General features: G+C 70.3%; 57 protein-coding genes, 3 pseudogenes and 1 riboswitch (2 of these 61 cut by a window edge). Of the genes and pseudogenes, 26 read left to right on the top strand and 34 right to left on the bottom strand.

What is annotated here, in order from left to right:
* The 4 genes from ACZ4SA_RS13445 to ACZ4SA_RS13430 form a co-directional block, all read left to right on the top strand.
* Positions 1–144, top strand: partial view of an aspartate aminotransferase family protein gene (locus ACZ4SA_RS13445; protein WP_468273369.1) — the 3' end only. It extends 1,236 nt beyond the left edge of the window; the window shows 144 of its 1,380 coding nt (coding positions 1,237–1,380); its start codon lies off the left edge, out of view; the stop codon is at positions 142–144.
* A 173-nt stretch (positions 145–317) separates the two neighbouring features.
* Positions 318–1,046 carry an ABC transporter ATP-binding protein gene (locus tag ACZ4SA_RS13440; protein ID WP_468273367.1) on the top strand — a complete coding sequence of 243 codons (729 nt, stop codon included), beginning with the start codon at positions 318–320 and terminating at the stop codon, positions 1,044–1,046.
* Positions 1,028–2,137, top strand: a complete 1,110-nt coding sequence (locus ACZ4SA_RS13435) for a hypothetical protein (protein WP_468273366.1) — start codon at positions 1,028–1,030, stop codon at positions 2,135–2,137. Before ACZ4SA_RS13440 ends, ACZ4SA_RS13435 begins: the two co-directional genes overlap by 19 nt.
* A 446-nt stretch (positions 2,138–2,583) precedes the next feature.
* Positions 2,584–3,696, top strand: a complete 1,113-nt coding sequence (locus ACZ4SA_RS13430) for an LOG family protein (RefSeq protein ID WP_468273363.1) — start codon at positions 2,584–2,586, stop codon at positions 3,694–3,696.
* A gap of 25 nt (positions 3,697–3,721) precedes the next feature.
* Here ACZ4SA_RS13430 and ACZ4SA_RS13425 read toward each other — a convergent pair whose 3' ends face one another.
* From ACZ4SA_RS13425 to ACZ4SA_RS13405, 5 genes are all read right to left on the bottom strand, one after another.
* On the bottom strand, positions 3,722–4,750 hold the full coding sequence (locus tag ACZ4SA_RS13425) for an ABC transporter ATP-binding protein (protein ID WP_468273361.1): 1,029 nt from the start codon (positions 4,748–4,750) through the stop codon (positions 3,722–3,724).
* Positions 4,750–6,366, bottom strand: coding sequence for an ABC transporter permease (locus tag ACZ4SA_RS13420; protein ID WP_468273359.1), 1,617 nt, complete (start codon positions 6,364–6,366; stop codon positions 4,750–4,752). The genes ACZ4SA_RS13425 and ACZ4SA_RS13420 overlap by 1 nt, the downstream gene beginning before the upstream one ends.
* Before the next feature lie 38 nt (positions 6,367–6,404).
* A complete protein-coding gene (locus ACZ4SA_RS13415; protein WP_468273357.1) occupies positions 6,405–7,508 on the bottom strand; it encodes a thiamine ABC transporter substrate-binding protein in 1,104 nt (367 codons plus the stop codon).
* A riboswitch (TPP riboswitch) is annotated at positions 7,504–7,625 on the bottom strand. (Overlaps the previous gene by 5 nt.)
* Before the next feature lie 119 nt (positions 7,626–7,744).
* On the bottom strand, positions 7,745–8,851 hold the full coding sequence (rlmN, locus tag ACZ4SA_RS13410; RefSeq protein ID WP_468273354.1) for a dual-specificity RNA methyltransferase RlmN: 1,107 nt from the start codon (positions 8,849–8,851) through the stop codon (positions 7,745–7,747).
* Between the two features lie 172 nt (positions 8,852–9,023).
* Positions 9,024–9,845 carry a class I SAM-dependent methyltransferase gene (locus ACZ4SA_RS13405; RefSeq protein ID WP_468273351.1) on the bottom strand — a complete coding sequence of 274 codons (822 nt, stop codon included), beginning with the start codon at positions 9,843–9,845 and terminating at the stop codon, positions 9,024–9,026.
* Positions 9,846–9,901: 56 nt separating this feature from the next.
* Here ACZ4SA_RS13405 and ACZ4SA_RS13400 point away from each other — a divergent pair, with 56 nt between their 5' ends.
* The 20 genes and pseudogenes from ACZ4SA_RS13400 to ACZ4SA_RS13305 all read left to right on the top strand — a co-directional run.
* Positions 9,902–10,618, top strand: a complete 717-nt coding sequence (locus ACZ4SA_RS13400) for a GntR family transcriptional regulator (protein ID WP_468273349.1) — start codon at positions 9,902–9,904, stop codon at positions 10,616–10,618.
* A gap of 613 nt (positions 10,619–11,231) precedes the next feature.
* Positions 11,232–11,498, top strand: a complete 267-nt coding sequence (locus ACZ4SA_RS13395; RefSeq protein WP_468273346.1) for a DUF6284 family protein — start codon at positions 11,232–11,234, stop codon at positions 11,496–11,498.
* Positions 11,495–11,779, top strand: coding sequence for a hypothetical protein (locus ACZ4SA_RS13390; RefSeq protein ID WP_468273344.1), 285 nt, complete (start codon positions 11,495–11,497; stop codon positions 11,777–11,779). The genes ACZ4SA_RS13395 and ACZ4SA_RS13390 overlap by 4 nt, the downstream gene beginning before the upstream one ends.
* Positions 11,776–12,648, top strand: a complete 873-nt coding sequence (locus ACZ4SA_RS13385; protein ID WP_468273342.1) for a DUF2637 domain-containing protein — start codon at positions 11,776–11,778, stop codon at positions 12,646–12,648. The genes ACZ4SA_RS13390 and ACZ4SA_RS13385 overlap by 4 nt, the downstream gene beginning before the upstream one ends.
* Positions 12,645–13,388, top strand: coding sequence for a DNA cytosine methyltransferase (locus ACZ4SA_RS13380; RefSeq protein ID WP_468273340.1), 744 nt, complete (start codon positions 12,645–12,647; stop codon positions 13,386–13,388). The genes ACZ4SA_RS13385 and ACZ4SA_RS13380 overlap by 4 nt, the downstream gene beginning before the upstream one ends.
* Positions 13,388–13,774 carry an RRQRL motif-containing zinc-binding protein gene (locus tag ACZ4SA_RS13375; RefSeq protein ID WP_468273337.1) on the top strand — a complete coding sequence of 129 codons (387 nt, stop codon included), beginning with the start codon at positions 13,388–13,390 and terminating at the stop codon, positions 13,772–13,774. The genes ACZ4SA_RS13380 and ACZ4SA_RS13375 overlap by 1 nt, the downstream gene beginning before the upstream one ends.
* Positions 13,758–14,144, top strand: a complete 387-nt coding sequence (locus ACZ4SA_RS13370) for a DUF6251 family protein (RefSeq protein WP_468273335.1) — start codon at positions 13,758–13,760, stop codon at positions 14,142–14,144. The genes ACZ4SA_RS13375 and ACZ4SA_RS13370 overlap by 17 nt, the downstream gene beginning before the upstream one ends.
* A 77-nt stretch (positions 14,145–14,221) precedes the next feature.
* Positions 14,222–14,404, top strand: a complete 183-nt coding sequence (locus ACZ4SA_RS13365; protein ID WP_468273332.1) for a hypothetical protein — start codon at positions 14,222–14,224, stop codon at positions 14,402–14,404.
* Between the two features lies 1 nt (position 14,405).
* A complete protein-coding gene (locus ACZ4SA_RS13360; RefSeq protein WP_468273330.1) occupies positions 14,406–14,597 on the top strand; it encodes a DUF6257 family protein in 192 nt (63 codons plus the stop codon).
* 87 nt (positions 14,598–14,684) lie between these two features.
* Complete coding sequence (locus tag ACZ4SA_RS13355; protein ID WP_468273328.1) at positions 14,685–16,763, top strand: cell division protein FtsK; 2,079 nt, start codon at positions 14,685–14,687, stop codon at positions 16,761–16,763.
* Positions 16,764–16,913: 150 nt separating this feature from the next.
* Complete coding sequence (locus ACZ4SA_RS13350; protein ID WP_468273326.1) at positions 16,914–17,162, top strand: hypothetical protein; 249 nt, start codon at positions 16,914–16,916, stop codon at positions 17,160–17,162.
* A gap of 20 nt (positions 17,163–17,182) precedes the next feature.
* The gene (locus tag ACZ4SA_RS13345) at positions 17,183–17,371 is read left to right on the top strand and encodes a hypothetical protein (protein WP_468273323.1); all 189 of its coding nucleotides are present in this window, start codon (positions 17,183–17,185) and stop codon (positions 17,369–17,371) included.
* A gap of 203 nt (positions 17,372–17,574) precedes the next feature.
* Positions 17,575–18,414, top strand: a complete 840-nt coding sequence (locus ACZ4SA_RS13340; RefSeq protein ID WP_468273321.1) for a bifunctional DNA primase/polymerase — start codon at positions 17,575–17,577, stop codon at positions 18,412–18,414.
* Between the two features lie 3 nt (positions 18,415–18,417).
* Positions 18,418–19,893, top strand: coding sequence for an ATP-binding protein (locus ACZ4SA_RS13335; RefSeq protein ID WP_468273318.1), 1,476 nt, complete (start codon positions 18,418–18,420; stop codon positions 19,891–19,893).
* A 427-nt stretch (positions 19,894–20,320) separates the two neighbouring features.
* Positions 20,321–20,560 (top strand): helix-turn-helix domain-containing protein, encoded by a 240-nt coding sequence (locus ACZ4SA_RS13330; protein WP_468273316.1) that lies wholly within the window; start codon positions 20,321–20,323, stop codon positions 20,558–20,560.
* A gap of 83 nt (positions 20,561–20,643) precedes the next feature.
* A complete protein-coding gene (locus tag ACZ4SA_RS13325) occupies positions 20,644–21,885 on the top strand; it encodes a tyrosine-type recombinase/integrase (protein WP_468273313.1) in 1,242 nt (413 codons plus the stop codon).
* A 77-nt stretch (positions 21,886–21,962) separates the two neighbouring features.
* Positions 21,963–22,649, top strand: coding sequence for a DUF4145 domain-containing protein (locus tag ACZ4SA_RS13320; protein ID WP_468273311.1), 687 nt, complete (start codon positions 21,963–21,965; stop codon positions 22,647–22,649).
* A 317-nt stretch (positions 22,650–22,966) separates the two neighbouring features.
* Positions 22,967–23,776 carry an alpha/beta fold hydrolase gene (locus ACZ4SA_RS13315; protein WP_468273309.1) on the top strand — a complete coding sequence of 270 codons (810 nt, stop codon included), beginning with the start codon at positions 22,967–22,969 and terminating at the stop codon, positions 23,774–23,776.
* Complete coding sequence (locus ACZ4SA_RS13310; protein ID WP_468273307.1) at positions 23,776–25,047, top strand: PP2C family protein-serine/threonine phosphatase; 1,272 nt, start codon at positions 23,776–23,778, stop codon at positions 25,045–25,047. Before ACZ4SA_RS13315 ends, ACZ4SA_RS13310 begins: the two co-directional genes overlap by 1 nt.
* Positions 25,044–25,190: pseudogene (locus ACZ4SA_RS13305) on the top strand (STAS domain-containing protein); the annotation flags it as partial. The gene ACZ4SA_RS13310 and the pseudogene ACZ4SA_RS13305, both read left to right, overlap by 4 nt.
* A 428-nt stretch (positions 25,191–25,618) precedes the next feature.
* Here ACZ4SA_RS13305 and ACZ4SA_RS13300 read toward each other — a convergent pair.
* The 6 genes from ACZ4SA_RS13300 to rpsB all read right to left on the bottom strand — a co-directional run bounded on the left by ACZ4SA_RS13300 (position 25,619) and on the right by rpsB (position 30,692).
* Positions 25,619–25,918: a hypothetical protein gene (locus ACZ4SA_RS13300; RefSeq protein ID WP_468273498.1), complete on the bottom strand. Its 300-nt coding sequence runs from the start codon at positions 25,916–25,918 to the stop codon at positions 25,619–25,621.
* A 157-nt stretch (positions 25,919–26,075) separates the two neighbouring features.
* Complete coding sequence (locus ACZ4SA_RS13295) at positions 26,076–27,227, bottom strand: phosphatidate cytidylyltransferase (RefSeq protein WP_468273305.1); 1,152 nt, start codon at positions 27,225–27,227, stop codon at positions 26,076–26,078.
* Positions 27,227–27,784, bottom strand: coding sequence for a ribosome recycling factor (frr, locus tag ACZ4SA_RS13290; protein WP_005311329.1), 558 nt, complete (start codon positions 27,782–27,784; stop codon positions 27,227–27,229). Before frr ends, ACZ4SA_RS13295 begins: the two co-directional genes overlap by 1 nt.
* 129 nt (positions 27,785–27,913) lie before the next feature.
* Positions 27,914–28,678: a UMP kinase gene (gene pyrH / locus ACZ4SA_RS13285; protein ID WP_468273303.1), complete on the bottom strand. Its 765-nt coding sequence runs from the start codon at positions 28,676–28,678 to the stop codon at positions 27,914–27,916.
* A gap of 158 nt (positions 28,679–28,836) precedes the next feature.
* Positions 28,837–29,673 carry a translation elongation factor Ts gene (gene tsf, locus ACZ4SA_RS13280; protein ID WP_468273301.1) on the bottom strand — a complete coding sequence of 279 codons (837 nt, stop codon included), beginning with the start codon at positions 29,671–29,673 and terminating at the stop codon, positions 28,837–28,839.
* 104 nt (positions 29,674–29,777) lie between these two features.
* Complete coding sequence (gene rpsB / locus ACZ4SA_RS13275) at positions 29,778–30,692, bottom strand: 30S ribosomal protein S2 (protein ID WP_468273299.1); 915 nt, start codon at positions 30,690–30,692, stop codon at positions 29,778–29,780.
* 218 nt (positions 30,693–30,910) lie between these two features.
* Here rpsB and ACZ4SA_RS13270 point away from each other — a divergent pair.
* Positions 30,911–31,783, top strand: a pseudogene (locus ACZ4SA_RS13270) (murein hydrolase activator EnvC family protein); the annotation flags it as partial.
* A gap of 220 nt (positions 31,784–32,003) precedes the next feature.
* Here the strand turns inward: ACZ4SA_RS13270 and ACZ4SA_RS13265 are convergent.
* From ACZ4SA_RS13265 to proS, 18 genes and pseudogenes are all read right to left on the bottom strand, one after another.
* A complete protein-coding gene (locus ACZ4SA_RS13265) occupies positions 32,004–32,561 on the bottom strand; it encodes a TetR/AcrR family transcriptional regulator (RefSeq protein WP_468273494.1) in 558 nt (185 codons plus the stop codon).
* Positions 32,562–32,623: 62 nt separating this feature from the next.
* Positions 32,624–33,460: an RNA polymerase sigma factor WhiG gene (gene whiG / locus ACZ4SA_RS13260; protein WP_468273296.1), complete on the bottom strand. Its 837-nt coding sequence runs from the start codon at positions 33,458–33,460 to the stop codon at positions 32,624–32,626.
* Between the two features lie 243 nt (positions 33,461–33,703).
* Positions 33,704–34,894, bottom strand: a complete 1,191-nt coding sequence (gene dprA / locus ACZ4SA_RS13255) for a DNA-processing protein DprA (RefSeq protein ID WP_468273295.1) — start codon at positions 34,892–34,894, stop codon at positions 33,704–33,706.
* Complete coding sequence (locus tag ACZ4SA_RS13250; protein WP_468273293.1) at positions 34,891–36,507, bottom strand: YifB family Mg chelatase-like AAA ATPase; 1,617 nt, start codon at positions 36,505–36,507, stop codon at positions 34,891–34,893. The genes dprA and ACZ4SA_RS13250 overlap by 4 nt, the downstream gene beginning before the upstream one ends.
* A complete protein-coding gene (locus ACZ4SA_RS13245; RefSeq protein ID WP_468273290.1) occupies positions 36,507–36,869 on the bottom strand; it encodes a YraN family protein in 363 nt (120 codons plus the stop codon). The genes ACZ4SA_RS13250 and ACZ4SA_RS13245 overlap by 1 nt, the downstream gene beginning before the upstream one ends.
* A 172-nt stretch (positions 36,870–37,041) precedes the next feature.
* Positions 37,042–37,350, bottom strand: a complete 309-nt coding sequence (locus ACZ4SA_RS13240; RefSeq protein ID WP_005311352.1) for a DUF2469 domain-containing protein — start codon at positions 37,348–37,350, stop codon at positions 37,042–37,044.
* Positions 37,351–37,406: 56 nt separating this feature from the next.
* Positions 37,407–37,916, bottom strand: a complete 510-nt coding sequence (locus ACZ4SA_RS13235) for an NUDIX hydrolase (protein WP_468273288.1) — start codon at positions 37,914–37,916, stop codon at positions 37,407–37,409.
* Complete coding sequence (lepB, locus tag ACZ4SA_RS13230; protein ID WP_468273285.1) at positions 37,906–38,646, bottom strand: signal peptidase I; 741 nt, start codon at positions 38,644–38,646, stop codon at positions 37,906–37,908. Before lepB (ACZ4SA_RS13230) ends, ACZ4SA_RS13235 begins: the two co-directional genes overlap by 11 nt.
* A gap of 72 nt (positions 38,647–38,718) precedes the next feature.
* Positions 38,719–39,633 carry a signal peptidase I gene (lepB, locus tag ACZ4SA_RS13225; protein ID WP_468273283.1) on the bottom strand — a complete coding sequence of 305 codons (915 nt, stop codon included), beginning with the start codon at positions 39,631–39,633 and terminating at the stop codon, positions 38,719–38,721.
* Positions 39,530–40,601 (bottom strand): annotated as a pseudogene (gene lepB, locus ACZ4SA_RS13220) (signal peptidase I); the annotation flags it as partial. The pseudogene lepB (ACZ4SA_RS13220) and the gene lepB (ACZ4SA_RS13225), both read right to left, overlap by 104 nt.
* Positions 40,594–41,388 (bottom strand): signal peptidase I, encoded by a 795-nt coding sequence (gene lepB / locus ACZ4SA_RS13215; protein WP_468273280.1) that lies wholly within the window; start codon positions 41,386–41,388, stop codon positions 40,594–40,596. The gene lepB (ACZ4SA_RS13215) and the pseudogene lepB (ACZ4SA_RS13220), both read right to left, overlap by 8 nt.
* Positions 41,389–41,459: 71 nt before the next feature.
* Complete coding sequence (rplS, locus tag ACZ4SA_RS13210; RefSeq protein ID WP_100109387.1) at positions 41,460–41,810, bottom strand: 50S ribosomal protein L19; 351 nt, start codon at positions 41,808–41,810, stop codon at positions 41,460–41,462.
* Between the two features lie 126 nt (positions 41,811–41,936).
* On the bottom strand, positions 41,937–42,758 hold the full coding sequence (gene trmD / locus ACZ4SA_RS13205; RefSeq protein WP_468273278.1) for a tRNA (guanosine(37)-N1)-methyltransferase TrmD: 822 nt from the start codon (positions 42,756–42,758) through the stop codon (positions 41,937–41,939).
* Positions 42,758–43,303 carry a ribosome maturation factor RimM gene (gene rimM / locus ACZ4SA_RS13200; protein ID WP_468273276.1) on the bottom strand — a complete coding sequence of 182 codons (546 nt, stop codon included), beginning with the start codon at positions 43,301–43,303 and terminating at the stop codon, positions 42,758–42,760. The genes trmD and rimM overlap by 1 nt, the downstream gene beginning before the upstream one ends.
* Before the next feature lie 78 nt (positions 43,304–43,381).
* Positions 43,382–43,621, bottom strand: a complete 240-nt coding sequence (locus ACZ4SA_RS13195) for an RNA-binding protein (protein ID WP_003980229.1) — start codon at positions 43,619–43,621, stop codon at positions 43,382–43,384.
* 2 nt (positions 43,622–43,623) lie between these two features.
* Positions 43,624–44,064, bottom strand: coding sequence for a 30S ribosomal protein S16 (gene rpsP, locus ACZ4SA_RS13190; protein WP_468273274.1), 441 nt, complete (start codon positions 44,062–44,064; stop codon positions 43,624–43,626).
* 334 nt (positions 44,065–44,398) lie between these two features.
* Positions 44,399–44,992: a hypothetical protein gene (locus ACZ4SA_RS13185; RefSeq protein ID WP_468273273.1), complete on the bottom strand. Its 594-nt coding sequence runs from the start codon at positions 44,990–44,992 to the stop codon at positions 44,399–44,401.
* Positions 44,993–45,173: 181 nt separating this feature from the next.
* Positions 45,174–46,586, bottom strand: coding sequence for a proline--tRNA ligase (proS, locus tag ACZ4SA_RS13180; protein WP_468273271.1), 1,413 nt, complete (start codon positions 46,584–46,586; stop codon positions 45,174–45,176).
* Between the two features lie 210 nt (positions 46,587–46,796).
* On the opposite strand from proS, the gene ACZ4SA_RS13175 reads away from it, so the two are divergent.
* Positions 46,797–47,600 carry a class I SAM-dependent methyltransferase gene (locus tag ACZ4SA_RS13175; protein ID WP_468273268.1) on the top strand — a complete coding sequence of 268 codons (804 nt, stop codon included), beginning with the start codon at positions 46,797–46,799 and terminating at the stop codon, positions 47,598–47,600.
* A gap of 32 nt (positions 47,601–47,632) precedes the next feature.
* On the opposite strand, the gene ffh is transcribed toward ACZ4SA_RS13175, so the two are convergent.
* The 5 genes from ffh to nsdA all read right to left on the bottom strand — a co-directional run.
* A complete protein-coding gene (gene ffh, locus ACZ4SA_RS13170) occupies positions 47,633–49,183 on the bottom strand; it encodes a signal recognition particle protein (RefSeq protein WP_468273266.1) in 1,551 nt (516 codons plus the stop codon).
* Positions 49,184–49,408: 225 nt separating this feature from the next.
* Positions 49,409–51,865, bottom strand: coding sequence for a [protein-PII] uridylyltransferase (locus ACZ4SA_RS13165; protein WP_468273263.1), 2,457 nt, complete (start codon positions 51,863–51,865; stop codon positions 49,409–49,411).
* 26 nt (positions 51,866–51,891) lie between these two features.
* Entirely contained in the window at positions 51,892–52,230 is a 339-nt protein-coding gene (locus tag ACZ4SA_RS13160) for a P-II family nitrogen regulator (RefSeq protein WP_468273260.1), read from the bottom strand.
* Positions 52,227–53,582, bottom strand: coding sequence for an ammonium transporter (locus tag ACZ4SA_RS13155; protein ID WP_468273258.1), 1,356 nt, complete (start codon positions 53,580–53,582; stop codon positions 52,227–52,229). Before ACZ4SA_RS13155 ends, ACZ4SA_RS13160 begins: the two co-directional genes overlap by 4 nt.
* Positions 53,583–53,926: 344 nt before the next feature.
* Positions 53,927–55,328: the 3' portion of a transcriptional repressor NsdA gene (gene nsdA / locus ACZ4SA_RS13150; RefSeq protein ID WP_468273256.1), read on the bottom strand. 71 nt of this gene lie beyond the right edge of the window; 1,402 of the gene's 1,473 nt are visible here — the last part of the coding sequence; its start codon lies off the right edge, out of view; the stop codon is at positions 53,927–53,929.

Below are 55,328 nucleotides of genomic sequence, written 5' to 3'. Positions count from 1 at the left end.
GACAACGGCCTGTACTGCCGGGCCGACGACCGCGGCGACCCGGTCGTCCAGCTGGCGCCCCCGCTGATCGCCGACCAGTCGACCTTCGACGAGATAGAGCAGATCCTGCGTACGGTGCTGACGGAGGCCTGGACGAAGCTGTAGTCCACCCGGCATGCGGCCCGGGTACCTCCATCCGAGTGAGATGGACGGTGCCCGGGCCGCGTGCTTCCCGGTACCCCGGCAGTGACTCCTTAGCGTGCCCAGTGACCGATCGGCCCTGTCTTCGTTCCCCCGTACGGGGGGCCGGAAATCTGATCAGAACCGAGGTGTACGTCATGGTGGCCCCGCCCGACAACGATGTGATCTGGGCTCGCTCCCTGCACCACGCCCACCGCGGCTCCCCGGCCCTCGTGGGCGTGTCGCTGGGCGTACGGGACGGCGAGATCCTCGCCGTACTCGGTGCACGTGGCAGCGGCAAGACCACGCTGCTGCACTGCCTGTCCGGCCGGCTCGTCGCCCAGCAGGGCGAGGTGTGGTTCAACAGCTCCCCCGTGCACACCATGTCTCCCGCGCTGCGGGAGCGGCTGCGGCGCGACAGGTTCGGCTGGATCGGCCCCGAGCCGATGCTGGTGCCGGAACTGAAGGCATGGGAGAACGCGGCGCTGCCGCTGCTGCTCAGTGGCCGCTCACGGCGGGCGGCGAAGACCACGGCGATCGAGTGGATGGAACGCCTCGACATCGGCGCCTGCGCGAACAAGCGGCCGTACGCACTGGTCCGCGCCGAGCAGCAGCGTGTCGCCGTCGCCCGGTCGCTGGTCAGCACGCCGTCCGTGCTCTTCGCCGACGAGCCGACGGCCTCGCTGCACAGCACGGACCGGGCCCACGTGCTGCGCACGGTGACTGCCGCCGTCCGGTCGCACCGCATCACCATGGTGCTCGCCACGCACGACATGGACGTCGCGGCGCTCGCGGACCGCACGATCACGGTCGCCGACGGGCGGCGCGTGGGCTCCCCGGTGATCGCCGGAACGGAAGGCCGAGCCGCGTGCTCGCTCTCCGTCTAGCCCGTGGCGCGCACCCGCTGGTACTGCTGCGCCGGCTGATGGTGGTGGCGGCAGCAGCGGGTGTCGGTTTCCTACTGCTGTGCACGCTGACATACGCGATGTCACACCCCGACGACCCGGCGTCCGTCGAGCGCCTGCTGTGGTGCGCGGTCCCGCTCGCCGCGACGGTGTACCTCGCGGTCGCAGTGGCCCGTACGGACCCAGGCACCCGGCCGCGGCCCGGCCTCGACTCGGTCGGGCTCGGCCCCGTCCGCCTGGCGGCCCTCGCCGCGGCGTCCACCGCGCTCTCCTGCACGCTCGGCAGCATGCTCGCGCTGCTGGTCTTCCTCCATCTCCGGGGCGATCTGTCGGGGCTGCCGTTCGACGGAGCCGCGGCCGGACTCCTCGACGCGGGGCAGCCACTGCCGCCGGCCGGCGCGCTCACCCTGCTGGCCCTGGTCCCGCTCGCGGCCACCACGTCGGCCGCGCTGGTGCTGCGGCCCCGGCCCGCGCGGCCCGACGCCGAGGAACTGCCCGCCACCCCCGCCGGGTTCCCGTGGGGCGTCGCGCTCATCGCCGTCGGCCTGGCCGCCGAGACGTACGCGAGCGGCGCGCCCGACGCCGGTCACCCCGCCGGTGTGCTGGTGGGCTGGATCCTCACAGCGGTGGGCCTCTGGCTCGTCGGTCCCGCCGTCACCCACCTGAGCGGCCGCCTGCTCCAGTCCGCCCGCCCCGGTGCGACCCGTCTGCTGGCCGGCCGCATCCTCATGGAGGAGTCACGGCGCATCGGCCGCCCGCTGGGCGTGGTCTGCGCCGTGGCCTCCGGCGCGATTGCCGCCACGGCGGCGTACGGCTCCGCCCCCCGGCCATGGGGTCCGATGACGGCGCTGGGCGCGACGCTGATCGTCGCCTGCACGACGGCGACGCTCGCGACGGCGGCGCTGGAGGTGAAGCAGGCCCGCGCGGAAGCGACAACGGCCCTCCTGGAACTGGGCGCTCCCGCGACAGCCCTCCGCAACGCGGCAGCCCTGCGCGCGGCGGTCCTCGTCATGGCGTTCGCCCCCCTCACCCTGGCCGTGGGCGCCCTGGCAGCGACGCCTCTCGCCCGCTGAGGGGGGGCGCTGCGCGCCCTTTCGGCCCCGGCCTCCGGCCCCTGCGCGCGACCGGGCACGAGATGTCGGCGTGAGGCGGGCCAGGCGGACCGCGCCCCGCCCCCTGGGAGAAGGCGCTTTCGCACGCTCGCGCGCTGCGGCGTGCGGCGGCTCGGCACCGGCCTCCGGTGCCATCCAGCGGCGCGGCCGCGTCCGGGGGCGAAGCCCCCGCCGGGAAACACGGTCCAGGGCGCAGCCCCCGTTCCGGAAACGGTCGGGGAGGGGGACGACGCCGGCACGGCACGCCGAACCGGCGACCGTCTCCCCGACCACGACGCGCAGACCGGGCCCACGACGCAGGCCGTACCACGGCCGGGCCCGGCGGCAAAGCCCCACAAGGCGGCGCCGCCCCGGGTTCGGGAAGGGGCGGGTGCGGGGGCGGCCCCGCCCCCGCCTATCGTGGGCGCATGACGGCCACCCCGCACGACCGCGAGATCGAATCCATCGCAGAGTTCGACCACGTCGTCGCCCGTGGCTCACTCGCCGGATATCGCGTCCAGTGCGTCGACCTCACGCTCCGCACCGCCGCGTTGCTGCGTGTCGACACCGCCGCCGCCGTGTTCCTCGGGTGCCCGATGGAGCCCGACGCCACCGCCAAGGTCCGGGCCGACGGAGCGCTCGTCTTCCCGCCCGTGCCCGACCTGCCTTTCGCCCCGTACCGAGGACAGCTCTACTCCCCCGAGGAACTCTTCGCAGGTCTCGCCGAGGTCGGCTACGAGTCGACCCCCGACGCCCTCGCGTACGAGTGGTTCCAGCGCACGAAGGCCGATGGCGACATCTATGCCTCGATGCTGCGCGCCGTCCACGACGACTCGATCTCCGACGCGCTCGACGAACTCCTGGTCGGCGCACAGGTCGCGGGCGTCATGGGCGGCCATGCGATGGGCCGCGGCACCGATGCGTACGCCGGTGCGGCGCGGCTCGGCAGGGAGCTGTCGCGTGCCGGGTTCACCGTCGCGACCGGCGGTGGTCCGGGCGCCATGGAGGCCGCCAACCTCGGGGCGTACGCTGCGCCGCACCCCGACGAGATGCTGGACGACGCGCTTCTGCTGCTCGCCAAGGCGCCGTCGTTCCTGCCGTCGGTCTCCGACTGGGCGCAGGCCGCGTTCGACGTCCGCCACCGCTGGCCGCGGGGCGGGGACTCGGTCGGCATCCCGACCTGGTTCTACGGCCACGAGCCGCCGAACGCCTTCGCGTGCCACATCGCCAAGTACTTCGCCAACGCCACCCGCGAGGACGGCCTGTTGGCCCGGTCCAATGCCGGTGTGATCTTTTTGCCCGGCGCGGCCGGCACGCTCCAGGAGATCTTCGACAACGCGACCCCGAACTACTACGAGTCCCGCGGCGAGCCGACCCCCATGGTGCTCGTGAACCGGTCCCACTGGACCGAGCACCTGCCCGCCTGGCCGCTGCTCCGCTCGCTGGCGCGGGGGCGGTCGATGGAGAGCCGTATCGCGCTCGTCGACTCCGTCGACGAGGCTCCGGACGCCCTGCGCCGACTGCTCGCGCGCACGCCCTGAGCCGGGCCCCGCGAGCCACTCGCCGTCAAGGAGCGTCCAGGACCACGACCTCGTCCGCGGCGAAGACCACACCCACCGCCGCGCCCTCCTCCGGCGCCTGGGCGACCGAGCACTCGGCTTCCAGCGAAGGGCCGTCCGCGGGCCGAAGCCGTACGGCGACATGGCTCCCCCGGAAGGTGCGGGACTCCACCGTGCACCGCAGCCCCTCTGACGGGTCGGTGAGCCGCACCCCGTCGGGCCGTACGAGCACGGTGCGCTCGCCCCGGGGAGAGCCGTCCGGTACGGGGACCTTGCCCCACACCGTGTCGGCGGCCGCGCCGCCGACCGTCGCAGGCACCACGTTGTCGAAGCCGAGGAAACGGGCGACGAACTCGGACGCGGGCCGCTGCCAGACCTCCAGCGGTGTGCCCGCCTGCGCGATCCGTCCGTCCCGCATCACGACGACGCGGTCGGCGAGCGCGAACGCCTCGCCCTGGTCGTGGGTGACGGCAAGCACCGTCGTGCCCAACCGGCCGAACAGGCCGCGCAGTTCGTCGACGAGCCGTTCGCGCAGCCCGCGGTCCAGCTGGCCGAGCGGCTCGTCGAGCATCAGCAGCCTCGGCTCCGGCGCCAGTGCCCTGGCGAGGGCGACGCGCTGCTGCTCACCGCCGGACAGCGCGGCCACGGATCGTTTCTGCGCCGCCGGGAGCCCCACGAGCCGGAGCAACTCGTCGACCCGGTCCGCCTGTTCGCTGCGCCCCGCGCCGTGCATCCGCAGCCCGAAGGCGACGTTGCCGCCGACGTCCCGCTGCGGGAAGAGCTGGTGGTCCTGGAACATCAGCCCCACGCCGCGCCGGTGCACCGGTATGCCCACCTGATCGGCGCCGTCGAGCAGCACCCGCCCCGCGTCGGCGTCCTGGAGGCCGGCGACCACACGCAGCAGCGTGGACTTGCCGCTGCCGCTCGGCCCGAGCAGGCACACGATGTCGTGCTCCGCCACTTGGAGGTCCACCGCGTCGAGCGCCGTCCGCGGCCCGAACCGTACGCTCACGCCCTCCAGTTCCAGCAGCGCCATCAGAACTCCTCGGACGTGGTGTCGGTACGGATGCGTTCGAGCAGGAGCAGTGCCGCCGCGCACACCACCATCAGGATCGTGCTCAGCGCCATCGCCTGCCCGTAGTTGAGCTCGCCGGGGCGGCCGAGCAGCCGTGCGACGGCGACCGGCAGGGTCGGGTTGTCGGGCCGGGCGATGAACACGGTCGCGCCGAACTCGCCCAGGGACACGGCGAACGCGAATCCCGCCGCCACCAGGACCGCCCTGCGCACGAGCGGCAGGTCGACCTCGCGCCACGCCCTCAGCGGTGACGCGCCCAGTACGGCGGCCGCCTCCCGGAGCCGTTCGTCCACGGCCCGCAGCACCGGCAGCATCGTCCGCACGACGAACGGCACACCGACCAGCGCCTGCGCGAGGGGCACCAGGATCCACGACGCCCGCAGGTCGAGCGGCGGCTCGTCGAGAGTGATCAGGAAGCCGAAGCCCACGGTCACGGCGGAGACGCCGAGCGGAAGCATCAGCAGGGCGTCGAAGCCGCGTACCAGCCTGCCCGCCTTGCGGGTGAGCGCTGCCGCGGCGAGGCCGCCGACGGCGACCGAGATCGCGCTGGCGGCCAGGGCGTACCGGAGGGAGTTCCACACGGCGTCGATGGGCGGCACGAGGAACGCGCCTCCGGCCGGGTCCACGGTGCCCAGTTCGCGGTAGTAGGCGAAGCCGTATCCGCCCGGAGTGTCGAAGGAGCGCTCGACGAGTACGGCGAGCGGAGTGAAGAGCAGTACGACGACGGTGGCCAGCACGGCACAGAGCAGCGCCCACTGCGCCGCTCCGCGCGGCGGGCGCGCGGTCCGGGCCGGGTCGACGAGCCGCAGCGAGCTCTCCCGGCGCCTGACGGTCCAGGCGTGCACGGCGAGGACCGCGCCGACAGCCGCGAGCTGCAGCAGGGTCAGTACGGCCGCGGTCGGCAGGTCCAGGAACTCGGCGGTCTGCCGGTAGATCTCCACCTCGAGGGTGGAGAACGTGGGGCCGCCGAGGATCTGCACGACACCGAAGGAGGTGAACGTGAAGAGGAAGACCATCAGGGCGGCGGCGGCCAGCGAGGGCGTCAGCGCCGGCAGGGTCACCCGCCGCCAGGCGGCGAGACGCCCCGCACCCAGCACCCGGGCCGCCTCCTCCTGGCGGGGGTCGAGCTGGGACCACAGGCCGCCGACGGTGCGTACGACGACGGCGTAGTTGAAGAAGACGTGTGCGAGCAGGATCGCCCACACGCTGGTGTCCAGCCGGACGCCCCACGTCTCGTCGAGGAGTCCGCCACGCCCCAGCAGCGCCAGGAACGCCGTGCCGACGACGACCGTCGGCAGCACGAACGGCACGGTGACCACCGCACGCAGCAGTCGTTTGCCGGGGAACTCGAGGCGGGCGAAGACATACGCACCGGGCAGCGCGATCAGCAGGGTCAGCGCGGTGGAGGCGAACGCCTGCCAGGTGGTGAACCACAGCACGTCCCGGATGTCCGGCCGCCCGAGCACCTCTGCGAAGCGGCCGAACTGCCACACCCCGTCGAGGTGGAGGCCACGACCGACGATCGCGGTGACGGGGTAGGCGAAGAAGACGGCGAAGAAGGCGACCGGCACGGCCATGAGGCCGAGCCGCGCCGCGTTCCCGCGCAGGGACTTCCTTACTTCAGGACGAGCGAGGACCACGACCGGACCCACTGCTCACGGTTCTTCGCGATGGTGTCCGCCGCGACCGTCTCGGGCTGCTCGACGACCGCTCCGTGCTTCGTGAACAGCTCCGGCAGCTTCGCGTCCTCGATCACCGGGTTGACGAACATGTTCAGCGGCATGTCCTCCTGGAACTGCTTGCTGATCAGGAAGTCCAGCAGCGCCTTTCCGCCCGCCTCGTTCTTCGCTCCCTTCAGCAGACCGGCGAACTCGATCTGGCGGAAGCAGGTTCCCGTCGCGACACCGGTGGGCGCCTCGGCCGGCTGCGGATCGGAGTAGAGCACCTCGACCGGCGGGCTGGAGGCGTACGAGACGACGAGCGGACGGTCGGCCTTGGCCTTCTTGCCGCCGGCGGAGCCGGAGAACTCCTCGTTGTACGCCTGCTCCCAGCCGTCGACGACCTTGACGCCGTTGTCCTTCAGCTTCTTCCAGTAGCCCTGCCAGCCGGACTCGCCGTACTCGCCGACGCTGCCGAGCAGGAAGCCGAGGCCCGGCGAGGAGGTGGCGGCGTTCTCCACGACCAGCATGTTCTTGTACTCGGGCTCGGCGAGGTCCGCGAAGGTCTTCGGCGGCGCGAGCTTCTTGTCGGCGAAGAACTTCTTGTCGTAGTTGACGCAGATGTCTCCGGAGTCGACGGGCGTGACGCGGTGCTTGCCCGCGTCGAGCTGCACCTCCTCGGCCACCCGGTCGAGGCCCTTGGCCTCGTAGGGCGTGAAGAGGTTGTTGTCGAGCGCACGGGAGAGAAGGGTGTTGTCGACACCGAAGAAGACGTCGCCCTGGGGGGAGCCCTGGGTGAGGATCTCCTTGTTGAGCGCGGCGCCCGCGTCGCCGCTCTTGAGCACCTTGACCGTGTAGCCGGTCTGCCGGGTGAACTCCTTCAGCACGGCGTCCGACGCGGCGAACGAGTCGTGGCTGACGAGGGTGATGGTCTTGGACGCGCCCGGGGAGTTGGACCCGGAGCCCTTGTCCTCGGACTTCTCGCCGCAGGCGGAGAGGACGGAGATGCCGACGGCACCCGCGAGTGCGGCGCCGGCGGCACGCCGAAGCTGGCTGTTCATGATGGTGCTGACTCCCTACGCCGGTATGACCCGGATCAGGTCCGAGGGTCTGCGGCCCGTTGCCGTGAAGGCCTCGCCGCACTCTCAGCGCTCTGGTGCGCTCCCCTGTCGGAATGTGTTGTTGTTCATCTGTGCGAATGCACAGGGCACAGTATCAGCCATGGCCGACGGGCTCAGAAGCCCATGGGCCCTGCCCAGCGGAGCCGCGTCGGACTTCCGAAGCCCATGGGCCCTGCTCAGCGCTCGGTCGCCGCCAGCTGCCCGCAGGCCCCGTCGATCTCCTGGCCACGGGTGTCCCGGACCGTGACCGGTACACCGTGGGCGGCGATCGCCTCGACGAACGCCTTTTCGTCCTCGGGGCGCGAGGCCGTCCACTTCGACCCCGGCGTCGGATTGAGCGGGATCAGGTTCACATGGACCCTCTTGCCCTTCAGCAGCCGGCCGAGCAGATCACCGCGCCACGCCTGGTCGTTGATGTCGCGGATCAGCGCGTACTCGATGGAGATACGACGGCCCGACTTCTCCGCGTACTCCCAGGCGGCGTCGAGGACCTCACGGACCTTCCAGCGCGTGTTGACGGGGACCAGGGTGTCGCGCAGCTCGTCGTCCGGGGCGTGCAGCGAAACGGCGAGGCGGCACTTGAAGCCCTCGTCGGCGAAGCGCAGCATCGCGGGCACGAGACCGACGGTCGAGACCGTGATGCCTCGCTGCGACAGACCGAGTCCGTCGGGCTCCGGGTCGGTGAGACGGCGGACGGCTCCGACGACCCGCTTGTAGTTGGCGAGCGGTTCGCCCATGCCCATGAAGACGATGTTGGACAGCCGCGCGGCTCCTCCGGGGACCTCGCCGTCGCGCAGCGCGCGCATGCCGTCGACGATCTGGTGCACGATCTCCGCGGTGGACAGGTTCCGGTCGAGGCCGGCCTGCCCGGTGGCGCAGAAGGGGCAGTTCATCCCGCAGCCGGCCTGCGAGGAGATGCACATGGTGACCCGGTCCGGATAGCGCATCAGCACGGACTCGACCAGCGTGCCGTCGTGCAGGCGCCACAGGGTCTTGCGGGTCGTGTCGGCGTCGCACGAGATGTGCCGCACGACGGACATCAGGTCGGGCAGCAGCTCCGCGGCGAGCTTCTCGCGCGCGGCCGTGGGGATGTCGGTCCACTGGGCCGGGTCGTGGGCGTACCGCGCGAAGTAGTGCTGGGACAGCTGCTTGGCGCGGAACGGCTTCTCGCCGATCGCGGCGACGGCGTCCTTGCGCTCGGCGGGCGTGAGGTCGGCGAGGTGCCGCGGGGGCTTCTTGGCTCCGCGGGGCGCGACGAAAGTGAGTTCTCCGGGCTTGGGCATGGTTTCTCCAGTGTCGCAGACAGGCCGAGGTGCGCCGGGCCGCCGCCCAGCTCAGCGACCGCCAGGGCCAGACCGTAGCGGTCGTTGTTGGTCGTCGTGGGTTGTCATCGGTGGCCCTCCGACGGCCCACAGACGGCCCGGCCTGCAAAGCTCCGTCCGCAGGTCAGGCCCGTCAGTCGTCGCTGCTGGCGGGGACCGTGCCGACGGCCAAGAGGTGCGAGCTGGCAGCAAGAAGCTCCGGGTACGGCTCTGCCATGCGGGCCGCTTCCATGGCTGAGGCAATCAGCTCATCCGTGGGGCCTTCGCCTGGCTGCTGTTCTGCCGCCTTCACGAGCGACCAGGCGGGGCCCTCGATACCGAACACCTGGACATCCCTCAACCCGGCGGCGACCAACTCCGTCACAAGCTCTTCAGCCCGGTGGAAGTACGAGAGGGTGAAGCCGCGCGCGCCGTCATAGATGGCCGTCTCAAGGATCTTGGAGACGGAGTCATGAATTCGCTCGGTGTGCAGGTGGGCGTACGTAACGTGCTCAAAGAGCGACGCATAGCGATTGATCGCGGCGGCGGCGACCACTCCGCCCGGTCTGGCCACACGGGAGGCTTCTGCCAACGCTTGATGCCGATCGGCGGGGTCTGGCAGGTGGTACAGCGGCCCGAGGAGCTGCACAACGTCAAAGCTGTCGTTCGGCTCCGGCAGGTCGCGCGCGTCCCCTACGACCGCTGGGCACACCGCCGACGCGGTTTCAACGTGCCGGGGCACCGGGTCCACCAGAGCAACTTCGTAGCCGTCCTTCACGAGCCACTCAGCATGAACCCCGGTCCCCCCGCCCACGTCGAGCACACGCGCTGGCGCGGGGGGCAGAAAGCGTCGGAGGAGTTCTTGGGTCCTGGCCAGTTCCATCCGACCGTCTGCCGAGCTGCGAAGGCGGCTGTCCTCGTTGACCGTCTCGCCATAGAACCGCATCACGGAGGGAGCCAATTCGAGATTCGACATGGTCGCAGTATCGTGTGTACCGGTGGACCAGTCCAGCGCAGGAAATAGGGGAAACCATGGCTGTTCTGAAGTATGAAGAGATCGCGGAGTTCCTGCGCGCACGCATTGCCGCTGGTGAGATCGCTCCTGGGGACACGATTCCCTCGGGTCGCGAGCTGGCCGAGCAGTGGGATGTATCACGAGCCACTGCCATCAAGGCCGTGGACGTGCTGCGCAACGATGGCGTGGTCGTGGCCAAGCAGGGAACCGGATTCGTCGTCACGGAGACGCCCGTGGCACGCCCCGCCGGCGCTCGCCGCGCGGGGTCAGCGCGCATCCTGGGCGGCATGCCGTTCCTGCGCGTCGGCGCGCCCGACTGGGCGGAACCCCCTGCCCGCGTCGCCGCTGCCCTTGGGCTCCCCCCCGGGACGAAGGCGCTTCGGCGCGTTCGCGTCCTACAACTCCCGGACGGAACGCCGAATAGCTGTGTTGAGGCGTGGTTCCCTCCGGAGATCGCAGAGGCATCACCGCGCCTTGCAGACACTTCACCAATCGCGGAAGGGACGACGCGCTACGTGCGGCGACAGACCGGACGGGGCCCGGCCGAAGGTGTGGACGTCACCACCGTGCGTCTCGCCACGGAGACGGAGGCGGACCGCTTGGGAGTGCCGCCGAACACGCCGGTAGCCGTGCTGCTGCACACGGCGTACGACGAGCAGGGACGGCCGTTGGTCTGCGAGGAGGGCGTCACGCCCTCTTCGTTCTTCGAGCAGGTGGATACCTACGCGATGTAGGCGAACAGCGAGCACCAAAGACGGCTGGACCGGTCCACCGGTTCAGCTTTTTTGTCGCTCCAAAACCAGCCCTCACCTGCAATTCCCTCCCTGGCGAGGTATCGATGGGCCGACCCACCGCTTGACTGGACCGGTCCACCGGTCCAGTCTCTTGGTGTGGCCATCGCCCGATCCGGAACTTTCGGAGGGGTCGATTCCGTCACGCCAAAACTCAACAGCGTGATCCACCGCAGTACGGCGGCCGTGACCTTCCGGCCAGGCGAGTGGAGACCAGTCGGCCGAGAACGGGCCCCCGTCACACCGGGGCCCAACACCCGAAGTGGGGACACGCCACCGACTCGAAAGAACCGCTACGGCACACCTTGAAGCTGCCCCCCTCAGACGTCCGGGACTTCGGATCTCCCCGGACCGAGCAGCGCCGAGCGAATCGGAGAACCGAAGCACCAGCGCTCACGGTGCCCGGCATTCACCGCCCGCCCTACCGGCGGGCTGCGGTGTCGGGTCGCCGTGGTCGCTCGTAGTCCACGAACGACCCCACACGGCGCGAGACCCCGGTGCTGACACACCGGGGCCTCATTTCGGGCCGTCTTACCTGCTAGGGAGAACACGACCCATGATGACCATCGCTGCACTTCAGGCCGTTGTTACGGCTGTCCCGTTCGACCGTGAGCCGTCGGCTGCGGAGCTGGACGCGATCGAGTTCGAGATCCCCGTCATCGTGGCGGAGGTCGAGCTGCTGGACGCGCAGATCACGATGCTGGACCGGCCGGTGAACGAGCTGGACATGCGGCGTGTGCGTCGGGCCCGGAACCGGGTGCTGGCCGCGCGGTGTGAGCTGACCAACCGTGCCGCCGTTGCGGCGCCGGGGGGTGCGGCATGAACGAGCGCATCGAACCCGCCGGCGCGGTCGCCGATCTGCTGGCCGCTGTCGTGGAGGCTCTCGACATGCCGCTGCCGTCGCTCGACGACGCCGACGAGCGCGCCTATCACCGGCTGCTCGAGCGCCGAATCTCCGCCGTGCGCATCGCGCTCGCGGTGAAGCTCCAGTACCTCGACGATGACGACGTCAGCGACACCACTGACGCCATCCGCCGACGGACCGCCGAGGAACCGATCACCTACACCCCGTTCGACTTCAAGAAGAACGGGGACGGGTCGTGAACCGCTTCGGCAAGACGCTGCTCGTGCTCGCCCTGGTCGCCGTCGTCGCCATGGCGTTCCGGGTGTCCTGGAACGCGCTGCGGGACGTCGCCACGGCGACCGGCGCGGACGCCACGGCCGCGACGCTGTACCCGTTCGTCGTCGACGGGCTCATGGCGCTCGCCCTGGTCGCCACGCTCGTACTGACCGGTGACGCGAAGCGGTTCGCGCTGCGGGTGCTCGCCGCCTACACCGTGGCCTCACTCGTCCTGAACTACGTGCACGGGCTGGTGCCCGAGTTGCACGGTCGATCGGTCGACTGGGGCCGACTGGCCAACTGGGATCCGGCGAACTGGGCGCTCGTGCTGCTCGCCACCTCACTGCCGGTCGGGTCGATCTACTTCGGCTCCGACCTGGTCGCCAAGGTCCTGCACCACCGACCCGACCCCACACCAACACCCACCGAAACGCTGGAAACCGATGCAAATCGGTCGACGGCTGACCTGGAAGAACACCCCGAACCGCTCGCCGTGCCGATCGAGCAGCCCGACGTTGCAGCGATCGAGCCGGTCACGGTCGCGGTCGAGGCCATCGAGCCGGACGCCGATGGGGTGCCGGTCGTTGCGGTGGCGGCCGAGTCGTCGCGTCCGCGTCGGGCGACCGGTCGACTCCCGCAGTCGGCCCGATCGCCTCGACCGGCCCGCACGGCCGAGGAGCTGCTGATCGAGGCCCGGGAAGCGACCGCCGGTTGGGCGGTCGCGGAGCTGACGGCCGAGGGCATCCGCAAGGCGGTGCGCACGTCCCCGGCGAAGGCCCGGGTCCTGCGCGAGACGCTCCGCGCCGAACGCGCTCCGGTCGCCCCTGAGCCGCTGCCGGTGGTGACGGTATGAGGCGCCGGCCGCGGGTGCTGGACCTGTTCTGCGGTGCGGGTGGTGCGGGGATGGGGTATTGGCGGGCGGGGTTCGAGGTCGTCGGGGTCGACATCGTGCCCCGGCCCTCGTACCCGTTCGCCTTCATCGAGGGTGACGCGCTCGATGCCATGCGGGAGATGTGCCAGGACTTCCACCTGGTGCATTCCTCCCCGCCGTGCCAGTCGCAGTGCACTCTGACCAAGGGCACCAACAAAGGCCGCCGGTACGTCGACCTGATTCCGCAGGTGCGCGAACTGGGCCAGTGGTTCGGCGTGCCGTGGGTCATCGAGAACGTCAACGGCGCCGGGATCCGCAAGGACCTCACCCTGTGCGGCGAGATGTTCGGGCTGGGTGTGATCCGGCACCGGCACTTCGAACTCGGCTGGCTCGACGAAGTCGTCCAGCCGCCGCACCGCCCGCACCGCGGCCCCGTTCGCGGCTGGCGGCACGGCGTGTGGCGGGACGGCCCGTACATCGCCGCCTACGGCAAAGGCGGCGGCAAGGGCAACGTCGCGGAGATGCAGCAGGCCATGGACATCACATGGACCGCCGACCATCACGAACTCACCGAAGCGATCCCGCCCGCCTACACCCGCCACATCGCCCAGCAGTACATCGGCGGCGACTGGGCCGCCGCCTACGAGCCCACCGTCACGGTGCGGCTGCGGCAACTCGCCCGCACGACACCGCACCCGGGCGAACTCGCGGCGGTGGCCTGATGACCGCCCGCCGCGACCTGTACGACCCCACCGGCGAACGCCACGGCATCCCCACCTACCCCTGGCGCTGCGCCCCCGACGGCTACGCCACCCGCCGCCAACTCCGCGAGCTCGGGCTTCGGCCCGGCGGCCAGGACGTCACCGCACAGTGCCTGCGCCCGCGCCACCGTCGCGGCCCGCTCACCGCCTACCTGTACCGCATCGACAAGGCCCTACCGGTCCGGCCGATGACCCCGGCCCGCCGGGCGGCACTGGCCACAGCCAACCGCGCCCGGCGCATGTGCCCCGAGTGCGGGCGCGATGCCGGATACGTCATCCCCGCCTCGCTCGGCACCTGCGTGCCCTGCGCCTACCCCGAAGGGGCAACCCATGGAGAACCTGCCTGAGCTGGCCCGTGTGGTGCAGCTCCCCGACGGCACCCACGTCTACATAGACCCCGCCAACCTCCCGGCCGTGCCGCCGTCCTGCGGCGGTCCGCAGGTCGTCCACCAGCACGTGCACCAAGCCCCGCAGGACCGCACGGTGCAGCGCATCGCGCTCGGGTCCGGTGTCGGCGCGGGAGCCGTGGCGGCCGGCGTCTACTTCGGCCCCCTCCTGGTCGGCGTGCTCACTGCCATGGCCGCGAACCTCGCGCTGCTGGCCGTGATCGCCGCCGTCTGCGCCTGGGGCGTCGTCACCGTCGTCAAGAGCGTCGGTGGCGCGGACGGCAAGGCCGCCGCGAAGAACATCGCCAAGTCCCGCCGCCGTCGCGGCTGACGGCTGCCCGATCCGCCCGACATAGCGCGGGCGGTGAGGGGAGCCGGACAGTCCGGCCCCGGACAGGAGTCCCCACCGTGAATCCGAAGCTGATCGCCGCCGAGCTGGCGGCCGCCGTGGACAAGGTCGTAGCCCATCTGAACGGCACCGGGCCCCGGCCGAGCGCCGACGACATCCGCGCCGCGCACCAGGCCCTCGACATGGCGCAGACCGTCGGCGTCACCGCCGCCGACGTGCGCCTGTGCCGGAAGGACATCTGACATGGCCGACCCGAAACTCACCGCCGGCGAGAAGGCCAAGCTCGTGTGGCTCACCGCCCGAATGGCCAAGCGCGGCATCGCGGATGACCGCGTGAGCGGTGGCCGTGTCCACCAGCGGGACCTGGAGCGCAAGTTCGAGCGCGTCCTGGAGCAGGCCCGCAAGCGCGAGGAGCGCGAGAACAAGGGCAAGTAGCTGTGCCCCGGGGCGGTCGACAGCCGCCAAGCATCCCGGCCGCCCCGGGCCCCTGACCACCTTTCGAGCAGCAGGAGAGAACCCAGCATGACCGACACATCTGGCGCCGCGCACCTGCGGCCCGTACCCGACATCGACCGCGACGACGAGACGCCGGCCGGACCGCTGCCGGTCGACAACCCGGACCTGCCGGACCCGAAGGTGAGTATCGAAAAGCGCAAGCCGGTGCTCGCCGGATGGCTCACCAACCGGCGCGACTTCCTGGCCACCGCCCGCCACACGGGCGCGAACCTCGGCTACGCCGCCCTGTTCCACGGCGTCCGCCTTCCCGTCTACGCGGGCCGCCTGGCCCTCATGTCGCCGCGCGGCGCCTGCTGGTTCATCGCCTCCACGAACCGATGGGTGTGGGACCGGGAAGCGGCCCCGCTGCGGGACCACGCGGTGCGGATGGAGGACGTCGAGGAGTACATGCGCCTGGCCCGGCTGCGGTCCAGCCGTATCCGCCTGCGTGGCATCGTGACCCTCGTGGCGGCCGTGTTCGGTGTCGGGTTCGCCCTGTACCTGTACGTCCTGGCCCCCGCGTTCCTGTACGCGTTCGCCGCCGGCGGGGTGCTGCTCCTCGGCATGGGCGGGCAGCAGCCCGACGCGCCCGTCGTCGGCCCCGCGGTGCTCAAGACAGAGGTGCAGAAGCTCACCGGCTCGATCGTGCTCCGCGGGCTGGACTCGATCGGCAACGCCAAGGTGACGGCCGCCATCAAGAAGGGCGGCGACATGAACGGGCTGCACTTCACGAGCGAGATCGTCCGCGACGGGCCCGGCTACCGGGCCGACCTCGATCTGCCCTACGGCGTGACGCCGGAGGACATCATGGAGGCCCGCAAGCCCCTTGCGTCCGGTCTGCGGCGCAAGGTCGGCTGCGTGTGGCCCTCCCCGGACCCAGAGCAGCACGAGGGCAGGCTCGTTCTGTGGGTGGGGGACAAGCCGATGAACGAGACCACGAAACCGGCGTGGCCGCTGCTGAAGTCCGGCACGGTGGACCTGTTCCGGCCGGTGGTGTTCGGCAACGACCAGCGCATGCGGGACGTGTCCGTGACGCTGATGTTCGCCGCGATCGTCGTCGGCTCCATCCCCAGAATGGGCAAGACGTTCCTCATGCGGCTGCTGCTGCTCATCGCCGCACTCGACCCGCGCTCGGAGGTGCACGCGTTCGACTTCAAGGGCACCGGCGACTTCGGCGCCCTCGAGCCGGTGTGCCACCGCTACCGGGCCGGTGAGGAAGACGACGACATCGCCTACGTCGTCGAAGCCCTGCGGGAGCTGAAGGAAGAGCTGCGGCGCCGGGCGAAGGTCATCAAGTCCCTGCCGCGCACCCGCTGCCCGGAATCCAAGGTCACCCCCGCACTGGCCGGTGACAAGAGCTTGGGTCTGCATCCGATCGTGGTCGGGTTCGACGAGTGCCAGGTGCCGTTCGAGCACGAGGAGCACGGCAAGGAGATCGAGGCGATCTGCACCGACCTGGTCAAGCGCGGCCCCGCGCTCGGCATCGTGACCATGTTCGGCACCCAGCGCCCCGACGCCAAGTCCCTCCCGACCGGCATCTCCGCGAACGCGGTCCTGCGGTTCTGCCTCAAGGTCATGGGACAGCCCGCCAACGACATGGTCCTGGGCACCTCGATGTACAAGTCCGGCTACCGGGCCACCATGTTCTCCCGGTCCGACCGGGGGATCTGCTGGATGGCCGGTGAGGGCGACGACCCGCGCATCGTCGCGAGCGCGTTCGTGGACGCGGTCGCTGCAGAGCGCATCGTCGCCCGCGCCCGTCAGGCCCGCGAGGAGTACGGCAATGTCACCGGCCACGCCATCGGCCAGGGCCCGGAGAAGACGAACGGCTCCGACATCCTCGCCGACGTCCTCGACGTGATCGCGGACGGGGAGAAGGCCGTGTGGTGCGAGCGCATCGCCGCCCGGCTCGCCTCCCACACCCCGGAGACATACGGCGGGTGGGAGGGCGAGAACGTGACCGCCGCGCTCAAGCCGTGGGGCATCAAGCCCGGCCAGGTGTGGGGCCAGACCGACGACGGTGAGGGCGCCAACCGGCGCGGCATCAAGCACGCCGACGTCGTCGCCGCCATCACTCGCCGTAACGCCGATCGGGCCGCCGCCTAGCCCGAGCAGCGCTGCTAGACCTAGCACCCGCGCCTGCTAGGTCTAGCACCCCCGCTAGCAACCCATAAGCCCTGTGATCAGGCAACTAGCGTCTAGCGGCCCACCTGCGAAAACCCCCGGAAACCGCCCCTGGAAGGGATGTGAGCCCCCGTGGCTCTCGCTAGCCTCGCCGTCCTGCTGATCCTCGCCGGTTACGCAGCGTTGTGCGCGATCAGCCCGTTCGCCCCCTGCCGCACCTGCGCCGGCACCGGCATCCGCACCATCCGCAAGACCGTCAAGCCCTGCCGCCGCTGCCGCGGCCAGCGCTACCGGCTGCGCATCGGCCGCCGCCTGCTCAACACCGGCCGCACCATCCAGCGCGCCGGCACCCGACCCCACCGACCCACCATCCGCCCCTGACCCGGAAGGGAGGCCACGGCATGGCCGTGACCGTCTCGCTCGTCCTGCTCTTCGGCCTGGTGCTCTTCTTCCTGCTCCGCTCCCACAGCCTCAGCGCCGGAGCCGCGTTCACCGCCGCCGGGTTCGGCTTCTTCCTCGCCTCCACCGGCGCCGCCGAACCCATCAACCAGCTCGCCAACGCCGTCATCAACGCCATCCCCGCCCTATAGGAGTCGCTCCCGCGCCTACAGCGTCGCCGCCGCACCTCCCCCGACCCGTGGGCCCCGGCGGCACAGCAACGAACCGCCCTCCTGACAAGCCGAGAGCGGCCCCCATCCGACCAAGAACCGGGGCCGCTCTCGTCTGCCAGCACCTCTACAGAACTGGAGACATCCAGCATGACCCACACCCTCCCCGTCCGGCGAGTTGCAGCATGAGCGAGCACCTGAATACCGCGCTCGGACTGGCCGCCTCCCGGATCCCGGTCCTTCCCCTGCGAGCGGGAAAGGTCCCGTTCGGCAACTGCCGCCGCTGCGCGGACAACGCCTGTGGCGGCCGGCCCAACATGAAGAGCGCCGGACCGTGCACCTGCCCCGGCCCCTGCCACGGCTGGGCCGCCGCAACCACCGACCCGGACGTCGTCACCTCCGGTGTCTGGCGGCGCGCGTGGATGCGTGCGAGCGCGGTCGCCTACCACCCCGGCGGGGCCGGACTCACCGTCGTGGACCTGGACAACACCGCCGCGATCACGTGGGCACGCGAGAACCTGCCGCCCACACAGACCGTGTCCACCACCCGGGGCGAGCACTGGCTCTACCTCGGTGCGATGCAGTCCGCCAACGCGGTCCGTCCCGGGGTCGACATCAAGTCCACCATGGCCTATGCACGGTGGCTCGGTTTCGGCACCGGCACCATGACGACCCTGCCCGACGCCGTCCGTGCCCTGGCCGTGAAGATTCCCTCCACGGTCCGGCCGGCACCGTCCGCCATCGGCTCGGCTGCGCCGGTCGGGGGTGGGGAGTGCCGTCACCGCACGCCCGTGTACCTGGAGCGTGGCATCTGCATGGCGGAGCAGCGCATCACCGAGGCCCGCACCGCGGTTCACGCCACCGTGTACCGCACGTTCCTCGCCGTGCTGTCCGTCCACGGCCGGTGCGGCTGCCTGACCGACACCCACGTCGCCCGACTGTTCACCGCCGCGCAGGCCAAGGGCGAAACCGCGCGGCACTGCACCGACGCGTGGACCAACGCCCGCACCGCCCTGGGGATGTGAGCCATGTCCGACGATGAAAAGACCCCGGCCCGCGAGATCATCACCGACTACGCGCAGCAGCATTTCCGGTACTTCCGCACCGCCGACGGCACCGTCTACGCGCAGAAGAACGGCCACCCCGTGGCCCGGCCGATCCGATCTCAGGGCACGACGGGCAGCCACCGGCAGGAACTCATGGTCGGCCTCTTCCGCGACGGGGTCGGCGTGTTCAACGGCACCGCGCTCAAGGAAGCGCTGGACCTCATCGAGGCACTGGCGTTGACCGAGGAGACCCAGCCGGTCCACATCCGTGTGGCTCCGGGGTTCGACGGGGCGACGTGGCTGGACCTGGGGCGCAGGGATGGTCAGTCCGTCCGCATCCACCCGACCGGGTGGGAGGTCGCTGTTCCGGACCCGCGTGAGGTGTGCTGGCGACGCACCCAGCTCACCGGGGAACTGCCCCTGCCGGTGAAGGACACCGACGGCAAGGGCATCGACCTCCTGCTGAGGCTGACCAACTTCGCCAACGCGGAGACCGAGTGCCTGGCCATCGCCTGGCTCATCGGCTGCCTCGGACCGTCCGCCCCCGTCCCCGCCCCGTTCCTCACCGGCCCCCAGGGCGCGGGCAAATCCACCGCCGGGCGAATGCTCGTGCGCATCATCGAGGGCATGAGCAGCGACCTGCGCCGCGCCCCGAAGGACGAGGAAAACCTGACCGCGGCCGTCGCCGCCGGGTGGGTCACGGCACTGGACAACCTCTCCCACATGACCCCGGACCTGTCCGACGCCATGTGCTGCATCGTCACCGGCGCCGAGAACGTCAAGCGCGCCCTGTTCACCGACGGGGACGTCTTCCGCGCCCGCTACCGGCGCCCGGTGCTGCTGACCGGCATCGACGTGGGCGTGATCCGGCCCGACCTCGCCGAACGCCTCCTTCCGCTGCGCCTGGAGCGCCCCCGCGTCCGGCGGACCGAGGCGGAACTGTGGGCGGAGTACGCGGAGGTGCTGCCCGTCATCCTCGGCTCGCTCCTGGACCTGACCGTGATAGTGCGGGCCGCCACGGCGGAGACGCCCACCGACCTGCGGATGGCCGACTTCGCCCACCTGTGCGCGCAACTCGACACGGCGACCGCCCTCGGGGCGCTCAACTCCTACCGGGCCAGCCTGGACGACCTGAACGACGACGTCATCGAGGGCGATCTCCTCGCGCAGACCGTCCTCAGGCATGCCGACACCATCGAGCCGGGCGCGGCTCAGCGGATGACTTCCACCGAGTGGCTGCACTGCCTCAGTCGCCTCTACAGCGGTGACGAGCTGCGCCTCCTGCCCAAAGGCTGGCCGACCACGGGCAAAGTCCTCTCCGACCGTCTCAAGCGCCTCCAGCCGACGCTTGCCGCACGCGGTGTTCTCATCGACTCCGGCCGCACGAGCGAGGGTCGCTATCTCGAAATGACTCGGCCGTCTGCCCCGCCCTCACACGAGGAGAAGCGGATGTTCTGACCCGCGATCCGAACGCTCGCCCGGACAGGCAAGAGGAGCACCACCGGCCAGGCGTGCTCCTCTTGCTGTTCGGCGGAACGCCGGCCGATGGTCGCGCCGCGAAGCGGCTCCGCATTCACTCCTTGAGCCGCGCACCACCACAACAGACACCCCCTCTTTTGTCCTAAGAGGGAAGACGCTGCGTCATCTGCGTCATGCAGGCCGAAAAGCAGCCCCTGACCTGCGACTACAACCATGACGCAGACGGCAGCGCCTGCGTCATCCTGCGTCATCTGCGTCACCCGATGACGCAGCCCATGACGCACCCCCTCTCCGCTGCGTCGCACAAACCCCCAGGTCAGAAGACCACATGACGCTGATGACGCAATGACGCAGAAATCCGCACTTACGACAGGCAGAGCCAGTCAGCCTCCCGAGGAGTCGCACCGTGGCCCCGAAACGCACTCCGGAGACCGACCCGCAGACCACCCTGCGCGCTGGCCTCCCAGACCGCTACCTCACCCCCGATGACGTCGCTGACCTATTCGGCGTGCCGCTCGAGACCGTCTACCAGTGGCGCAAGAAACGCACCGGCCCGCCCGGCTTCCGCGTGGGCAAGCACCTCCGCTACGACCCCGCCGCTGTCCGTGCCTGGACCACGGAACGCATGGCAGCAGACGCCGCCTGACAGCAAGCACACGAGACCACCGCACGAGTGGGCGGGCCACGATGTGGCCCGCCCACTCGTGCTTCGAGGAGGGCTACGAGCCAATGGCCGGCCACATTCAAGATCGCTGGTTCAAGACCGAGACCAACACCGCCGGCAAGCCGGTCCGCGTCAAGACCGACCGCCACGGCACGGGCATGCGCTACCGGGCCCGGTACATCGGCCCCGACGGCACCGAGAAGTCAAAGAGCTTCCCCGACCGTCAGAAGCGACTCGCTGAGCAGTGGCTCACCGATATCGCGTCGGACATGTCGCGCGGCCAGTACATCGACCCGCGCGCCGCCCGGATCACCTTCAAGGGCTACGCCGAGAAGTGGCTCAAGGCCCATAGCGCGGACGTGTCCAGCCAGATCGTCACCGAACAACGGTTGCGCCTACACGCGTTCCCGGTCGTCGGTACGCGACCGCTGGACTCATTCCGCCCCGAGCACATTCGCGATCTCGTGAGCGCGTTGGAGGCCAACCCGGCAGTCAGCGGCGCGTACGCCCGCAACATTTACGGTGACGTTCGAGCCGTGCTGAGCGCGGCCGTGGACGATGGCCTGTTGCCTCGCAACCCGTGCTCCGCCAAGTCCGTCCGTCCGCCGACGGCAGAGCGCCGGCGCGTTGTGCCGTGGCTGCCGACGCAAGTGCACGCCGTCCGCGCGGCACTCCCCGAGCGGTACCGGACCATGGTGGACACGGGCGCGGGGTGCGGACTCCGACAGGGCGAGATCGTGGGACTCGCTGAGGACGCGCTCGACTTCGAGAGCGGCATCCTGCACGTCGTCCGGCAGGTCAAGCTCATCCGGGGCAAGGCCGTGTTCGCCCCGCCGAAGTGCAACAAGGAACGGGACGTACCGTTGCCGTCGTCGGTGGCTGAGGCCCTGCGCGCCCACATCGACGAGTGCAAGCCTGTTGAGATCACGCTGCCGTGGAGGAAGCCGGACGGCCCGAAGGTGTCGGCCCGCCTACTCTTCACGAACACAGCGGGCGGGGTCGTGTGGCGCAGCAACTTCAACATCCAGGAGTGGAAGCCCGCACTGGCGGTCGCTGGCCTCATCCCGGACGCTGGCCCGGACGGCAAGTACGAGTCGGCGCGCGAACACGGCATGCACGCACTGAGGCACTTCTACGCGTCTGTTCTGCTGGACGCCGGCGAGAGCATCAAGGCAGTGAGCCAGTACCTGGGGCACACCGACCCGGCGCTGACGCTGCGGGTATACGCGCACCTCATGCCGTCGAGTCAGGAACGCACCCGCAAGGCAGTCGACTCTGTGCTGACCTCAACGCCGGAAAATCGGTGACCGTTTGGAGTATTGGTCCCTAACCTGCCTCCATGGGAGTAGTCAGAACATGCGGTTGGTGCAACGACCGATGCAACATGAAGAACGTGCACACTGCTGAGGTCGGCACCGCCGGACGCGGTGAGTTCAAGCGCGTCGACATGGTCTTCCGATGCGACGGCTGTGGTCATCTCAGCATCGCAACCGGCCGACAGGAACTCGTGCCATTCAGCTCCAGCGGCGGCACCCGCCTGGTAGTTGACGGCCCAAGCACGTGGTTCCCCCGCCAGGTCGGTAAGCGCGTGTATGAGGACGTCCCACCGACTATCGCCAGCATGGCCAATGAGGCGCACCAGTGCCTGTCCATCGAAGCCAACAGAGCAGCCGTGGCCTTGGCCCGAGCCGTCGTGGAAGCTACAGCCAAGGAACGCGGGATCACTACCGGCACCCTCGAAAAGAAGATCGACAAACTGTTCGAGGAACAACTCATCCGGGAGTACGTCAAGGACGCGGCCCATGAAGTCCGGTTCGGAGGCAACGAAGTCGCTCACGGCGATCTCGTTGCTGAGCCGATGGACAACGTCACCGCAGCCGAGATCCTTGGTCTGATGGACGAGATCCTTGACGAGGTATTCCAGTCCCCTGCGAGGGTAAGGCGTCGCAAAGCACAGCGACTTGAGCGCGAGCGACGGCTCAAAGAGGGTGGCCATGCCACCTCTGATGAGACGCCGCAAGAGCCGCCCGCTGGTGACGTCGTAAGCGTCTCCAAAGAACCCCCGTTCTGATCGCCACGGCCCACAGACGGCCCAACGACCCGGGATACCCCCTACCGCCGCCAAATACGCAGGTGGGAGGCCTCTTCTCGTCCGGTGCATGCCGGTTCTCCGGGCTTGGGCATGGTGCTACCAGTGTCGCAGACGGAATCCCGTGGCCTGCGGGCCTCGATTCCCGAAGTGGGCGTCAGTGGTCGATGGCCGTCATCGCTGGTCACGTCCACCCATCCCTGAGATCGGCCGTCCGCCTGCCCTGAGCCGGCAGCGCCGGACGCCACGTGCATTTTCTCGCCCTCTTGGCTTCCGGGCATCTCTGCGAGGATGTTCGTATGGACGTGCGAAGCAGGAACAAGGTGAGCCTGTCCGGCCGGGCCGGCGCTCCCGTGGTGATGCTGGCACATGGGTTCGGATGCGATCAGAACATGTGGCGTCTGGTGGCACCGACGCTGGAGCGGGACTTCGCCGTGGTGCTGTTCGACCACGTGGGCGCGGGCCGCTCGGATCTGTCGGCGTGGAGCGAGGAGCGGTACTCCAGCATGGACGGCTACGCGGAGGACGTGCTGGAGATCTGCCGCGAGCTGGATCTGGGGCCGGTGACCTTCGTGGGACACTCGGTGAGCGCGATGATGGGCGTGCTGGCCGCCGTCCGGCGGCCCGAGTACTTCGCCGGCCTGGTGCTTCTCGCACCCTCCCCCTGCTTCATCGACGACCCGGCCGCCGGCTACCGGGGCGGGTTCAGCACCGATGACATCGACGAGCTTCTGCAGTCGCTGGACGCGAACTATCTGGGCTGGTCGGGAGCGATGGCTCCGGTGATCATGGGCAATCCGGAGCGGCCGGAGCTGGGTGCGGAGCTGACCAACAGCTTCTGCGCCACCGATCCGGAGATCGCCCGGGTCTTCGCCCGCGTCACGTTCCTGTCCGACAACCGGAGCGACCTGGCCCAGGTGAAGGTGCCCACCTTGGTCGCCCAGTGTTCCGACGACGCCATCGCACCACCGGAGGTCGGCGACTTCGTCCACGCCCAGATCCGGGACAGCCGCCTGGTCACCCTGAACGCCACCGGGCACTGCCCCCAGCTCAGCGCCCCCGAGGAGACCGCCGAGGCGATCGCCGCGTTCGCCGGGGCGCTGCGGTGATGCGCCGGGCGACGGAGGACCAGACCGACGAGGACCCGGGCAGGGATCCCGGTCCAGAGCAGCGTTCCGACGACGAGCAGACGTTCTCCGCGCTGCTGGAGGACAGTGCCGAGGACCTTTACGAGAACGCCCCGTGCGGATACCTGTCCACGCTGCTGGACGGCCAGATCGTCAAGGTCAACACAACCCTGCTGAACTGGCTGGGCTACGAGCGCGGCGACCTGGTGGGCCACAAGCGGTTCTCCGACCTGCTCACAGTCGGCGGGCGTCTATATCACGAGACGCACTTCGCGCCGCTGCTGCGCATGCAGGGCGAGGCCAGCGGCATCGCCCTGGAGCTGAAGGCGGCCGACGGCGGCCGGCTGCCGGTCCTGGTGACCTCGACCGTCAAGACCGGCAGCGACGCCAGGCCGTTGCTGATCCGCACCACCGTCTTCGACGCCCGCGACCGCCGCGCCTACGAGCAGGAACTGCTGCGCGCCCGCCAGGAGTCCGAGCGCGAACGCGCACGCCTCCAGCAGCTGACCGCCACACTGCAGGCGACGCTGCTGCCGCCGACACTGACGAACGTGCCGGGCCTGGACGTGTCCGCGCACTACCACGTCGCCTCCGTCGACGAGGTCGGCGGCGACTTCTACGACCTGTTCCCCCTTGCCGGCGGCAGCTGGGGACTTTTCCTGGGCGACGTGTGCGGCAAGGGCGCAGAGGCGGCGGCCGTCACCTCACTGGCCCGATACACCCTGCGCGCCGCCGCGGTCTACGACCCCGACCCGGTCGCCGTGCTGAGCAACCTCAACACCGTCCTCAACCACGAGTACGACGGCACCGATCCACGGTTCTGCACCGTCATCTTCGGTCTGCTCACCCCGGACAGCGACGGCGGCTTCCGCATCACGCTGGCCAGCGGCGGACATCCCCCCGCGCTGGTGATGCGCACCGACGGCACCGCCGACTATCTGCCCACCCCCGGCGGACAGCTCATCGGCGTACTCCCCGACGTCCACATCGCCACCACCACTTTCCGCCTCGATCCCGGCGACACCCTTCTTCTCCACACCGACGGGCTCACCGAAGCCCACACCGCGATCCGCGGCGACCGCTACGGCGACGACGCCCTCCTCGACTTCGGCCGCGCCCTCGCCCCCACCACGGCCCTGCGCACCATCACAGCCATCCGCGATCTCCTCGACACCCTCGGCACCGGGGTGGACGACGACACCGCCCTCCTGGCCGTGAGCGTGCCCGGCCCCGACGGTGAAGAGCAACAGTGACCCGCACGAGCGTGACCACGCACAACACACCCGCCGGCCCGGTCGTCGAAGTGGCCGGCGAACTCGACCACCACAGCGCTCCCGAGATCCGCGGGCTCCTCCCCCACCTGGCCATCGCTGAAGGCCAGAAGTTCGTCGTCGACCTCGGCGGCCTCAGGTTCTGCGACTCCAGTGGCATCACCGTTCTGCTCGCCGCCCGGCAACCACGCCCTCGCCTCGCACGCCACCATCGCCCTGGCGGCCGTCCCCGAGTCCGTCAGCAGGGTTTTCCGCATCGTCGGCCTGGAGCAGGTCTTCCCCACCCACCCCACCGCCGAGGCAGGCGAAGCCGCCTGGGGCCTCCGACCGCTGATCCGCGGCACGCGGCAGCCGAAGCTGCCGCCTCCGACCTCCTCGGCCTCCTCCGCGCGTCGCCCCCGCGCGGGTCGTCTCCCACGTCTCCCCCACAGGGTGCTGCCCCGCGCCCTGCCCGAGAAGCACCTCGAGCCCGTCTTCGTCGTGACATCACACCGCCCAGACCGCACGTCGACGAACGCGTTGCTGCCTGGGGGCGGTGCTCGCGCCGGACTCGTCAGCGCGCTGGGTCCAAGCGCGAGAAGCGCTGGCGCCCGACCTGCCACCACCGTCCGGCCATGCCGGGCGTCAGCGCGCCGCGGGTCCATGTCCCGCGGACCGTGATCTCCTCGTCGCGGTGGTGCCCGCGCGTGGTGTACGCGACCTGCTCGCCGTCCAGGACGTACCGCGCGGTGTGCAGGCCGCGCAGACTGTTGTCCTTGCGCAGCCAACCCGCCACTGCTGCGACATCCGTGGACTGCGGTGCGGGCCGTACGAGCACGTCCAGAACCGTGCCGACCGCATAGGGACGGAACACCTGCGTATCCGCCGCGAAAATCCCGTTCAGCGGCGGTGCCCCGCGGCGTCGTCCTCGACCCGCCACAACCGTCCCCCCATCAGAGATACGCACCATCAGAGAAACGGAAGAGGGCTCGTTGCCCTGTGGACAACAAGCCCTCCTCAAGAAAAGCAGGTCAGCCGGGTCCTACAAAAACGACCAGCAGCAGCCACACCACCGGTGCCGTCGGCAGCAGCGAGTCCAAGCGGTCCATGATGCCGCCGTGGCCGGGGAGCAGCGTGCCCATGTCCTTGATGCCGAGGTCGCGCTTGATCATCGACTCGCCCAGGTCGCCGAGCGTGGCGCTGACGGCTACCGCGAGGCCGAGCAGCAGGCCCTGCCACCAGGTGCCGTCGTCGATCAGGAACTGCATGCACAGCGCGCCCGCCGCCATCGCGAACGACACGGCCCCGAGCAGGCCTTCGCGGGTCTTGCCGGGGCTGATGCGCGGCGCGAGCTTGTGCTTGCCGAAGCGCCAGCCCACCGCGTACGCCCCGGTGTCGCTGACAACGGTGAGCAGCAGGAAGGTGATCACCCGCTCGGGGCCGTCGTCGGCCGCCAGCATCAGTGCGACGAACGTCGCCAGGAAGGGAACGTAGAACGCGGCGAAGACGCCGGCCGTGACGTCCTTGAGATACCCCTCCGGCGGCTCGGTCATCCGCCAGACCAGGACCGCGAGCGCCGTGAGCGCCATCGCGACCCAGGCCCCCTCGGTCCCCCGGACGTAGCCGGCCACGACCATTGCCGCGCCACCCACGGCGAGCGGCACGATCGGGGCCTTGATCTGCTTGCGTTCCTCGAGCCGGGAGGTCAGCTCCCACAGACCGACGACGACGGCGACCGCGATCACACCGACGAAGACGGCCTTGACGAAGAAGAGAGAGGCGACGATCACCGCGCCGAGTCCGACACCGACCCCTATCGCCGCGCGCAGGTCCCGGCCGGCCCGCTTCTTCTGCGGATACTCCGGTCCCGGCTGCGGGGTGGGATCGCCCGACGGCGGCGGGGTGGGCATGGGCTCCTGCGGCATCTCGTCGCGGAACAGGGGGCCGCTCAGCCGAGCAGCCCCCCGGTCACGGTCCTCGTGGTCCTCGCCGCCGTCACGGCCCTCGGCGTCTCCACCTGCGGCGGGAAAGTCCGGAACGATGGGCATGGACTGCGCCTCTGATGTATACCGTGCGTCGTGCCCATCGTATGCGGGACCCGCCGAGAGGGGCCCCTGCTCGGGCGGTGGCCATGCTCCGGCGTATCCAGCGCCGTGCGAGGCCCCCCAGGAAGAGTCGTTCATCAGACCTCGAGCAGCTCGGCTTCCTTGTGCTTGAGCAGCTCGTCCACCTGCGCGACATACTTCGCGGTGGTGTCGTCGAGCTCCTTCTCCGCGCGGCGGCCCTCGTCCTCGCCGACCTCGCCGTCCTTGATCAGCTTGTCGATGGTCTCCTTGGCCTTGCGGCGTACGGAGCGGATCGAGATCTTGGCGTCCTCGGCCTTGGTCTTGGCGACCTTGATGTACTCCTTGCGGCGGTCCTGGGTGAGCTCGGGGAACACCACCCGGATGATGTTGCCGTCGTTGCTCGGGTTGACGCCGAGGTCGGAGTCGCGGATCGCCTGCTCGATGTTGCGCAGCGCGGTCTTGTCGAAGGGCGTCACCACGGCCATCCGCGGCTCGGGAACCGAGAACGAGGCCAGCTGGTTGATCGGGGTCAGTGCACCGTAGTAGTCCGCCACGATCTTGTTGAACATCGCCGGGTGCGCACGTCCCGTGCGGATCGCGGCGAAGTCATCCTTGGCGACCAGGACGGCCTTCTCCATCTTCTCCTCGGCCTCGAGGAGGGTCTCTTCGATCACCACTTGCTCCTGCGTGTCTTGAGGTAGGCCCGGCTCGTAACCACTGGGCCGGCGGAACCTGCGTCGCGTGTTGCCTGCACGGTGTCCGACCGGCAGGACTTTGTCCATCCCTCGAAGGGCGTCCCGGTTTCAGGCCCGAGTGCCCCGGTCGCTCACGAGCGTGCCGATCTTCTCACCCTTGACGGCCCGGGCGATATTGCCTTCGGTGAGGAGTTCGAAGACGAGGATCGGCAGGGCGTTGTCGCGGCAGAGCGTGATCGCGGTGGCGTCGGCAACCTTGAGATTGCGCGAGAGCACCTCGCCGTACTCCAGCGCGTCGAACTTCACCGCGTCCGGGTTGGCCTTGGGGTCGGAGTCGTACACCCCGTCGACGCCGTTCTTGCCCATGAGCAACGCCTCGGCGTCGATCTCGAGGGCCCGCTGGGCGGCAGTGGTGTCGGTGGAGAAGTACGGCATGCCCATGCCCGCGCCGAAGATGACGACGCGGCCCTTCTCCAGGTGGCGCACGGCGCGCAGCGGAATGTACGGCTCCGCGACCTGGCCCATGGTGATGGCCGTCTGGACACGCGAGTCGATGCCCTCCTTCTCCAGGAAGTCCTGGAGAGCGAGGCAGTTCATGACCGTACCGAGCATGCCCATGTAGTCGGAGCGGGCCCGGTCCATGCCACGCTGCTGGAGTTCGGCGCCGCGGAAGAAGTTACCGCCGCCGATGACAACCGCGATCTCTGCCCCGTCGCGTACGACCGCGGCGATCTCGCGGGCAATGGCGTGTACGACGTCGGGGTCGACGCCGAGGCCTCCGCCACCGGCGAACGCCTCACCGGACAGCTTCAGCATGAAGCGTCCGGCTTTCTTGCCGTGGTTGTCGTCGCCCTGTGCGGCGCCCTGATTCATGGGGTTCTCCTCGTGCACATACGAAGAAGGCCATTGCCAGTGGGTCCTTGCGGTTTCCCGTACGGCAATGGCCTCCTCGTCAGATCTGCGGTCGCCCGGCGCGAACGTGGACGACTGCTTCAGACCCTACCGGGGTCCGGTGTCCGCGTCGTACGGACTCAGATGCCGACCTTGATGCGCGCGAAGCGCTTCAGGGTGACGCCGGCCTCGTCCAGAATCTGCTGAACGGACTTCTTGTTGTCGAGCGCGTACGGCTGGCCGAGGAGGGTTGCCTCCTTGAAGAAGCCGTTGACGCGACCCTCGACGATCTTCGGGAGAGCGGCCTCGGGCTTGCCCTCGGCGCGCGTGGTCTCCTCGGCGACACGACGCTCGGCCTCGACGACCTCGGCCGGAACGTCCTCGCGGGAGAGGTACTTCGGCGCGAAGGCCGCGATGTGCTGCGCGACGCCCTTGGCGACCTCGGCGTTCTCCTTGTCGAGCTCGACGAGGACACCGATCTGCGGGGGCAGGTCGGGCATGGTGCGGTGCATGTACGCGGCGACGTAGCCACCGGTGAACTGCGCGAAGCGGTCCAGGACGATCTTCTCGCCGAGGTTGGCGTTGGCCTCGTCGACGTACGCCTGGACGGTCTTGCCGGCCTCGATCTCGGAGGCGAGCAGGGCCTCGATGTCGGCGGGGGACGTCTTGGCCACGTGCGTGGCCAGGGCGTTGGCAACGGCCTGGAACTTGTCACCCTTGGCGACGAAGTCCGTCTCACACTTCAGCTCGACGACGACACCGGAGGTCTTGTCGTCGGCGATCAGGGAGACCACGGCGCCGTTCTCGGCGGAGCGGCCCTCGCGCTTGGCGACGCCCTTCTGGCCCTTGATGCGCAGAGCCTCGACGGCCTTGTCGACGTTGCCGTCGGCCTCGTCCAGCGCCTTCTTGCAGTCCATCATGCCGGCGCCGGTGAGCTCGCGGAGCTTCTTGACGTCAGCGGCGGTGTAGTTCGCCATGTCCTTGAATCTCTCTCGAAGTCGAAAGTCGAAGATCTACGGGTGAGCGGCGGGGGCGGCGCTTGTGGCACCGTCCCCCGCCGTCAGCAACCGAACCTGTGAGGTCAGGCCTGCTCTGCTTCCGCGGCCGGCTTCTCGGCCTCGGCGGCGGCGGGAGCCTCGGCGGACTCCTCGGCGACCGGAGCCTCGGCGGCGGCCTCGGCCGGCTTGGCCTCGGCAGCGTCCTCGGAGTCCGCCTTCTTCTCGCCCTCGAGGAGGTCACGCTCCCACTCGGCGAGGGGCTCGCCGGCGGCCTTCTCGCCCGGCTTGGAGTCACCGGTGGCAACGCCGGAACGGGCGATGAGGCCCTCGGCGACGGCGTCGGCGATCACACGGGTGAGCAGGGTGACGGAGCGGATGGCGTCGTCGTTGCCCGGGATCTTGTAGTCGACCTCGTCGGGGTCACAGTTGGTGTCGAGGATCGCGACGACCGGGATGTGGAGCTTGCGCGCCTCACCGACGGCGATGTGCTCCTTCTTGGTGTCGACGATCCAGACGGCGCTCGGCACCTTCTGCATCTCGCGGATACCACCGAGGGTCTTCTCCAGCTTGGCCTTCTCGCGGGAGAGGACCAGGAGCTCCTTCTTGGTGAGACCGGAGGCGGCGACGTCCTCGAAGTCGATCTGCTCGAGCTCCTTGAGGCGCTGCAGACGCTTGTAGACGGTGGAGAAGTTGGTGAGCATGCCGCCCAGCCAACGCTGGTTGACGTACGGCATACCAACGCGCGTCGCCTGCTCGGCGATGGCCTCCTGGGCCTGCTTCTTGGTGCCGACGAACATGATGGAGCCGCCGTGCGCGACGGTCTCCTTGACGAACTCGTAGGCGCGGTCGATGTACGACAGCGACTGGAGCAGGTCGATGATGTAGATGCCGTTGCGCTCCGTGAAGATGAATCGCTTCATCTTCGGGTTCCAACGACGGGTCTGGTGACCGAAGTGGACGCCGCTCTCCAGCAGCTCCCGCATCGTGACGACGGCCATGGCCGTATCTCCTTGTTTTTCTCGGTTATGTCCTGACGCCCCGATACGCGCCGTGCCACAAGGGACCGAGGAGCGCGGCCACCGACCGCGGAGGGTGTGGTGGCGGGGCGTGCGAAGTCGACCCGGTGACCCGGATCGCCAGAAGAAGTGTACGGGACCCGTGACGTGCCGGGTGACGGCGCTGTCCACAACCGGCCGGTTGTCCACAGATCCCGACCATGATCAGCGGGAGGGTCCTCGTTCTCGGGAGCGTTCCGCCCATGAACTGTGTGTTTTCCGCGTCCGCGGTCCGCCGGTGGTCCGCCCTCGTCCTGCTCGTCGTTCTGCCCACAGCGGCCATGCCCTCGGCGGCACCGCCCGCCCCCAGCGGTGCCACGGCGACACCGCGGGCACGGGTCTTGGGCGGCGCGGCCGGTCCCGCTCCGAGGGAGGCCGGTCCCGCGTCGCACACGCCAGATCTCACGCCACGTGCGGGCGGTCCCGTGCCGTGTGCGGGCGGCGCGCTCGTCGGGACGGCCGCCGTGAGGCCGCCCGAGCATCCCAAAGCCGGCCCGCACCTCTGCGCCCCTGTCCGGCCTGTCCAGGCGCCATGGCCCCACCGGGACGCGACGCGTGCCGACGGGAGCACGCCCCCGGGCACAGTCACGTCTGGTGACGCTCCCGCGGCGCCTGCCGAGAGACGTGCGCCCACGGGCCCGGACGCGGCGCACAGGGAGGACGGTGACCGTGGCGCGGGGCGGAGCTGGCCGGTCGGGCGGCCGAGGCCATTGGTGGTGCGGGGGTGGCAGCCGCCGGACACTCCGTACGGACCGGGGCACCGCGGGGTGGACTTGGCCGCGCCGCGCGGTACGCCGGTGCGGGCCGCGGCGTCCGGCACGGTGTCCTTCGCCGGGCTCGTCGCCGGCCGGGGCGTGCTCGTGATCAGTCTCACCGGTACGGGTGATCCGCCGCTGCGCACGACGTACGAACCGGTCCGCCCGGTCGTCGACGAGGGCACGGAAGTGAGCACCGGCCAGGTCGTCGCCACCGTCGAGCCGGCGGCCTCACACTGCTCGGACTGTCTGCACTGGGGGCTGCGTCGCGGCACGGCGTATCTGGACCCGCTGTCGCTACTGCCGTCCTGGATGCTGCGCCGCGCTCCGTCCCGACTCCTGCCGGTGTTCGGCATCCCCCTCCCCTCAGCGGGGCCGGCACCGGCAGGGCGAGCCGCTGTCGCCGGTGTCCCGGACACACTCCACGCGGGGCTCCTGGCGACTGTCTGCATCGCGGCGTACCGCGTCCTGCGCCGTCGGCCCCGGGGCGGGGCGGCCGTCAGCCCCGTACGCCTCGCAGCACCATGGCGACGGCCGCCTCCGCGATGGCGTCCGGCTCCTCGGCCGCACCGAGCTCGATGCGGCGGACCGCGGCGTCCACAACGCCCTGCAGCAACATCGCCGCCAGCCGCGGCTCGGCCTGGCCCAGTTCGCCCAGGGCTTCGACGATCATCGCAATCAGTCCGCCGTGCGCGGCCCGGATCTTCTCCCGGGCTCCGGCATCCAGCTCGCTCGCGGAGATCGCGACGACGGCCCGGTGCCGCCGGTCGCCGACCAGCTCGAGCTGCCTGCGCACATACGCCTCGACCTGGCCCTCCGGTGTCTCCGCACGCCCCATGGCGGCCTCGACCTCGGCCGCCCAGACGGGGAAGTCCACCGCGCAGAGCTCTTCGACGACCGCCGCACGCGAGCGGAAGTACTCGTAGACGGAGGACCTCGCCAGGCCGGTGCGCTCGGCGAGAGCGGGGAAGGTCAGCGCCTCCGTACCGCCTTCGGACAGGAGGGAACGCGCGGCGTCCAGCAGGGCGCCTCGCTGCATCGTCCGGTGCTCGGCCACGGAGGCCGCTCGAATCCTGGGCACGCCTCCACTTTACGGATGCGCACCGGGCGAGCCCAGAGTCACCGTCCCACGTCGGCCAGCTTGGCCCGCAGCTGCAGCACCGACTTGGTGTGGATCTGGCTCACCCTGCTCTCCGTGACGCCCAGGACATGGCCGATCTCGGCCAGCGTCAGGCCCTCGTAGTAGTAGAGGGTGACGACGGTCTTCTCGCGGTCGGGCAGGGTGTTGATGGCGCGGGCGAGGAGCCGGCGCAGTTCGCGGTCCTCCGCCACTTCGACCGGGTTGTCGGCGGCGGTGTCCTCCAGCGTGTCCATGAGGCTGAGCCGCTCGCCGCCCTCACCGCCCACATGCAGCAGCTCCTCCAGCGCCACGACATTGGCCAGTGACAACTGGCTGAAAACCGCGTGCAGTTCCTCGACGGAGATGTCCATCTCCGCGGCAACCTCGGTTTCGGAGGGGGTACGTCGCAGTTGCGCCTCGAGCGTGGCGTAGGCGCGCTCGACGGCCCGTGCCTTCTGCCGCACGGAGCGGGGAATCCAGTCCAGCGCGCGCAGCTCGTCGATCATCGCGCCCCGGATACGGGTGATGGCGTACGTCTCGAACTTGATCGACCGCTCGATGTCGAACTTCTCGATGGCGTCGATCAGTCCGAAGACCCCGGAGGAGACGAAGTCGGCCTGCTCGACGTTGGACGGCAGCCCCACGCTGACCCGGCCGGCGACGTACTTGACCAGCGGCGAGTAGTGCAGGATCAGCTGCTCCCGCAAGCGGTCGTCACCCGTGGCCTTGTACGACCGCCACAACTCCTCGAGCGACGTGGGTGCGGAAGGCCGCACGGTGCCACGGGCAGCGGGTGGCGCTGCCGCGCGGTCAGACCCGGAGGTGTGCTGGGGCATGCGTTGCCTGAGCCGTTCTGCTGTGAGGAGTGTGGGAGGGGGCCATCTGGGGGCCGGAACCCGGCGAGCGTAGCGTGACTACGCGGTCGCGGTGGGCGAAGGCCGGGGTAACGAACCTGCGTGGGTATTCGCCCTCGTCCACACCTTCGAACCGGGGCCGATGCCATGCGCACCGGCCCCTCAGGCGCCGCCGACCGCACTCCGAAGGTCATCGCCAACACCTTTTCACCCGAATGCGCCAGGTCAAGCACCGCCTCGCCGCGCGTTCGAACCGCGCTTGGCCGTGGGCGTCAACCTCCATCCCGCACCGGCCCGTTCGACGAATCCGAGTGAATGCAGTTCGTACAGCTTGCCGAGGGCCTCGTCCACCGTCGTACCCGCGTCGCGGGCGACGTCATGCCCGTTGACCGCGCCGCGGGCCGGCAGCGCCTCGAGCACCCGTCTGCCGTCCGGGTCCAGCAGGTCCCTGGGCAGCACAGGCCCGCTGTGTGCGGGTGCCAGCTCCCCCATGGCACCCACGAGCTCGACCACCTCCGCGGCATCGGTGACCAGCACGCTCTCGCCCCGCAACAGGTCATGGACGCCGGCCGAGAGCCCGCTGGTGGCCGGGCCCGGTACCCCTATCGTGTGTCGGCCGAGGCGCTGGGCGTTGCGCGCCGTGACAAGTGAGCCGCTGCGGTGCTCGGCCTCGACGACGACGGTGCCCCGCGTCAGCGCGGCGATCACGCGATTGCGCAGGACGAACCGACTGGGCGTCGGATGATCCCCCGGGGGCAACTCCCCGATGACGAGCCCCTGTTCGATGATGCGCCCGATCAATGTGCCGTGACCACGGGGATAGGCGACGTCGACACCGCACGCGAGGACCGCGGCGGTCGCGCCGCCCGCCGACAGCGCGCCACGGTGCGCCGAGCCGTCCACTCCGTACGCCGCTCCCGACACCACGACCCAGCCGCGCTCGGCGAGACCGGAGCCCAGGGTCGCCGCCATGTGCGCCCCGTACGCCGTGCACGCCCGAGCCCCGACCACCGCGACCGAGCGCAGCGCCCATTTGCGCAGGTCGGGCAGGCCCCGCACCCAAAGACCGACGGGTCTGGCGTCCTCCAGGTCGGCCAGCTGGCTCGGCCACTCGGTGTCGCCGGGCACGATGAACCGGCCGCCGCGCGCCCGGACGGCGTCCAGGTCGCGCTCCGGCTCCACCCCGACGGCGCGGGCGCGCAGCCCGCGGATCCGTCGCTCGGACGCGCCGGTCAACACGCCCTCGGGGCAGGCCTCCGATGTCAGGAGGGCGAGCAGACCCTCGGCGCCGAACTCGCGGAGCCACCGCCCGCCGTGCTCCTCCCCCGGCTCCAGGATCCGCGTCAGGGCGGCCCGCGCCACCCGCTCCCGGTCCCCCACGCACCCGGCTCCGGCACCCACCGCTTCCGGCCTCATGACCGCGCCCTCAATCCGGAGCCGGCCCCCGCCGGAACGCCCCTCGCGATCCCGGTCCTCAGCTCCAGCGCCAGCGCCACGTCGGAAGCGTCCGGACGGTCCCGGTCGGCGAGGTCGGCGACGGTCCAGGCGACCCGCAGCACCCGGTCCAAGCCGCGGGCAGTGAGCAGACCGCGCTCGACGTCCCGCTCGGCCGCCGCGAGAGCGCCGGGGGCCACCGTCCAACGGGTCCGCAGCTCGTGGCCCGGAACCTCGCTGTTGACGGTCCAGGGCGTGCCGTCCAAGCGGGCCGCCGCACGGTCCCTGGCCCGCCGCACCCGGGCGGCGACCACCTCAGTGGTCTCGCCGCGCCCGCCCTGGCCGAGCAGATCCGACCGGCTCACCGGCTCGACCTGGATGCGCAGGTCGACGCGGTCCAGCAGGGGTCCTGAGAGCCGGGCCTGGTACCTCCGGATCACGGAGGAGGGGCATTCGCAGCCCGCTCCGTGCAGGGAATGGCGCCCGCAAGGACATGGATTTGCGGCCAGCACCATGAGGAACCGGGCGGGCAGCCGCACCACTCCCCCGCTCCTCGCCACCACGACATGGCCCGACTCCAGGGGCTGCCGGAGCGCGTCCAGCACCTTGCCGGAGAACTCGGGGGCCTCGTCCAGGAACAGCACCCCCCGGTGGGCGAGCGAGACCGCACCGGGCTTCGGCAGGCCGTTGCCTCCGCCCACGAGCGACTGCATGGTCGCCGAGTGGTGCGGTGCGCAGTACGGCGCCGTACGCACCAGCGGCTCCCCGGGCGGCAGGATGCCCGCCACCGAGTGCACCGCCGTCACTTCGAGTGACTCCCGCCGGGTCAGCGGCGGCAGGACGGAGGGCAGCCGCTCGGCCAGCATGGTCTTGCCCGCGCCCGGCGGTCCGGACAGCAGCAGATGGTGACCACCGGCCGCGGCGACCTCCAGACCGGTACGCGCCGCGTACTGCCCGGCGACGTCCGCCAGGTCCGGCCCGTCCGCCGCCAGGCCCGTGCCGACGCCCGCGCCCGGCACCAGCAGCCCGGCCAGCATGGCGTCCGGCCTGCCCTCCTCGACGGTCTCCTCCTCGGGCACCGGTTCGTCGGCGAGCACGGCGATCAGCTGACGCAGGCTCCGCACCCCGAGGACGGAGATACCGGGCACGAGTGCGGCCTCGCCTGCGGTCTGCTCGGGCACGACCACGTGCTCGTACCCCGCCTCCGCCGCCGCGAGCACGGCGGGCAGCACCCCGCGTACCGGTCTGACCCGGCCGTCGAGCCCGAGCTCCCCGATCAGCACGAGGTCGGCGATCTGCCGCGGATCGATCCGCTCGGCCGCGCCGAGCACGGCGCAGGCCACGGCGAGATCGAAACCGCTCCCGCTCTTGGGCACGGACGCGGGGCTGAGCCCCACGGTGAGCTTCTTCTGCGGCCACTCGGCGCCCGAGTTGACCACGGCCGCCCGCACCCGGTCCCTGCTCTCGACCAGGCTCTTGTCCGGGAGCCCCACCAGCGCGAACGCGGCCACTCCCGGCTCCAGGTCCGCCTGGACCTCGACGACCACGCCCTCGACGCCCACCAGGGCCACGGAACACGCACGCGCGAAGCCCATCAGGCCACCCCGCGGGCATGCTCGACGACCGCCGCGCCTCGCCTCGGCAGCAGCACGCCGACGAGATCGATGCGCACACCGCCCGCGGGCGGGGCACCGTACCGCTCCAGCCAGCACTCGGCGAGCCGTCTGAGCCGTTCCGCCTTCGTCGGCGTGATCGCGGCCATCGGATGCTCGTAGCAGCCGACCCTGCGGGTCTTCACCTCGCAGACGACCACCGTGTCGCCGTCGCGGGCCACGATGTCGATCTCACCGGCCCGCCCGCAGCGCCAGTTCCTTGCCAGCAGTCGCATGCCGGACCTGGTCAGCAGCCGTGCCGCCAGGTCCTCGCCGTACCGTCCCAGTGCCCCCGTCGCGTTCATCCCGGCACCACCTCCGGCACCGACTCTGACGCGTGCGGCGCCTCAGTGTGGATCTTGGGTGAAAGCCGTGGACAACCCTCGGGTTGTGGAAAACCGGGCCACTCGTACGAGTGATGCCGATCGCCGGCGGCAAGCTGGAGCTCGACGTCAGCCCGGGAGCTCGCGGTCGATGTCAGCTGCCGGGAAGCTCGAGGTCGCTCTTGTTCAGCTCCTCGATGTTCACGTCCTTGAAGGTGAGCACCCGGACCTGCTTGACGAATCTTGCCGGCCGGTACATGTCCCAGACCCAGGCGTCCGCCATCGAGACCTCGAAGAACACCTCGCCCTGAACCGAGTGCACCTGCATCTCGTAATCGTTGGTGAGGTAGAAACGACGCTCGGTCTCGATCACGTATTTGAACAGCCCGACGACGTCTCGGTACTCCCGGTAGAGCTTCAGCTCCATCTCGGTCTCGTACTTCTCGAGGTCCTCGGCGCTCATGGCATGTTCCCCTTCAGCCTTACGTCCCCCTATTGTGCGTCAGCGGCCCTGGGTCCCTAGACGATTTCCGGGGCCAGGACCACCGGCGAAGTCGGGGGCCCCTCGTCGAGCAGCGTGCGCAGCAACTCGGCGAGCCTGGTCGGGTACACCGTCTCACGGGCCGCCGACAGTTCGGCGGACGTCCACCACCTCAGGCCCGCGACGCTCCGCTGCTCCAGCTCTGTCAGAGCGCCCGGGGCGGCAGCGGTCTGCTGCGTACGCCCCAGGAAGTACCACTCGTCCTGGTCCCAGCGGCGCCCGTCGAAGGGGAACGAGCAGTGCCGCTGCCACAGCACCGGCCCCAGTTCCACCTCGGTGATCCCGGTCTCCTCCGCGAGCTCGCGGAGGGCCGCCTCCTCCCGGGTCTCCTCGCCTTCCAGGCCGCCGCCGGGGGTGAACCACCAGGTCTCGGCGGGATCCGCCGGCTCGTACCCGTGCATCAGCAGGATCCGGTCCTGGGGGTCGAGCAGCACGATCCTCGCGACCTTGCGCAGCGGGGTCGGCGAGGCAGGAAGGTCAAGCGACACGGGAGACCGCCCTGCCGCGCCTGCTGCGATGGAAGCCCGCCACCGGCCCGTACGCGGCCCCGCCCACGATCAGCACGGCTCCGGCCACGGCGGCCCCCAGCATGAGCTTCACGGGGCCGGGCTGCGAGACACCGCCGGGCAGGGCGGCGAACCCCGCGGGTCGGTCCACCATGCCGCCGTCCAGCGGCCATGCCACGGCGTCCAGGCGGGCCGTCACCGCGGACCGGGGGACCGAACCGTGGCCCGGGTCCTGCAGATGCGACCTCGAGTCGAGCGATCCCATGCGTTCGTCGCCGAGGAGGAACAGGTGCCCGTCCGGCACGTTCGCGGTGAACTGCTGCGACGCGCTCTCCTCCGGCCGAAGCAGATACGGCTCTTCGACGGCCTTGCCGTTGACGGTCAGCCGACCGTTGTCCTCGCAGCAGGCGATCTTGTCGCCGCCCACGCCCACCACGCGCTTGACCATGGGCATGTCGCCCCACTGCTTGTCGCGGAAGACCACGATGTCCCCGCGGCGCACCTCAATGCCGTCGATGCGCTCCGCCAGCACCCTGTCACCCGCCTTCACCGTCGGCGACATCGAGTCCGTCGGCACCGTGTACGGCTGGTAGACGAGCGCGCCCCAGACGAATCCGCCCAGGAAGAGCACACAGCCGACGGCCACCGCCAGCCCCGACAGCGCACTGCCGAGCCGACCGCGGCCGTCGTCGTCACGTCCCATTCCGCCCATCCCGGCGCTCCCCACCTCGGAGATTCGACCCCGCGAAGTTCCTCCTCGGGGATCGGCGATCTGGGCGGCACCCTACCCGGCGGTAGGCCCACCGGTCAGCCTCCTGCGCCACAGCACGATCGGCAGCGCTCCGGCCAGGCCGAGCGCCGCGGGCGCGACAGGCAGCGCGGCGGCCGCGGCGTTGAGCCCGGGCCGGTCGAAGGTCTCCGGCACCGGAAGCGTGGACCAGCGGTTGAGCGGCCAGGCGACCACCACGGCACGTCCGACGACCTTCTCGACGGGGACGAAGCCGCTGTTCACGTCCTCCATGTGGTAGCGGGAGTCCTGGGAGTTCTGGCGGTTGTCGCCCATCACCCAGATCTTGTCGTCCGGCACCTTGAAGGGCCCGAACGGCATGTCGTCGCAGGCGCTGCTTCCCGGGTAGATGTACGGCTCGTCGAGGGCCTTGCCGTTGACCTTGACCGGGCCGCCCTTCTTGCACTCCACCGTGTCCCCGCCGATGGCGATCGTCCGCTTGATGAGGTCCTTGTCCTCCGCGGACGGCATCAGGCCGATGAAGCTCAGGAACTCCTGGACGAAGTTCGGTTCCGGGGTGGGCTCGCCGTCGAGCCAGCCGCCCGGGTCGTGGAAGACCACGACCTCGCCGCGCTCGGGCTCCGAGCCGAACCACGGCGTGAGCTTGTCCACCAGCACCCGGTCGCCCCGCTGCAGCGTGTTCATCATCGAGTCCGAGGGGATCGAGAACGCCTGCACCAGAAACGTCTTGATCAACAGCGCCAGGAGCAGCGCGATACCGATCAGGAGCGGCAGTTCCTTCCAGAAGGACTTCTGCTTCTTCCGATCCGTACCGCTGCCCTCCGATGAATCGCCGTCGCTTCCGGTCGCCGGCGCCGAGTCGTCCGTCACGTCCGAGGGCGTCTCGGGAAGCCCGTGCCTCTCCTCGGGATCGTCGTGCCCGGACCGGGCGCCGACCGCCACATCCCCCACATCCACTCCTCACTCCGTGCGTACCGCCTGCGCCACAGCAGGGACAGGCCCACCACTCCCATAACGAGCGGGAGTTCCGCAGGGGTCGGGAGCAGGACCATTCGGTTCTGGTCCTGGGAGGACAGACTATTCGACTGCGGCTGTGCCACCGTCGTCCCGGCACGCGCGTTGGGGACGGATGCGTAGGTCTCCGGCTCCTCGAGCTGCCGCCAGTGGTCCAGTGGCCATGCGATGACGACAGCTCGCCCGACGACCTGGCCCTCGGCAACTGTGCCGTTGCCCTCCTCTTCGAGGTGGAAACGTGAGTCGGCGGAATTCGACCGGTGGTCCCCCATCACGAAGAGCCGGCCTTCCGGCACCTTCACATCGAACTTCATCGTCGAGGGGACGTTCCCCGGATGCAGATACGGTTCGTTGAGCGGTACGCCGTTGACCGTGACGCGGCCGCCCTGGTCGCAGCACTTCACGGTGTCGCCGCCGACCGCGACGACCCTCTTGATGAGGTCCCGCTCGTCGTCGGACGGCAGCAGTCCGATGAAGGCCAGGCCCTGCTTGACCTGCTTGACCCCGATCGGGTCGTCCTCCTTGGGCTTCTCCTCCTGCGGCAGCCAGCCGCCGGGGTCCTTGAAGACGACGACGTCCCCGCGCTGCGGCTTCGAGCCGAACCACGGGGTGAGTTTGTCCACCAGCACCCGGTCCTGGATCCTGATCGTCTGCTCCATCGAGCCCGACGGGATCACGAACGCCTGGACGAGGAAGGTCTTCAGCACCAGGGCTATGAGCAGCGCCACCGTGATCAGGAGGGGTATCTCCTTGATCGCGGACCGGCGCCGCTTGCGCTTGACCTTCTGCGCCAGCCGGCGCCGCTCGGCCCGCCCGGGCAGGGGCCTGGCGCCGTTCGTCGGCCGGGTCCCGGTGGGCAGCCGGGTGTCGGCCCGATGGCTGGCACTGCGCCCGCGGTTACCCATGGGCGCTGCCCGGGGGCGCGTCGGGCACGCCGGAGAACGCGTCGGCGGGCTCGACGCCCGACCAGCGGGCGATCGGCCAGCCGATCCAGCCGGCCCGCCCGACGACCTTGTCGACGGGCACCATGCCGCCGCCCGGCTCGCCGAGATGGTCCCTCGAGTCGCGCGAGTTGCTGCGGTGGTCCCCCATGACCCACAGCGTCCCTTCGGGGACGACGATGTCGAAGGCGACCTCGGAGGGCACGCCGCCGGGGTGCAGATATGCCTCGTCCACCGGCACGCCGTTCACCTCGATCCTGCCCCCCTTGTCGCAGCAGACAACCCGGTCACCGCCCACGCCCACCACCCGCTTGACGAAGTCGGTCTCCGCCGGCTCGGCGAGTCCGAGTGCGGCGAGCCCCTCTCGTACTACGGAACTGACCGGGTTTTCTGTCACTCCCTCTTGCACGAAGGAGCCGGTGCCGTCGAAAACGATCACGTCTCCGCGTCGGGGCTCCTCACCGAAACGGTACGCCAGCTTGTTCACCAGCACCCGGTCCCCGACCTGAAGCGTGGGTTCCATGGAGCTGCTGGGGATCTGGAAGGGCTGCACCACGAAGTGGCTCAGGAGCAGTACGAAGACGGCGCAGGCGGCCCCGACGACCGCCGCCGTGCGCATGGTCATCGGGGAGCGGCCCGCACGGCGCCCGGAGGGCCCGTAACGACGCGTGGAGCGCGACCTCTCTCCTTCGGCCCCGTCGGACGGGGTGGAAGAGTGGTCGCGCTCCGTGTGCTGTGCTTCGGTGTCCATCGGGGGCAGAGCCTATCCGGCCGCCCTGTGAGCGGTTGAACCGAAACGTCGTCGCGGCGGTGAGCTCAGGCTCAATTGTCGCGCTTCTCCTTGATCTTCGCGGCCTTGCCGCGCAGCTCACGGAGGTAGTACAGCTTGGCGCGACGGACGTCACCGCGGGTGACGAGCTCGATCTTCTCGAAGATCGGGCTGTGCACCGGGAAGGTGCGCTCGACGCCGACGGAGAAGGAGACCTTGCGGACCGTGAAGGTCTCGCTCACACCGGCGCCCTGGCGGCGGATGACAACGCCCTTGAACTGCTGGATACGGGAGCGGTTGCCCTCGATGACACGAACGTGGACGTTCACGGTGTCGCCGGGGCGGAAGGCCGGGACGTCGCTGCGCAGCGATGCGGCGTTGACGTTGTCGAGCAGGTGAGCCATGGTGGTCTGCTTCCTCGCCGATGCCACAGGTCATCGACGGAATTCGGGATGAGAATCGGGGTGCTCGCGCCGGGCGGGCGTCGTTCCCCCTGTGGCAGGGGCGCCGGCCGGGCGTACAGCAGCGGCTTATTCTTCCACGGCCTCGGGCCTGCGCCAAAATCGGCCCCCGGGCTCCGGCGCCCAGCCGAGCATCGAGAGGATCTCGCGGTCCTTCTTGTCGAATTCCGCCGGGTCGCAACGCTCTATCAGGTCCGGCCTGTTGAGGGCCGTGCGCCGCAGGGCCTCGTCCCGCCGCCAGCGCGCGATCTTTCCGTGGTGGCCGCTGATCAGCACGTCCGGGATCGCCCGTCCGCGCCAGGCGGGGGGCTTGGTGTAGACGGGCCCCTCCAGCAGGTTCGCCATCGCGCCGGGCGCGAAGGAGTCGTCGCGGTGCGATTCGGCGTTGCCGAGGACACCGGGCAGCAGTCGGGCCACGGCCTCGGTGATGACCAGTACGGCAGCCTCACCACCGGCCAGTACGTAGTCGCCGATGGACACCTCGTAGACCGGCATACGGGTCGCGTACTCGTCGACGACCCGCCGGTCGATGCCTTCGTAGCGGGCGGGCGTGAAGATCAGCCAGGGGCGCTCGGACAGCTCGACGGCGAGCTTCTGGGTGAAGGGCCGGCCACTCGGCGTGGGCACGACCAGCGCCGGGCGGTGGGCACCGGCCTCGTATCCGCGGGCCAGGGTGTCGTCGAGAGCGTCGCCCCAGGGCTCGGTCTTCATGACCATGCCGGGCCCGCCGCCGTAGGGGGTGTCGTCGACCGTGTTGTGCCGGTCGTACGTCCAGTCGCGCAGGTCGTGCACATGGACGCCGAGCCGGCCGCGGGCGCGCGCCTTGCCGACCAGGGAGACGTTCAGCGGCTCGAGGTACTCGGGGAAGATCGTGACGACGTCGAGGCGCATCAGGACTCGTCCCGCGGAGACGCGATCTCGGCCTCGGCCTCGTTGAGCAGGCCGGGCGGCGGAGTGATGACGGCCCGCTGTTCCTCGAGGTCGATCTCGGTGACGATCTGCTCGACGAACGGGATCATCACCTCGCTGCCGTCGGGTCGTTCGACGATGAACAGGTCCTGTGAGGGCAGGTGGCTGATCTCGGTGATCCGGCCGATCTCGGTGCCGTCGGCCAGCACCACGTCGAGGTCCATCAGCTGGTGGTCGTAGTACTCGTCCGGCTCCTCGGGGAGCTCCTCCGGGTCGACCTCGGCGATCAGCAGGGTGTTGCGCAGCGCCTCCGCGGCGTTGCGGTCCTTCACGCCCTCGAAGCGCAGCAGCAGCCGACCGCTGTGCACCCTGCCGGACTCGATCGTCAGCGGCCCGGCGCCGGCCGGGTCGGTGGCCAGCACGGCGCCGGGTCCGAGCCGCAGCTCGGGCTCGTCCGTACGCACCTCGACGGTGACCTCGCCCTTGATGCCATGGGCGCGGCCGATCCGCGCGACTACCAGCTGCACGCTTGCAAACTCCTTCGATACGACTACGGGCCGGGGACGGCCGTCGGCCCTCCCCGGCCCGAGCCGGTGTTCAACTGTTCAGCGAACCTGGTCCACGTCGACGAGGTCGACGCGGATGCCACGGCCGCCGATGGCGCCCACGACGGTGCGCAGGGCGCGCGCGGTGCGGCCGTTGCGGCCGATCACCTTACCGAGGTCGTCGGGGTGCACCCGGACCTCGAGCACACGCCCGCGGCGCAGGGTGCGCGAAGCCACCTGCACATCGTCCGGGTTGTCGACGATGCCCTTCACGAGGTGCTCGAGAGCCTCCTCGAGCATCCTCAGGCCTCGGTCGACTCGGCGGACGCGGCCTCGGCCTCGTCCGCCTTCTTGTCGGCCTTCTTCGCCTTCGGGGTGATGGCCTCACCCTTGGCGTCGTCACCCTCGAGAGCCTTGGCGAAGGCGTCGAAGGAGGCGCGCTTGTCTTCCTTCGTCGCCGGCTGCTGCAGCGGCGCCGGGGCCGGAAGGCCCTTGTGCTTCTGCCAGTCGCCGGTGAGCTTCAGGATCGCCATGACCGGCTCGGTCGGCTGGGCACCGACGGACAGCCAGTACTGCGCACGCTCCGAGTCGACCTCGATGCGCGACGGGTTGTACGTCGGGTGGTACAGACCGATCTCCTCGATGGCCCGGCCGTCACGGCGGGTACGGGAGTCGGCGACGACGATGCGGTAGTGGGGCTGGCGAATCTTGCCGAGACGCTTCAGCTTGATCTTGACTGCCACGGGAGTGGTGTCTCCTGGTCTTGACGTGGTTGGGCACAACGAGATGCCACGTGGGGTTGCGGTACTCGGGTGCCCGATGGACGCGTCAGCCGGAGGCGAGAGGGTTCCTGTGCGGCTGTCGAGTACAGCTAGTCATTGTGCCACACACCCGCGACGGCTTTTCACCGGCCGGGCACCGCACGGCCGGGTCCGCGGCCCGACCCCGGCGGGCGCGGCGGCTCGGCCCGTCCGAGGGGAGTGCGGCTCGGCCCCGGCGGGCGCGGCGGCTCGGCCCGTCCAAGGTGGAGTGCGGCCCGGGCATGCGCGGCGGCTCGGCCCGGGCGGGCGCGGACGATCAGCTCGCCGCGCCCACTGCTTCCGGGATACGGAAAGGCTTTCCGCACCCTCCGCAGACGATCGGCGCCTGCGCGAGAACCGAGGGGACGACTCTGACATTGCGGCCGCAGTCGCATACGGCCTTGACCCGCACGCCGCCGCCCGAGGAGCCGTGCCGGGCGGCCGGTCCGCGGAAGGTCCGTTTGGTGTCGGAAGCCGTTGCGACCGTGTGCGCCTTGAGGGCACGCTGCAGCCGCTCGATCGTGGGGCGGTACCGCCGCTTGGCCTCGGGGCTGAGCGTGACCAGAGAGAAGCCGCTGCTGGGATGCGGCTCCTCCGCGTGGTCGAGGCCCATCTCCTCGGCGATCGCGAGGAAGCGGCGGTTGTGGTAGCGGCCGGCGCGCGAGGTGTCGCGGACTCCTCGCGCGGCGGCGATGCCGTGGACTGCCTCATGGAGCAGTCGCTCGAAGGAGAGCTCGGCGCCGCAGGCGGACGAGGACTCTCCGATCAGGGACTCGGGCGCGGCAAGATCTGGCAGCTCGGGGTGGTGCCGCTGAATATCGGCCCACGCCTGTGCCAGCTCTGCGGCGAGAACAGGTGGTGTCGTGCTCACGTCGTGATAACGAGCCGGAGGGCCTGCGGGTTCCATTCCGGGCCATCCCAAATATTTTGCACGTACCCGTCAGTTGCCCTTGATGCGTCCTGACGAGGGCGGGTACGCCGATCTGCGGAGAAGCCTCGCAGCTCGCACCAAGGTGGTGCGTAGCGACCGCCGACGAGCCCGGACACAGTGCTCAGTAGGCGCGGGCCACGATCGCGACAGTACCGGGGGCGTCGTCGGACGCGGGCACCGACCCGTCCTCGGCGACGAGGCACCGCACGGACACCGCCTGCTCCGCCAGCTTCGCTTCGCCCTCCTCGCCCAGCGTTGCCCACGGAAGGCGCGCCCATCCTCCGGCGACCGCGGCCTCGGTGGCCTCCTCGATCGTGCTGACGTCGCTGGTACGGGACTCGCGGCGGGCCCGGGACTGCTCGAGCAGCAGCGCCTGGTCGTCCTCGAGGATCTTGGGCAACAGCGGGGCGAGCGACTCGACGGCCACCGGCTCCTTGCCGCCGGGGATCCGCCGTGCAAGCATCGCCGTCCCCGCCTCCAGGTCGCGCGGGCCGATCTCGATCCGTACGGGGATGCCCTTGAGTTCCCAGTCGACGGCCCGGCGGCCGAAGGGGGTGTCGACGCGGTCGTCGACCTGGACGCGCAGTCCGGCCGCCCTGAGGGTGTCGCCCAGCTCGCGGACCTTGGCGACCGCCTCGTCGCCCTTGATGGCCATGACGACGACCTGGACGGCCGCCAGCCGTGGCGGCACCCGCAGGCCGTTGTCGTCGCCGTGGGACATGATCAGCCCGCCGACCATCCGCGTGGACGTGCCCCAAGAGGTCTGCCAGACCAGCTCCTGCTGCCCCTCCTTGGAGAGGTACGAGGTGTTGAAGGCCTTGGCGAAGTTGGTGCCGAGCTCATGGCTCGTGCCCATCTGGAGCGCCTTCCCGTCACCCATCATCCCTTCCAGGGTCAGGGTGTTGATGGCACCGGCGAAGCGCTCCCTGGGCGTCTTGCGGCCGAGGACCACATCGATACCCAGCACGTTGACCATGAAGTCCGCGTAGACCTGCCGGTGGATGTACGCGGCGTAGTCCCTGGCGTCCTCGTACGTGGCGTGGGCGGTGTGGCCCTCCTGCCAGAGGAATTCGGTCGTACGGAGGAAGACGCGCGGGCGCATCTCCCAACGGACCACGTTCGCCCACTGGTTGATCAGCAGCGGCAGATCCCGGTAGCTCTGCACCCATTTCGAGAAGTAGTCGTTGATGATCGTCTCCGACGTGGGGCGCACCACGACCGGCTCCTCGAGCTCCTTGCCGCCCCCGTGCGTGACCACCGCGAGCTCGGGCGCGAAGCCCTCGACGTGCTCAGCCTCGCGAGTCAGGTAAGACTGGGGGATGAAGAGCGGGAAGTAGGCGTTCTGAGCGCCCGCGTTCTTGATGCGGGCGTCCATCTCCTGCTGCATCCGCTCCCACAGGCCGTAGCCGTACGGTCGGATGACCATGGTGCCGCGCACCGGGCCGTTGTCCGCCAATTCGGCCTTGTTGATCAGGTCCTGGTACCAGCGTGGGAAGTCTTCCGCCTGCGGCGTAAGAACGGGTGCCTTTGCCATGGCGCGCATCGTACGGCGATACAAGACCTCAGCGTGAATCGGCCAGGTGACCCAGGGCGCACGCCCCGGGCTCGTAAGCAGTGCCGCACAACCCCTGGACGTGGGGACGCCCGCGGAGTTCTCTGGCATACGGGGGGAGCGCGGGGCGTACGCACACGGGGGCTGAGCTTCAGGGCACTACCGACCTCTCGGCGGATTGGGGCGCTTTCGATGACATCCACGCTCGTCCGGCACCGGACCGACAAGGCGTCGGCGGCCTCGGCGGACGCAGGCACACGGGCCCGGGACTGGGCAGAGATCCAGGAACGCATGCTGGTGCCCCTCTACGAGGCGGTCTACGAACGTCTCGAGGTCGGCACCGGGTCGAGGCTGCTGGGCCTCGACTGCGGCTCCGGACTCGCCCTGCTCATCGCACAGGCCCGCGGCGCGACCGTGACCGGGGTCGACACGGACCGCGACCGTCTCGCCCTCGCACAGGAACGGATGGCCGGCAGCCCGAGCGCCCGGCTGTACGACGGCGACATCGGCGCGGCAGCCGAGCCGGGCGGGCCCGCGTACAACCTGATCACCGCGTTCCAACCGGTCGGTGGCAGTGCGGGCGACGGCAAGGAACTGGAGCGGGCCCTCAGGGACGCGGTGGGCCTCGCCGAACGCAGGAGCATCGTCGTGCTCACCGGATGGGGCCCGCCGGAACGGTGCGCCACGTCGGGCGTGCTGCGGGTCGCCGGCGAGCGCCGGCGACCCGCCCACCGCGACGCCCTGGAGGACATCGCCGGACGGGCGGGCCTCAACCCGGACGGCTCGGGCCGGGTCGCCTGCCCCTTCGGCTACGCGGACGTGGACAGCGCCGTACGGGGACTGCTGTCGACCGGGCTCTACGACGCGGCCGTACGAGACACCGACGCGGCGCAGGTGGAGAAGGAGATCGCCGAGGCGCTCCACGACCACCGGAGGCCCGACGGCACGATCTGGATGCCCAACGTATTCCGCTATCTGATCGCCCGCACGCCCTGACCCCGGACAGCCCCGCGGGGCTGTCCGGCGGATCAGCCCATGAACTTCTTGAACTCGTCGGGCAGCTCGAAGTCCTTGCCCGGCTCGCCGTCGGGCAGTCCGAAAGCCCCGCCCTGCGCGGCCTGCTCCCGGCGCGCCGCCGCTGCCTGCTCCTCGGCCTTGCGCTTCATCGGGTTGCCGCTCTTGCGCTTGCCCTTGGCCTGCTTCTGCTGCTTCTTCTGACGGCCGGGGCCACCCCCCATGCCCGGCATGCCCGGCATCCCGGGCATGCCGCCGCCCTGGGCCATCCTCGACATCATCTTGCGCGCCTCGAAGAACCGCTCCACCAGGCCCTTGACCGCACTGACCTCGACGCCGGAGCCCTTGGCGATACGGGCGCGGCGCGATCCGTTGATGATCGTCGGGTCGTTGCGCTCCCCCGGGGTCATCGACTTGATGATCGCGGCCGTGCGGTCCACGTCACGCTCGTCGATGTTGTTGATCTGGTCCTTCATCTGCGCCATGCCGGGAAGCATGCCGAGCAGCTTGCTGATGGAGCCCATCTTGCGGACCTGCTCCATCTGGGCCAGGAAGTCGTCGAGCGTGAACTCCTTGCCCTTGCTGCTCGCCAGCTTGGAGGCCATCTTGGCGGCCTCTTCCTGGCTGAAGGTCTGCTCGGCCTTCTCGATCAGCGAGAGCATGTCGCCCATGCCGAGAATGCGGGACGCCATCCGGTCCGGATGGAACGCGTCGAAGTCGTCCAGCTTCTCGCCGTTGGAGGCGAACATGATGTTCTTGCCGGTGACGTGCGCGACGGAGAGTGCGGCACCGCCTCGGGCGTCGCCGTCCAGCTTGGACAGGACCACGCCGTCGAAGCCGACGCCGTCGCGGAAGGCCTCCGCGGTGTTGACGGCGTCCTGACCGATCATGGCGTCGACGACAAAAAGGATCTCGTCGGGGCCGACGGCGTCGCGGATGTCCGCGGCCTGCTGCATCATCTCCTGGTCGATACCGAGACGGCCGGCGGTGTCGACGACGACGATGTCGAACTGCTTGGTCCTGGCGTACTCGATGGAGTCCTTGGCTACCTGGACCGGGTCACCGACGCCGTTGCCCGGCTCGGGCGCGTAGACGCCGACACCGGCGCGCTCGGCGACGACCGAGAGCTGGTTGACGGCGTTGGGGCGCTGGAGGTCACAGGCGACGAGCAGCGGCGAATGGCCCTGGGCCTTCAGCCAGAGACCGAGTTTTCCGGCGAGGGTGGTCTTACCGGCGCCCTGGAGACCGGCGAGCATGATCACGGTAGGGGCGGTCTTGGCGAACCGCAGGCGGCGGGTCTCACCGCCGAGGATCGTGATCAACTCTTCGTTGACGATCTTGATGACCTGCTGGCTCGGGTTCAGAGCCCTGGAGACCTCGGCGCCGAGGGAGCGGGCCTTGACCTGCTTGATGAACTCCCGGACGACCGGAAGCGCCACGTCGGCCTCGAGCAGGGCGATACGGATTTCCCGGGCCGCGCCGTCGATGTCAGCCTCGGACAGGCGTCCCTTGCCCCTGAGGTTCTTGAAAGTCGCGCTGAGGCGGTCGGAAAGCGTATCGAACACGGTGGTCGCGATTCCTCGGGTCGGGGCCTGGTGGTCGCCCCAAGGGTATCGGGCGTCGGAACATTCATGTCCCCGCCCGCCGTAACGAGTGGACGGGGGCGCGATCCCCGCGGCGGCGGGGAGCAGGCCTTGCCGGTCGTCGTGACCTGCTGAGCGAGTGGTACACCCCCGTCGTCGGCGGGGACCACGCCCTGCTCGACGACCGGCCGCGCCGCTCGTCACCCCTCACCGCAGTGCCTCCTCGACCCCCTTCGCCAGGGCCGCAGCCTCCGCGTCGCCGAGCGGGGAGCCGTTCCCGTCCGTCACGTAGACCGTGTCGACCGCGTTCGCGCCCAGCGTGGAAACGTGAGCGCTGCGCACCCGTACACCGGCTCCCTCCAGCGCGCGGCCGATGCGGTGCAGCAGCCCCGGGGCGTCCTGGGCGCGAACCTCGATGACCGTGGCGAGGCGGGAGCCCGCCGGGGCCACCGTGACACGCGGCGGAGGCGCTGTGACGCCGCGCCGCCTGGGGTAGGCGGCCTCGCGCTCGGCGAGGCGTCCCTGGATGTCCAGGGAGCCGTCCAGGGCCCGCACCAGGTCGGTGCGGAGCCTGGCGGCCTGCGGCAGGGAGCCGTACTCGGCCGCCACCCGCCAGTTCAGGACCAGGACGGAGCCGTCGCCCACCTCGCTGGGCAGCTCGATCGCCCGAAGGTCTGCGGCGCGGACCGTGAGCCGGTGCAGTGCGAGGACCCCGGCGGCCGCGGGCAGGACGCCCGGCTGGTCGGGCAGGGCGATGAGCAGCTCGACACCGACCGGTTCCGGGTCGCCGTCCTCGGCCGGGGCCTCCGGCTGGGCGTGCAGGGTGAGTACCGGTTCGCCGGTGCGCATGGCCTCGACGGCGAGCCGTTCCTGTTCGGCGCTGGGTGCGCTCTGGTCCGGCTCCGCGGGGGCGTCGCCCGCGAGGACGGCGCCGACCCGTTCGACCAGGTCGGCGACGAGGGAGCCGCGCCAGGAGGACCAGGCGGCCGGGCCGGTGGCAAGGGCATCGGCCTCGGTGAGGGCATGCAGCAGCTCCAGCGTGGAGGCGGACCCCACGACGGAGGCCACGGCGGCCACGGTCGCCGGATCGTCCAGGTCGCGCCGGGTCGCCGTCTCGATGAGCAGCAGGTGGTGGCGTACGAGCGTGGCGATGACGCCCACGTCGGCGCGGTCGAAGCCGATCCTGGCGGCGACGTCCCGGGCGATGGTCTCGCCGGCGACGGAGTGGTCGCCGGGCCACCCCTTGCCGATGTCGTGCAGCAGGGCCGCGACCAGGAGCAGGTCGGGACGGCCGACGTGGCGGGTCAGCTCCGAGGCCTTGACCGCGGTCTCGACGAGGTGCCGGTCGACGGTCCAGGTGTGCACGGCGTTCCGCTGCGGACGGCAGCGGACCCGTTCCCAGTCCGGGACGAGCCGGGTGATCAGTCCCTCGGCCTCCAGGGCCTCCCATACGGCGACGGTCGGCGGCCCGGCACCGAGGAGGGTGACGAGCTCCTCGCGGGCCTCCGCGGGCCAGGGAACGGGCAGCGGGTGGCCGGCCATGGCCTGGCCGAGGCGCCGGACCGCATGCCGGGAGATCGGCAGCCCCGACTGGGCCGCGGCTGCCGCGGCCCGCAGCGGCAGCACCGCGTCGCGTTCGGGACGTGCGGTGCGGGCCAGGACCACTTCCCCGTCGAGTTCGACGACGCCCTCGGCGAGGGGGGTGCGCTCCGGCTGCGGGGCCCGTCCGCCCAGCATGGCCCGCAGCCGCGGCCGCACGGCCCGGGACCGCAGAACGCGGCTGACCTCGCGCCAGGTGACGTCGGTGGCGTACGAGACGGTCCGCGCGGCCTCGTACACCTGGCGCAGCAGGGCGTCGGCGTCGAGGAGGCCGAGTTCCGCGGCGACCTGGTCCTGCTCCTGGAGGGCGAGACGGTCGGTGGCGCGCCCGGTGGTCAGATGGAGCGAGTCACGGACGTCGAGCAGGGTGCGGCGGGCTTCGGTGAGCCCTTCTCGGGGGGCGTCGGCCAGCCAGGAGGCGGCGACCGCGCGCAGCGCGGTGACGTCCCGCAGCCCGCCACGGGCCTCTTTCAGGTCGGGCTCGAGGAGGTACTGCAGCTCGCCCTGGCGGGCGGCGCGTTCGCGGCAGAGTTCGTCCAGCTCGGGCAGCCGCCGCGGTGCCTGGTTGCGCCAGTCGGCGAGCACGGCCGTGCGCAGCGACGCGACGAGGCCCACGTCACCGGCCACCGGCCGTGCGTCGAGCAGCCCGAGCTGCACCTTGAGGTCCTCGCCGGCCGTCTTGCGGGCCTCGGCCGGGGTGCGTACGGAGTGGTCGAGCGCGAGCCCCAGGTCCCAGACGGGGTACCAGATCCGGTCCGCGACGGCGGCGACGGCGGAAGCGGGTGCGCTGCCGTCGTGGAGCAGCAGGAGGTCGAGGTCGCTGCGCGGGGAGAGTTCGCCGCGGCCGTAGCCGCCGACGGCGACGAGCGCCATGCCCCGTACGACGCCCTGTTCCTGGGCCGCGGTGCCGAACAGCGCCGACAGCCATGTGTCGGTCAGCCCGGCCAGGGCCGCACGGCGCGGCGGCCCGGGCCGCTCCTTCTCGGTGAGAAGGCGCAGCCGGGCCGCCGCGTAGCCGCTGGGTCCCGAGTCTTCCGTTTCGTTGATCACTTCAGCACTCGTCACGCCTGCGGCTCCTGTTCTGTTGTGCCTCAGAGGGCGTCGGGGCCGCGCTCGCCGGTCCGTACCCGCACGGCCGTGTCGACCGGGACGCTCCAGACCTTGCCGTCGCCGATCTTTCCGGTGCGGGCGGCCTTGACGATCACGTCCAGGAGCTGCTCGGCGTCGCCGTCCTCGACCAGCACCTCGATGCGGATCTTGGGGACGAGGTCGACCGTGTACTCGGCGCCCCGGTAGACCTCGGTGTGGCCGCGCTGCCGGCCGTAGCCGCTGGCCTCCGTGACCGTGAGCCCCTGGACTCCGAAGGCCTGGAGGGCCTCCTTGATCTCGTCCAGCCGGTGCGGCTTCACGACTGCGGTGATGAGCTTCATGCGTCCACCTTCTTGTTCTGCGCTGCGGCTGCCGCGGTCTCGCCCGTCGCGGGCACGGCCTTGCGGGAGCCGGCGCCGCCGCCCGCTCCGCTGAAGTCGTACGCGGTCTCGGCGTGCTCGACCTGGTCGATGCCGGAGACCTCGACGTCCTCGTCGACCCTCATGCCCATCGTCTTGTCGATGACGAAGGCGAGGACGGCCGAGACGACCAGAGAGTAGGCCAGCACCGCGCAGACACCGATCGCCTGCTTGCCGAGCTGCTCGAGGCCGCCGCCGTAGAAGAGGCCCTTGGCGTCGGACTGGACGCCGCCGGTGGCGAAGAAGCCGACCAGCAGGGAGCCGACGATGCCGCCGACGAGGTGGACACCGACGACGTCGAGGGAGTCGTCGTATCCGAACCTGAACTTGAGGCCGACGGCCATGGCGCAGAGCACACCGGCGATGGCGCCGACCGCGATGGCGCCGAGCGGGGAGACGGAACCGCCGGCCGGGGTGATGGCGACGAGACCGGCGACCGCGCCGGAGGCGGCGCCGAGGGTGGTGAAGGCGCCGTGGCGGATCTTCTCGTAGATGAGCCAGGCGAGCATGGCGGCGGCGGTGGCGACCTGGGTGTTGACGAACATCACCGCGCCGACCCCGTCGTCGTTGCCGAGCCACGATCCCGCGTTGAAGCCGAACCAGCCGAACCACAGCAGGCCCGCGCCCAGCATGACCAGCGGAAGGCTGTGCGGACGCATCGGGTCCTTCTTGAAGCCGACGCGCTTGCCGATCACAAGGATGACGCCGAGGGCCGCGGCACCTGCGTTGATGTGGACGGCCGTGCCGCCGGCGAAGTCGATCACGCCCATTTCGAAGAGCCAGCCGCCCGCGCCCCACACCCAGTGCGCGACGGGGAAGTACACGACCGTGACCCACAGGGTGATGAACAGCGCCCAGGCGGTGAACTTGACGCGGTCGGCGAGGGCACCGCTGATCAGCGCTGGGGTGAGGATCGCGAACATCAGCTGGAAGACGGCGAAGACGTACACCGGGATCGTGTAGCCGTCCCAGAGCTCGGTGACGCCGATGCCGCTGAGGCCGACGTAGTCCGCGCTCCAGCCGACTACGGAGCCGATATCGGTGCCGAAGGCCATGCTGAAGCCGTAGAGCACCCACAGGATGGTGACGATCCCGAGGCTGATGAAGCTCATCATCAGCATGTTCAGGGTGCTCTTGACTCGGACCATGCCTCCGTAGAAGAAGGCCAAAGCGGGTGTCATGAGCATAACCATGGCGGAACAGATGAGCATGAACCCTGTGTTGGCGGCAGACAGTTCGATGTCTGCGGCAAGGGTCGAGATGCCTGGGGGCATCGGCGTCTCCTCGTCGTCGTGCGGCCGCGTGCGGGCGGAGCCTGAAGCGGATAAAGGGGCGGGCCGTAAGGGGCCCGGCCGAGATCCGCCGGACAGCCCCTATGCGCCATGAGGTTGGCGCAGCGCCGTTTCCGCAAATGCCGCTCGATGTTTCGCGGCCGTGACGAAGAGGTCCAGTGTGTTACGCCGCCATGAACGGGCTGATCGCTCGGGGGCGCCGAGCGTATCCTCTGCCCACATCACAAACCGGCCGCGACACTCACCCGGGATGACTTGGCACGGGGGAGCCGAGTCGGGCAGTTCGGGGTGGGTGTCGCGGCCGGGTCCTGGTGTGCCGCTGCCGGTCAGACCGCCTCGGCGGTCTCCGGCAGCTGGGCCGTGAGGTGGTCGGTGAACTGGGCGACCTCGGCGACGTCCCCGAAGTCCCTGGCCGCCGTGTCGACGGTCTTGCGCAGCCGGGTGTTGACCCGCTCGGAGCGGACCCGCTTGGCGATGCCGAGGGCCTGGCCGGCGAAGGCGGTGGCCTGTTCCGGCTCCCTCTTCAGCAGGTGGACCGTGGCCATGCCGATCAGGTTGAGTGCGTACGACCGCTGGTGCTCCTCGTCCTCGCGGAAGAGCTCCACGGCACGCTCCATGACCGGCTCGGAGAGCGAGGCGTAGGTGGGACTGCGGCCGGCGACATAAGCGAGGTCTCGGTAGGAGTGTGCGTTCTCGCCGTTGAGCTCGGCCTCGGAGAAGAACCGGATCCAGTCCGGCTCGGGATCCGTGTCGAAGGCGATGTCGGCGAAGGTGTCCTCGGCCATCCGGACGGCCCGCCGGCACTTGCTGGGCTGGCCCATGTTGGCGTAGGCACGGGCCTCCATCGCATACAGCATCGCCTGCGTGCGCGCGGTGGCACAGTCACGACTGCCGTACTGCGCGAGATGGACGAGCTCGAGGGCATCGTCGGGACGGCCGAGGTGGATCATCTGTCGGCTCATTGAGGACAGGATGTACGAGCCGAGCGGCTTGTCACCCGCTTCCTTGGAGGCGTGCAGGGCGAGCACGAAGTACTTCTGAGCGGTGGGCTGCAGACCGACGTCGTAACTCATCCACCCGGCCAGCTCGGCCAGCTCGGCGGCGCACTTGAACAGACGCCGCTGGGTGGCCGGCGGCTGCGGCTCCTGGAGCAGGTCGGTGACCTCGTGGAGCTGGCCGACGACCGCCTTGCGGCGCAGCCCGCCGCCGCACTGGGCGTCCCACTGGCGGAACATGGCGGTCGTGGCCTCGAGCAGGTCGAGCTCCGGCGCGGACAGCCGGGCGCTTCTGCGCAGCGGGGCGGGCGGCTCCTGCTGTCCGTCGCCCGCCGGGGTGGGCACGAGCCAGCGCTGCATGGGTTCGACGAGGGCGGGGCCGGCGGCCAGGGAGAGCGAGGTGCCGAGGAATCCGCGGCGCGCCAGCATCAGGTCACTTCTGGAGAACTCGCCGAGCAGCGTGACGGTCTGGTCCGCGGCCCACGGCAGGTCCACGCCGGACACCGAGGGTGCCTGATGGGCGGAGCGCAGGCCGAGGTCCTCGATGGCGACGACACTGCCGAAGCGCTCGGAGAAGAGCTCGGAGAGGATGCGGGGAATCGGCTCGCGCGGCTGCTCGCCGTCCAGCCAGCGGCGCACCCGGGAGGTGTCCGTGCTGATGTGGTGGGCGCCCATCTGGCGTGCCCTGCGGTTCACTTGGCGCGCGAGCTCACCCTTCGACCAGCCGCTGCGC

It is taken from the genome of Streptomyces sp. NPDC027962 (genome assembly GCF_055566095.1).
The sequence above is the reverse complement of the archived record's forward strand: the minus strand, read 5'-3'. Positions and strand labels throughout refer to the sequence as shown.

What these genes read in the sequence shown, in the direction of transcription:
- ACZ4SA_RS13440 (WP_468273367.1), top strand. Translation starts at nt 318, where the DNA reads ATGGTGGCCCCGCCCGACAACGATGTGATCTGGGCTCGCTCCCTGCAC.
- ACZ4SA_RS13430 (WP_468273363.1), top strand. Translation starts at nt 2,584, where the DNA reads ATGACGGCCACCCCGCACGACCGCGAGATCGAATCCATCGCAGAGTTC.
- ACZ4SA_RS13425 (WP_468273361.1), bottom strand. Translation starts at nt 4,750, where the DNA reads ATGGCGCTGCTGGAACTGGAGGGCGTGAGCGTACGGTTCGGGCCGCGG.
- ACZ4SA_RS13420 (WP_468273359.1), bottom strand. Translation starts at nt 6,366, where the DNA reads ATGGCCGTGCCGGTCGCCTTCTTCGCCGTCTTCTTCGCCTACCCCGTC.
- ACZ4SA_RS13415 (WP_468273357.1), bottom strand. Translation starts at nt 7,508, where the DNA reads ATGAACAGCCAGCTTCGGCGTGCCGCCGGCGCCGCACTCGCGGGTGCC.
- rlmN (WP_468273354.1), bottom strand. Translation starts at nt 8,851, where the DNA reads ATGCCCAAGCCCGGAGAACTCACTTTCGTCGCGCCCCGCGGAGCCAAG.
- ACZ4SA_RS13405 (WP_468273351.1), bottom strand. Translation starts at nt 9,845, where the DNA reads ATGTCGAATCTCGAATTGGCTCCCTCCGTGATGCGGTTCTATGGCGAG.
- ACZ4SA_RS13400 (WP_468273349.1), top strand. Translation starts at nt 9,902, where the DNA reads ATGGCTGTTCTGAAGTATGAAGAGATCGCGGAGTTCCTGCGCGCACGC.
- ACZ4SA_RS13395 (WP_468273346.1), top strand. Translation starts at nt 11,232, where the DNA reads ATGATGACCATCGCTGCACTTCAGGCCGTTGTTACGGCTGTCCCGTTC.
- ACZ4SA_RS13390 (WP_468273344.1), top strand. Translation starts at nt 11,495, where the DNA reads ATGAACGAGCGCATCGAACCCGCCGGCGCGGTCGCCGATCTGCTGGCC.
- ACZ4SA_RS13380 (WP_468273340.1), top strand. Translation starts at nt 12,645, where the DNA reads ATGAGGCGCCGGCCGCGGGTGCTGGACCTGTTCTGCGGTGCGGGTGGT.
- ACZ4SA_RS13375 (WP_468273337.1), top strand. Translation starts at nt 13,388, where the DNA reads ATGACCGCCCGCCGCGACCTGTACGACCCCACCGGCGAACGCCACGGC.
- ACZ4SA_RS13370 (WP_468273335.1), top strand. Translation starts at nt 13,758, where the DNA reads ATGGAGAACCTGCCTGAGCTGGCCCGTGTGGTGCAGCTCCCCGACGGC.
- ACZ4SA_RS13360 (WP_468273330.1), top strand. Translation starts at nt 14,406, where the DNA reads ATGGCCGACCCGAAACTCACCGCCGGCGAGAAGGCCAAGCTCGTGTGG.
- ACZ4SA_RS13355 (WP_468273328.1), top strand. Translation starts at nt 14,685, where the DNA reads ATGACCGACACATCTGGCGCCGCGCACCTGCGGCCCGTACCCGACATC.
- ACZ4SA_RS13345 (WP_468273323.1), top strand. Translation starts at nt 17,183, where the DNA reads ATGGCCGTGACCGTCTCGCTCGTCCTGCTCTTCGGCCTGGTGCTCTTC.
- ACZ4SA_RS13340 (WP_468273321.1), top strand. Translation starts at nt 17,575, where the DNA reads ATGAGCGAGCACCTGAATACCGCGCTCGGACTGGCCGCCTCCCGGATC.
- ACZ4SA_RS13335 (WP_468273318.1), top strand. Translation starts at nt 18,418, where the DNA reads ATGTCCGACGATGAAAAGACCCCGGCCCGCGAGATCATCACCGACTAC.
- ACZ4SA_RS13325 (WP_468273313.1), top strand. Translation starts at nt 20,644, where the DNA reads ATGGCCGGCCACATTCAAGATCGCTGGTTCAAGACCGAGACCAACACC.
- ACZ4SA_RS13320 (WP_468273311.1), top strand. Translation starts at nt 21,963, where the DNA reads ATGAAGAACGTGCACACTGCTGAGGTCGGCACCGCCGGACGCGGTGAG.
- ACZ4SA_RS13315 (WP_468273309.1), top strand. Translation starts at nt 22,967, where the DNA reads ATGGACGTGCGAAGCAGGAACAAGGTGAGCCTGTCCGGCCGGGCCGGC.
- ACZ4SA_RS13310 (WP_468273307.1), top strand. Translation starts at nt 23,776, where the DNA reads ATGCGCCGGGCGACGGAGGACCAGACCGACGAGGACCCGGGCAGGGAT.
- ACZ4SA_RS13295 (WP_468273305.1), bottom strand. Translation starts at nt 27,227, where the DNA reads ATGAACGACTCTTCCTGGGGGGCCTCGCACGGCGCTGGATACGCCGGA.
- pyrH (WP_468273303.1), bottom strand. Translation starts at nt 28,678, where the DNA reads ATGAATCAGGGCGCCGCACAGGGCGACGACAACCACGGCAAGAAAGCC.
- tsf (WP_468273301.1), bottom strand. Translation starts at nt 29,673, where the DNA reads ATGGCGAACTACACCGCCGCTGACGTCAAGAAGCTCCGCGAGCTCACC.
- rpsB (WP_468273299.1), bottom strand. Translation starts at nt 30,692, where the DNA reads ATGGCCGTCGTCACGATGCGGGAGCTGCTGGAGAGCGGCGTCCACTTC.
- whiG (WP_468273296.1), bottom strand. Translation starts at nt 33,460, where the DNA reads ATGCCCCAGCACACCTCCGGGTCTGACCGCGCGGCAGCGCCACCCGCT.
- dprA (WP_468273295.1), bottom strand. Translation starts at nt 34,894, where the DNA reads ATGAGGCCGGAAGCGGTGGGTGCCGGAGCCGGGTGCGTGGGGGACCGG.
- ACZ4SA_RS13250 (WP_468273293.1), bottom strand. Translation starts at nt 36,507, where the DNA reads ATGGGCTTCGCGCGTGCGTGTTCCGTGGCCCTGGTGGGCGTCGAGGGC.
- ACZ4SA_RS13245 (WP_468273290.1), bottom strand. Translation starts at nt 36,869, where the DNA reads ATGAACGCGACGGGGGCACTGGGACGGTACGGCGAGGACCTGGCGGCA.
- ACZ4SA_RS13240 (WP_005311352.1), bottom strand. Translation starts at nt 37,350, where the DNA reads ATGAGCGCCGAGGACCTCGAGAAGTACGAGACCGAGATGGAGCTGAAG.
- lepB (WP_468273285.1), bottom strand. Translation starts at nt 38,646, where the DNA reads ATGGGCGGAATGGGACGTGACGACGACGGCCGCGGTCGGCTCGGCAGT.
- lepB (WP_468273280.1), bottom strand. Translation starts at nt 41,388, where the DNA reads ATGGACACCGAAGCACAGCACACGGAGCGCGACCACTCTTCCACCCCG.
- rplS (WP_100109387.1), bottom strand. Translation starts at nt 41,810, where the DNA reads ATGGCTCACCTGCTCGACAACGTCAACGCCGCATCGCTGCGCAGCGAC.
- trmD (WP_468273278.1), bottom strand. Translation starts at nt 42,758, where the DNA reads ATGCGCCTCGACGTCGTCACGATCTTCCCCGAGTACCTCGAGCCGCTG.
- ACZ4SA_RS13195 (WP_003980229.1), bottom strand. Translation starts at nt 43,621, where the DNA reads ATGCTCGAGGAGGCTCTCGAGCACCTCGTGAAGGGCATCGTCGACAAC.
- proS (WP_468273271.1), bottom strand. Translation starts at nt 46,586, where the DNA reads ATGGCAAAGGCACCCGTTCTTACGCCGCAGGCGGAAGACTTCCCACGC.
- ACZ4SA_RS13175 (WP_468273268.1), top strand. Translation starts at nt 46,797, where the DNA reads ATGACATCCACGCTCGTCCGGCACCGGACCGACAAGGCGTCGGCGGCC.
- ACZ4SA_RS13160 (WP_468273260.1), bottom strand. Translation starts at nt 52,230, where the DNA reads ATGAAGCTCATCACCGCAGTCGTGAAGCCGCACCGGCTGGACGAGATC.
- ACZ4SA_RS13155 (WP_468273258.1), bottom strand. Translation starts at nt 53,582, where the DNA reads ATGCCCCCAGGCATCTCGACCCTTGCCGCAGACATCGAACTGTCTGCC.